This is a genomic window from Actinoplanes utahensis, from assembly GCF_016862455.1.
Taxonomy (GTDB): domain Bacteria; phylum Actinomycetota; class Actinomycetes; order Mycobacteriales; family Micromonosporaceae; genus Actinoplanes; species Actinoplanes utahensis.
On the sequence record NZ_BOMZ01000093.1, the window covers coordinates 56,036 to 110,743 of the forward strand.

A 54,708-nucleotide genomic window follows, 5' to 3' on the forward strand; every position below is an offset into this window, starting at 1 on the left:
CTCGGCACTGAACCCGAAAACCGGCACCGACGTCTGCCCGGCCGCCCGATTCCACTCGGCGAACTCCGTACCGGCCAGGCCCGCCCGATCGAACAAAGAAAGATCCACCACACCGGCCTGCACCACACCGAACGCGGCCGCCAGCAGGATCATCACCGGCCAGCCGCCACCCCGGCGCCGCGCCACCTCACGGATCAGCACCGCGACACTGCCGTACAACGGCCCGAGGAACAGCATCACCATCGGATAGCCGTCGACCGTGAAACCACCCCACACGCACTCGGCGCACCACGTCGCCAACAGCCACAACCCCAGCACTCGCATGCCGGTAAGCCTGGCCGTGCGGGGCAGCCGGTCACCAGCTACCGAAGTCGATGATCCAGGGCCGGAGGTATCGAACTAAAGACGCCCGCGGCGTACCCGATCAATCCTCGTCGTCCCCGCCGTCGTCATCGTCCTCGTCATCGCCGCCGTCCCCGCCCGGGCACCCGCTCAGCGTCAGCAGCGTCGCCGCGCCACTCGCGACCAGCAGAACCCGCCCGAACAGCGACCGCCGGCTGAAGGTCTCCTCGTTCATACCGGCGATTCTGGCAGAGACCCGTCACCCCAGCTCACCCAAAACCCGATTTGTCCGATTAGCCTGCACCGCAGCGCGCTGCTGCTCCGCCGTCACCTCGATATACGACTGCGACGTCGCCAACGACGCATGCCCCAGCAACCGCATGATCTCCGACGCGTTCGCCCCATCCTCCGCCAACCGCGTCGCGAACGTATGCCGCAACGCATGCAACTGCGCACCCCGCGGCACCCGATCACCGATCCCCGCACGCCGATAACACGACCGCACCAGGTACTGCAGACCACCCCGCCGCAACGGCTCACCCCGCCGATCCACCAGCAGGGGAGCGGTCGACCCGACCCGCCCGAACCGCACCCGCCGGCTCTCCAGATAACGCCCCACCGCAGCATCCAGGCCACCCTCGATCGGCACCATCCGCGGCCGCCCACCCTTCCCGGCCACCTCCACCCGCCGCTCACCCGGCCGCCCAGCGATCGAACCCACCCGCAGCGCCAACATCTCCGACAACCGCAACCCGGCACACAACGCCAACGCCAGCACCACCACATCCCGCTCCGGCCACGGATCACGCTGCGTCTCATCCGCCGTGCTCACCGCCCGCAACAACACCTCCGGCGTGTCCTCACCCCGCAACGGCTTCGGAATCAGCACCGTCTGCCGCGGCTTGTCCACCGCCGACATCGGATTCCCCGGAATCACCTGCTCAGTGACCAGAAACGTGAAGAAGGCATTCCACGACGACCAGGCCCGGGAGACCGACGCGGGGGAGCGGTTCGCGGCGAACCGCGCGAACGCGGCACGCAACACGCGAGGGGAGAGGTCACTCACGGTAAGCGGAGCGGGGTCCACCAGCTGCGCCACGAGATGAAGATCGCGGCGGTACGCGGCAAGCGTGTGCACCGAAGGCTTCCGTGTGGCCCGCGCGGCCAGGAACTCGTCGATCAACTCAGAGACTGACGCATGCTGCATAAGGCATATTATGCAGCAATTATCAGCGTTCGTGCTGATCGACCCCATGATCCATCAGTCTCAGTGATGCCATATCGGTGCTTTGCCGCCGATCCAGCAGCACACCAGAGCTCGCCCCACCGGACCGCTGCACCGCCCCGGCCAGCGCGAACATGCCACCACCTGCCGAATAGGGGGTAGGGCCCCGGCTCGATCGGGAGGGCCGGCCACCCTCGGTGGATCCAGCACCGCGTTCCGTCGGCAGCGACCCCGCGACCCGGCCGTCTGCGCCACGCCCGCTGTCCGCCGTTGACGCCTGCCGTTCGCGCCGCGACCCTCCGCGTCGCCTTCCGTCCATTCCTGAGGCGGCGGGGGCGGGTCGGTCAAGGAGAGCGCCACCGGGGTCGGTGAAGGGCATATGCGCGGTGTACGGGGAGGCGCCGCTGGACCCCTTCCGAACGCTAGTTGACATAATATAGATTATCGACCCGGGAAATATGGCTGCTGGGAGGCGTTATCAAGGCGCTTCAGCAAGCCGCGTTCCGAGGGCCAGATGCTTCTAGAACTGCGGTTGCGTCTCTCCACTCGTCGCGTGCCGGCCTACGGCTCCTGTGCGGCGCAGGCGCGGGTCGGGCGGCGGTCGGTGGTGATGTCGGTGAAGTACTCAGCGAGCCCGACAGCTCTGCCCCACCGCCGAATGCGCCCCCGCCAACCAGCCGGTCAGCTCACACGCCTCGTCGTACTATCGGGCGCGAATACGCCACCGGGCGCGATGTCGCGGGGCTACCGCTGACGGCAGAATGCTGGACCCGGCCGCCCGCGGGACCCGCGCCGACGGCGCAGAATGTGCGCTTTTCGCGGTGACCGGGATGAGCGCCCGCCCCCATCCCCCTCCCCGGCGTACGCCTGTATCGTGCATTAACGCCTGAAACCGCTTGAAATCCGGAATTTCGGGCGTGGCAGGACGGTGCCGTCGGGCGCGCTAGGGCACGAGACCGTCCGCTGTGCCTTGATCACAAACCAACCCTGCGCCAGAGGGTGCTGTTCAGCGCGTTGGTGGCGCTTCTCCCCCGTGGTGTCGGCCGGCACAGCGGACGGTCCCGGCGAGGCCGAGCGTTGCCCTCACCGGATGGGGTTGGCGCATTCTCGTACAAATGTGCTATTGATGGTTTGTGGCTCTCCCCTGGGTGCACGTCGGTGCATGGCGTCGCTCTGCGGGCGGATTCAGAATCCGAGCCCGTTGAGGATTCGTTGCACTGTCTCCGCTACCCCGCCGTTGGTCTTCTGGGATCCCGCGCTGGACAGGACGCGCTCGCCGGCGATCAGTCTCATCAACGCGTCGACTCTCTCCACGACGTCCTGCCGGTCGGCGTCCGCTGCCGCGGTGCGCAGTTCCAGGGAGAGTCTCAGCAGCGTGGCGGTCTGCTCGCCGACCTCGTCCGGTTGCCGGTGCTCCATGTCTGCACGATAGGGAACGGCCGCTGTGCAGAACAGTGTTCCCCGGCTGATCATGTTCGCGAGAACGGGGGCCGGATGTTCGCCATTTCGCCGGTCGGCCCGGCGCGGATGTTCGCGGGAACGTGCGCCACTTGTCGGCCATGACTGAAGCTGTGATCGATAGGCGTCTGGCCGGATCAGTGACTTCCCCCTGACGCGTGGATCCGCGGTCGCGCCGATGTGCGGGTGTGCTGTGGTTCAGTCCGCTGCGGTGACTCGGTGGTGGCGTTCAGCGAGGTGTTTGAAGTTCAGCAGCTGTCGTCGCGCCATGATCAGGTCGCCGATCGACAGGCCGACCGCGGCCCATCGGTTCGTCTGCATGACGGCCTTGAGCAGCAATCGGATCGTGTCACGCTCGCCGGGGACCAGGAGGTAGGACATGAAGGCGCCCATGATGGTGGCTGTCAGTTGTCTGCCCGGGTCGACGGAGACGATCCTGCCTCTCCTGCGTCCGCCGGCTGTGGTGAACGCTTCTCCTACCTGAGGCTCGGGAAGGCCGACGAGGTGCCGGGGCGAGCGGCGGCCGAGGTTGTCGATCCAGTCGTAGGAGTAGGGCGCCAGCCTCACTTGCGCGACCCATGGCCACACCGCTGCGGCGGGCGCTTCGACGAGCACTCCCCGCCATGCTGCCAGGCCTGGTGAAGCGACGAAGTCGTCGCAGGGGAAGAAGCGTGTCACGTCGCTGTCCGTTACGCCCCACCGGTCACCGATCATGGGTTCATCGTGCCCACCGTCGTCAAGCGTCCGGCCATGCCGGGTGGGGTTGTGCGCGTGCTGCGTGAAGATGCTCGCCATGCGATCGGTCCCGGGGAGGGTATGTCGTGGGCCGGCGACGGCGTGACGGAGACCCGGATGGTGGTGCGCGGCAGGCACGCCGCGACGGGCTTCATCATCATCGATGTCCTCAGGTTCCGGGTGAGCCGGCTGGGCTGAGCGGGTACGGCTGCGGGAGCAGCAGCGCGTCATGGTCGTCGAGATGGTGGGCCGCTGTCGGCCGGAGGCCGGGGGTGGTGTGGAGGTGCCGCTCCCCCGCTTGATTCTGACGGTCGTCCGTGGCTTCACTCGGACGGCTTAGGTTCTAACGGCCGTCGCAACACCTGACCCCGTTCAGGAGTTGCCGTGCCCCAGCCCCGTCGTCGGCGAAATTCACCGCGTGGACGGCGAGTCCGGATCTACCCGCCGATCGCTGCGCCCATGCGGGCTCTCTCGGCCCGCTACCAGTCCGAGGACGAACGCATCACCATCGCCGACGCGGCGGGCCGGCAGATCGATCCAGGTTGTCGCCGAGTTTCTGGACCGGGTGCCGTCAACGGTGAACCGGGAGATCAACGCAACAGCGACCCGGCCACCGGCGAGTATCACCCCCCCCCTACGCGGCCCCCCAGCGTGCGGCGGCCCGCCGCCCACGACCCAAACCGGCGCTGCTGCACACCAACGCCGAACTGCGTGACCTGGCCCAAGGGTTGCTGGATCAGCGATGGAGCTCGGAGCAGATCTGCCGCCCCCTGCCCTTGCAGCATCCGGATCGGCCAGAGCTGCGGCTGTCGTACGAAACGATCTACGCTCGATTGATCTGCCGAATTGCGGACGTTGCTTTGGGTGGCATGGGCGGGTTTCGGTTCCCGTCGTCGATCGCGTATCGCTGCCGCGTGGCCTGGTGTGGTCACCCGGCAGCGGCGGTTACGCCGTCGGCCGCGCCTGGTGCAGGATCGCGGCCAGCTCGACCGGTCGGCTGAGCATCGGCCAATGCCAGGTCGGCAGCTCCTCGTAGCGCCACCCGTCGCCGGCCATGTGGCGGTACAGCGGCAGTGCCGCGGCCATCCCCTGCACCTGCGCGGCGGTGAAACTCGACAGCACGCCGAGTCTGGGCAGCTTCTCCCACGCCCCGGTCAGCCGGACCGGGGCGGTTGCGGTCGCCCACGGCTGGTCGACCGACCGCTCGCGCAGCAGCGTGGCGATCGAGTCGTCCACCTCGGGCACGCCGGCGGCCAGGTCGGCCCAGTGCGGCGGCGGCAGCCGCCACCCGTCACCGTGGTCGGCCACCAATGCCGCGTTGCGCTCGCGCTCGGCCGGTGGGGTGAACTCGACCTGGGCGACTCCGTCGGGCAGCGGCCCGGTGTCGACATAGACGAGCTGGGCGACGCGGTCGGTGACGTGGTCGGCGGCCGCGGTGACGACGCTACCGGCGTAGCTGTGCCCGACGAGGACCACGTCGCGAAGGTCCTCGTAGCGCAGGAGGTTGACCACGTCGGTGACGTGGACATCGAGGTCGGTGTCGGGCCGGGCCAGGTGAGCGCGCTCCCCGAGGCCGGTCAGGCTGATCGGGTACACGTCGTGGCCGTGCCGGCGTAGTTCAGCGGCTGTCGAATGCCAGGCCCAGGCGCCGAGCCAGAACCCGGGGACCAGTACGAATGTCGTCATGCACGGCACGCTACGGTCAGTACCGGACAGTTTCCGCCCGGATTTGGAGGGACGTTTTTGTCCAGGCCGACAGCGCGGGTCCTGGCCCTGTTGGAGATCCTCCAGTCGGGCGGCGCATTCAACGTCGGCGACCTGGCCCGCCGGCTCGACGTCGACGAGCGCACCGTCCGTCGCTACGCGACCCACCTCCTCGACCTGGGCATCCCGGTCGAAGCGCGTCGTGGCCGCTACGGCGGGTACCGGCTCGCGCCCGGATACAAGCTGCCGCCTCTCATGCTCACCGACGACGAGGCGGTCGCCATCACCCTCGGCCTTGCCGCGGGACGCCGCGCGGGCATGGTCACAGCCGATCACGTGGCCACCGAGAGCGCCACCGCCAAGCTGCGCCGGGTACTGCCGGCCGCTCTTGCCCGGCGCATCGACGCTCTACTGATCACCATGGACGTCACCGGACCGGTCCGGCAACCCGTCCCGCCCGGCACCGAGGTGCTGCTGGTGCTCGCCGAGGCGGCCCGCCACCGACACCCGGTACAGCTGACCTACACCACCTGGCATGGTCACGCCAGCGAGCGCGGCCTCGACCCGTACGGGGTGGTCTTCCACAACGGCCGGTGGTACGTCACCGGCCGCGACCACGCCAGCGGATCCGTGCGGACATTCCGACTCGACCGCATCGGCGCCATCCGGGCCACCGACGGGACGTTCGAGGTACCGGCCGGGTTCGACCCCACCGGCCATGTCCTCGCCGGACTGGCCTCGGTGCCCTACGCCCACGATGTCTCGGTCCTGCTGCACACCAGCCTCGCCCAGGCACGGCGGCGGATCCCTCCCTCGGTCGGCACACTCACCGAGGTCGCCGACGGAGTGCGGCTGACCACCCGAGTCGAACGCCTCGACGGCGCCGCCCAGATGCTGGCCGGGCTCGGCTGGCCCTTCACGATCGAACGGCCCGCCGAACTCAGAGCCGAGGTGCGCGCGCTGGCCGCTCGCCTGCTCACCCACGCAGACGCAGGCACCTGAGTGCTTCAGGAGGAAAGCGACTCGCCTGGTGGCGTTGCCCGGTAGTAGAGCCGTCCGGATCTGCCGCGATCCGCTCGTCGCCACCACCGTCACGGCTGCCAGGCGGCCGGACGGTGCCCGCTCGTGCCGAAGAGCGCGCGTGTGCCGGTGTTGAGGTGTGATGTTGACTTTGCCGTTGCGTCAAGGTCCAGCCTGGGAGCAGGCCGGAGCGGTTCCGGCTGGTGAATGCGTGAAGGGGCGGCAGCAATGGCCTGGTCGATCACTGAGGTGGCGCGGATGGCGGGAGTCACTTCCCGCACGCTGCGGCACTACGACGCGATCGGCCTGCTGGCCCCGGCCTACGTCGGGATCAACGGCTATCGCTATTACGAGCAGCCACAGTTGCTGCGCCTGCAGCAGGTTCTGCTGCTACGCGAACTCGGGCTGAGCCTGGAGACGATCGCCGAAGTCCTCACCGGTCAGCGTGACCGGGTCGACGCCCTTCGGGGACACCAGGAATGGCTGCGTGCCGAGCAGCAGCGCCTGGCACGCCTGGCCGCAACTGTCGCGCGCACCATCGAACACTTGCAGGAAGGCACAGTCATGACCGCATCGGAGATGTTCGACGGCTTCAGCCGGCGTCGGGCCGAGACCGAGGAGGCCCTGGCCGCTCGCTACGGGGACGGCGTGCGGGAGCACTTCGCCGCCGCCGGCGAGCGCACCAAGGGCTGGACCCGGCAGGACTACCTCGACGCTCAGAAAGAGGGAGAGCGCCTGGACGCCCGGGTTCTTCAGCTCTTGCGCTGCGGAGTGGCACCGGAGACACCGGAGGCGCTCGACGTCATCGCGGACCATCACCGCGCTGTCGCCCGGCACTGGAGCCCGGACAAGGTGAGTTACGCGGGCCTCGGGCAGCTGTACCTGGACGACCCGCAGTACCGCGCCCGTTACGACGCTCAGGACCCGGCTCTGGCGCGGTACTACCGCGACGCCATCACCGCCTACGCCGAACAGCGCCTGAACTGATCGACTCATCCATCAGGTGAGTGGCGGCGCCGGCGTGCGGGGCTGCAGACCCGCACGTCGACGACCGTACGACTCAGCCGCAGTCGGCTGCGGTCCGCCGCTGAAGGCGCTGTGGTGGGGCATGGTGGTCACGAGCAGTATGCGGCGTCCACGGGGAGCTGGTGGTGGGCCAGGCGGACGTGTCCCTGGTCGGCCCGATGGTCGAGTCCGGCCGCGATGAGGGTGGTGTCCGCACCGTTGTGGACGTGCAGGTCGGTGCCGGCGAACTCGATCCAGAGGCCGTGCGTGAGCCAGCCCTTCACTTCGTGCATCGGGAGGTCGCCGGTGAGGTCGGCGCCGCTGTCGAAGTAGGGGCTCTCGGTGACCGCCCATCCGGTCAGGACGCGGCCCTGGACGGCGGCGAGGGGTGGGGGTTGCGAGGAGCGCCAGGCGTGCGGCCGGCCGGCCGGGGTGGGTGGGGTGGTGAGGTCGATGGTGTTCCAGGTGATGGACAGGTCGTCCCAGCCTTGCCAGGCCAGTTCCAGTTGGATGTCGCCGTCGAAGACGAGGACCAGCGGAAGGATCGGTTGCCAGCGGTCTCGTTCCGGGTCCCAGCCGACCCAGCCGGCCTGTAGCCGCCGCCCTACCAGCGCGAGCAGGCGTGATCGCTGGGCGCGTAGTTGTGCGGGCGCGCCGGTGAAGTCGGAGTGCCATCCGGATATCGCCTGGTCCCAGCGTTGCGTCTCATCGGCGGCGTTCATCGCGCGAATTCTAGATGTCGAGGGGCCCGCGGGCGGGGTGGGTGAAGCTGGGCGCACATGTGGTGGCGGCGTTCTACGGGGTCTGGGTTACCGGGGGGGGTGGGCCGGGAGCGTCAGCCGGGTTGGTCGTGGACGTTGGCGTACTTCGTCAAGTCGCTGGGGTGGCGGTGACCGGACCCGTACCCGAGCCGTGGTGTTGCTCGTCGGGGTGGACGCTGGCCGAAGGTCACTAGTTTCGGGTGATGGCGACTGTGGTGATCATCGGGGATGTCGGCGGGTGTGCCGGCGAGTTGGCGCGGGTGGTGGGGCCGCTGTCCGGCGATCCGGGCGTGGTGGTGGTGCAGGTGGGTGATCTGGTGGATCGGGGGCCGGACAGTCCGGGGGTGTTGCGGCTGGTCGGTGAGCGGTTGGCGGGTTCGGCGCCGCGGTGGGTGCAGTTGCTCGGCAATCATGAGGCGCCGTATGTGGGTGGGGAGCCGTTCTGGCCGGAGCCGCTGGCGGATGCGGATGCGGCGGTGTTGCGGCGGTGGTGGCTGACGGAGCGGTTGCGGGTGGCGGCGGCGGTGCGTGCGGCCGATGGCGAGGAGTTCCTGGTGACGCATGCCGGGTTGACGGTGGCGGCGTGGCGGGAGCTGGGTGAGCCGGTGAGCGCGGCGACGGCGGCGGCGTTGCTGAACACCCGGCCGGAGCCGTTGTTGTGGGATTTCGGGGGGCCGTTGTGGGCGGAGGCGTCGCCGTTGTACGGGTCGTGGCTGCGGGAGTGGATGCCGTTCTCGCAGATTCACGGGCATTCGGCGATCGTGCGTTATCCGGATCGGCGGTGGGCGTGTGAGGAGCGGATCCGGATACGGTCGTCGGTGGACTGGGAGGCGCGGCGGACGGTGACGCGGCTGGGTGGTGGCTGTTTCGTGGCGGTGGATCCGAAGCATGGCCGGTCGGGGGCGCCACGGTGGGCTCCGCTGGTGCTGGAGGGCGCGGAGCTGCTGTTGTGACCGTACCCTTGCCGGGTGCTGCTGCAGCGGGCGATGAGTGGGCCCGCGGACGAGCGGCTCGCTTTTCAGAATGCGTTTCCCGTTCGGCGGGTCGGTCCAGCAGGATGGCCGGATGCGAATCGCGGTGATCTCTGATGTGCACGGGAATCTGCCGGCGTTGGAGGCGGTGCTGGCCGCCGTGGAGGCGCAGCGCGTCGATCTGACGGTCAACTGTGGTGATCTGCTGTCGGGCTATGTGCAGCCGGCGGCGACGGCGGACCGGCTGATGGGGCTGGGGCTGGCCACGGTGGCGGGCAATCATGAGCGGCAGTTGCTGACGTTCGGGCCGGAGCGGATCGGGATGGCCGACCGGGTCACTCGGGAGACTCTGTCGGGAGAGCATCTGGCCTGGTTGCGGTCGCTGCCGGCGACGCTGTCGCCGGTGGCGGGGGTGTTGGCTTTTCACGGTACGCCCACCGATGACCTGCAGTATCTGCTGCACACGGTGACCGCGGCCGGGGCGCGCCAGGCGACCGTGGACGAGGTCGTCGAGCGGCTGGGTGACGTGTCGGGGTACCCGCTGCTGCTGTGCGGGCACACTCATCTGCCGGGGTCGGTGCGGCTGCCGGGTGGGGCGCTGGTGGTGAATCCGGGCAGTGTCGGCTGGCCGGCCTACCGTGATGACGTGCCGTTCCCGCATCGGATGGAGGCGGGGTCGCCGCACGCCCGGTTCGCGGTGGTCGATGACGTGTCGGGACGCTGGGAGGTGACCTTCCATGCGGTGGCGTACGCGTGGGAGCAGGCGGCCGTGGCGGCGGAGGGGTTCGGGCGGGTGGATGTGGCGGCGGCGCTGCGGACGGGGCGGGTGGCGTGATGGCGGTGCGGTGGATCACGGGGTTCCTGGACTCCCCCGGTCCGGAGGTGGAGGCGTTCTGGGTGGCGGTCACCGGGTGGGAGTTGTCGGCGCGGCGTGACGGTGGCACGTTCGCGACGCTGGTGCCGGGTGACGGGGACGCGTGTCTGCGGGTGCAGGTGGTCGGGGACGGACCGGCCCGGTCGCATCTGGATCTGCACGTCGACGAGGTGGCGTCCGCTGTGGCGCGGGCGGTGGAGCTGGGTGCGACGGTGACGGTGGACCGGGGCGATCCGGTGGTGCTGGCCTCGCCGGCCGGGATCGTGTTCTGTGTGGTCGGCTGGGCCGGTGAGCGGCGGCGGCCGGCGCCGGGGCGGTGGGCGGGCGGCTGGCACAGTGTCGTCGACCAGTGGTGTCTGGACGTTCCGGAGGCCGTGCATGCGCGAGAGGTGGATTTCTGGGCGGCGTTGACCGGGTGGGCGGTGCGGCCCTCGGATCTGCCGGAGTTCTGCCATCTGGAACGGCCGGAGGGCATGGCGGTGCGGTTGCTGGTGCAGCGTACCGGCGCGGCGGTGGCGGGGGTGCATGTGGATTTCGCGTGTGACGACGTGGATGCCGAGGTGGCGCGGCATGTCGGCTGCGGTGCGGTGGTGGTGCGGCGGGTGCCGGGTGATTGGACGACGTTGCGGGATCCGGCGGGCCGGGAGTATTGCGTGACGGGGCGTTCGCCACACCCTTCATGATCGTTTCGGTGTGGTGCGCGGTTCTTGTCGGTGGGTGCTGGTAGAAAGAAGCCGCTCTCATACAGGCGTACGAAGGCAGGGTGGGATGACGGCGGCAGGCGTGGCAGCCGGTGGGTTGACCGCGGAGGAGTTGCAGCAGATCCGGGACGCTCTGGCGGCCGGCCGCAAACCTCGCGTGCAGTTCACCGAGTCGGCAGGGCAGATCTCCGGGCAGATCGGGCAGGTGGTGTCGCTGGAGGATCCGGCGGTGTCCGACGAGTGGGTGGTGGTGAAGTTCGGGCGCGACGAGTTGCCCTTCTCCCCCGGCGATCTGCGGATCGCCCCGAAAGGGTTGCCGCCGAAGAAGGTGGCGCCGCCGCCCGAGCCGGCCGCTCCGGTGCTGTCCGGCCCGGAGTTCCTGATCGACAAGCCGGCGCCGCCGAAACCGCCGGCCCCCCGCAAGAGTAGTGAGGAAGCACCCGCTGTGAAGGAAAGCAACGAGCCGGCCGCTCCGGTGCGCAAGGCGGCCCGCCCGGTGAAGGCGAAACCGTCGCCGAGCCTGACGGTGACGTTGGCCTACGGTGACGGCGAGTGGACGGTGGCCGCCAATCAGGGGGCGAAAGCCCTCGCCAGGCCCTATGTGATCCGTCCGGCCGAGGCGTTGAAGATGGTGTCGCTGGTCGACGTGCCCGGGGTGCAGGAGGCGGTCGAGCAGATCGTGGCGGCTGAGCGGGCCGAGGCCGAGCAGCAGGCCCAGCGGTTACGGGCCGAGCTGGCCGAGGTGGAGGCCCGCCTGGCCGAGCTCGGCGAGGCGGGCTGAGCCGGCGAGGTCAGTCCCGCAGGAAGTCGCGCCAGAACGCGACGGTGGCGCGGGGCTGCTGCCGGTCCGGGCCGGGATGGCCGGCGGAGAACTCCCGGTCGATGTAATCGGCCAGGTCCGTGCCGTGGTAGACGATGTCGGTCTGGTAGATCGACATCACCGGGTGCCCGCTGGTGCCGCGGCCGGCCGGGAGGTACCGGTGGGAGTACACCGGGACCAGCGCCGGGACGCCGGTCAGAAGGGTGCGGGCGGCGGTGACCGCGTCGGCCGGGCGGTCCCCCCAGCTGTCGTGCCAGAAGCCGTTGTGTTCGACGTCGAAGAGCACCCCGTCGATCGGCCAGGCCAGCTGTCGGCGCAGGTCGGCGGGGTCACCGTCGCGCCAGTCGGGGAAGTTTCCGCCGGTGGGCAGGCCGGCGGCGAGGAAGGCGCGGTGGTCGTCGGCGAACGTGAAGCCGTACTGCTGCTCGATCCGGTCGAACTCGGCCGCGGTCAGGCCCGGCTGGATGTCGCGGCGCCGGCGGGCGAGGCGGCGGGCGGCCTCCACACCCGTTGCCGCGCCCGGCGGCGGGAGGGTGACGGTCTCCCCCGGCGGGATGCGGGTGTAGACGGTGCCGCCCTTCGCGGCCAGCCACCAGTCGGCGGTCTCGATGCCGATGTCGCTGAGGTGCGCGTCGTGGATGGGGTACGCCTGGGCGGGTGCGACCGCCCGGACGAATGCGATCGCGGCGGGCAGGGCGGCCCACGGCCCGGAGACCGGCACGAGCAGGGTGTGCACGGCGGTGTCGGGCACGGTGTACGAGTCGCCGGGGTGGTAGACGCCCTCGACGAGGAACCCCAGGTGGGGGCAGCCGGGAAGCCCGTCGGTGATCTCGGCGTGGTCGGCGCCGACGGCCCGGACGGTGAACCCGGCGGCGGTGAACACGTCACCGGCGTGGGCCGGGGTCGCGCCGATCTCCGCGGCCAGGCCGGGCGGAGCGTGCACGGTGAGGGTGGGGTCGGCGGCGCGGGCGGCGGCGAGCAGGCCGGTGTCGAGGTGGTCGTCGTGCTCGTGGGTGATCAGGACGGCGGTGGCGCCGGCCAGGGCGTCGCGGGCGGACAGGGTTCCCGGGTCGATCACGAGGACCCGGTCGCCGTCCTCGATCCGTACGCAGGCGTGGCCGCATGTCGTCAAGCGCATTCGGCAAACGTAGGCAACCGCCCACCCCTCGGCGAACCATTTACGCCCGGCCCGCCGATCAGCGGGCCGGGCGGCGATCGCGGGGCCGGGCGGCGATCCCGGTGGCGGTGACGCGACGGCCGCGCTCCGGGACGCCCTGACCCGGCTCCGTGAGATGAGCCGGGCGGTCACCGGGTCAGTGGAAGTACTTGAGGCCGACGACGCCGCACACCACCATCAGCAGGCAGAGGATGCGGGGCAGGCCGGCCGGTTCGTTCAGGGCGATCATGCCGACCAGGGCGGTGCCGACCGCGCCGATGCCGACCCACACCGCGTAGCCGGTGCCGACCGGGATGGTGCGCAGCGCGTACCCCAGGCCGGCCATGCTCAGCAGCAGGGCGACCCCGAAGACGGCGGTCGGGGCGGGGCGGGTGAAACCGGCGCTGCGGTCCAGGGCGATCGCCCAGACGGTTTCCAGCACGCCGGAGACGATGAGAACGAGCCAGGCCATGACGGATCACCTCAAGGGGCGGTCGTCTTGTCAGGCCGGGTACGACACGCAACTCGTCCGGGACGCCCGCGGACCACGAACGCCGTCTCCGAGGGTAGCCACCCGGCGCGGCGAGTGAGACGGCTACGCCACGCCGGTGGCCGAACTCACCACAGCACGAGCCACGGACACGAGCCACGGACACGAGCCGCGAGCGGGCGGCGGGTCAGGGGCAGGTGACGCGCGGGTTGACGGTGGCGAGGACACCGTCGGGGTTCGACCGGTACAGCCAGACGTGCAGGTCGTAGTGGACCGGCATGGGCGGGGCGCCGTGCGGGACCGGGTGGCCGGTCATCGGGCCGTCGAACCGGTTGCCGAACAGGGTGGGCCGGTCGCTGTCGGTGGTGAGGCTGCCGTCGGTGTCGGCTTTGAAGAATTCGATGCCGAGCAGTTCGCGTCTCCGGTCGTACAGCAGCACCTCCGGCCGGGTGGGGTCGACGGCCGGGTCGGCGGCCAGGCCCGGGTGCACGTAGTGCCGGCCCATGCCGGGCACGCAGTCCTCGGTCGGCAGGTACCCGGCGGCCTCGGCCAGTGTCACGTCCTGGAACCGTTTCGTCGCCTCGATCAGCACGGTGCGCTGGGCGGCGGTCAGCGTGGCGGGGGCGCCGGTGGCGTGGGCGGGAGCCGGGGGCGCGGCGACGGCGGCGACGGCGGCGACGGCGGTGGGCAGGGCCCAGCGCCGCCGGGAAGACGACATGATCATGGGTTCAGGGTCGGGTACACCGGGCCGCGGTGTCCGGGGATCCGCGGACACCGCACGCGTACGGCGTACCCCCGAAGGAACGTGACCGGCCGCGAACGGTGAGGTGGGCGGGGGTGTGGCGGCGAAGCCGGATGCGGGCTGGTCGCGGGGCCGTGTCATTATTCGAGGCCTCATGCAGACCTCACCTGTCTGGCGGGTGCCGCGGCTGTGGCGGCTGCTGCTCGCCCTCTCCCGGATCGTGGTGTTCCCGCTCGCCCGGTTGCGGGTGTCCGGCGGCATGCCCGAGCCGTTGCGGGGTGGGCCGGTGATCCTGGCGACCAACCATGTCAGCCCGTTCGACCCGGTGATCGTCATGGCGGCGTGTCATCGGGTCGGCATCGTGCCGCGGATCATGGCGACCGGCGGGGTGTTCCGGACCCCGGTGGTCGGGGCGATCATGCGGCATTGCGGGCACATCCGGGTGGATCGCGACACCGCGCACGTCGCCGACGCGCTGCCGGCCGCGGCGAAGGCCCTGGCGGAGAACTCGGCGGTGCTGGTGTACCCGGAGGGCCGCATCGGCCTGGACCCGTGGATGTGGCCGGAACGCGGCAAGACCGGCGCGGCCCGGATGGCGCAGATGTCCGGGTCGCCGGTGCTGGCGGTGGCGCAGTGGGGCACGCACGCGGTGATCCCGTGGGCGGCGCCGCGGCATCTGGGCCGGGCGCTGCTGAAGGCGGTGCTCACCCGGCCGGTGGTGCGGGTGCGGTTCGCCGATCACCCGGTGGATCTGTCGTCGGCGCAGACCGGTTCCCCGGGCGCGCAGGCCATGCACGCCACCCGGCTGATCATGGACGCTATCGACGAGACCCTGACGCCGCTGCGCCGTGATGAGATGCGGATGCCGAGAGTGATCGATGTGACCCGGCCGCACGACCCGTCCCGGATCCGGCCGCGTAGGGATTGAGCAGCACCTTCTCGAAGGCCAGCTGGTTGTACGGGATGTCGCTGTAACCGCCGATGTCGTCGTAGCCGCTGCTGCGGTACAGCGCCAGGGCCTCGGTGAGCAGGGGGTGGGTGCCCAGCCGCACGGTGGTGATGCCGTGCGCGGCCGCGTCGACTTCCAGGCGGCTCAGCAGCTTGCGGCCCAGCCCCAGACCGCGGGCCTCGGCGGCGACCCACAGGTGCCGGATCTCGGCGACGCCGGGCCCGAGCCGGATCCACAGGCCGCAGCCGACCGGGTGGCCGTCCTCGACGGCGACGAGCTGGGTGCCGGTGACGTCCTCCGGGCGGGTCAGGGTGGCCTCCTCGAAGCCTTCCGGGAACGTCTGGTCGAGTTCGGCCGCGTACCGGGCCAGGCATTCCCGGGCGATCACCGACGCCGGCGGCACGGCCTCCACCACGACCGCCGCGGCCCGCAGCACCCGGCGGATCTCGTCCTGCGCGCGGATCAGCCGGTCGCGCTGGCCGGCGGTGAGTTCGCCGAGCAGCGCGGCGATGCCGGCCCGGGATCGCTCGGCCGACGGGCTGCCCTGCCCGAGGTAACGGTCGGTGAGCACGTCGAGGCGCTGGTGGTAGTAGCTGTTGAAATCGTGCACCCGCTCGATCTGCTCGACCTCCATGCCGCCGATGCTAGATCCCGATGTCCGGCAAGTCCGACATATGCGCTTGGTAGGAACCTCGAAGCCATCGATGGGGTACGCCGTACGCCGCCCCCGCCCAGCGTGCCCCGTCCCGGCTTCTCCGCGCCCGGCAGGCGGTGCACCGGACCGATGCGCGCCGCACGGGCGAAGCGGCCCCCACCGGCGGTGTGGGCCGGTTCTGGCAGCATGGCCGGTCATGACCGCGTTCGACGAGGTCGCCGCCTCCTTCTGGGATCCCGGCACCGACGCCATGACCCTGCCGCCGCTGATCCCGGAGCTGGTCGCCGCCGCCGAACAGCAGCTGGGCGTGACCCTGCCGGCCGAGCTGATCCGGCTGCTGGAGATCCGTAACGGCGGGGTCGTCGCCGAGGCGTGGGACGCCTGCCCGGCCGCACCGAACTCCTGGGCCGGCGACCACGTGCCGTTCGAGCATCTGCACGGCATCGCCGCGGCCCCCGACGCCGTGGAGATGTCGCTGCTGGACACCGGCTACCTGATCCGGGAGTGGGAGCTGCCGTCGCCGATCGTGCTGCTGAGCGGCGACGGGCACACCTGGCTGGCCCTGGACTACCGGGTGTGCGGACCGCACGGCAGCCCGCCGGTGGTCTGGTTCGACACCGACAGCGGCGCGGAGCTGACGGTCGCCGCCGACTTCCGTACCTTCGTCGAGGCCCTGACCGCGGCCGAGTCGTTCCCGGACTGACCCGGCCACCGTGACCGGGCCGGTGTGGGTGGTGTCGACCGTCAGGTCGTAGCGCATCCCCCGGTGGGCGTGCCGCGCCAGGTGGCGGCCCGGGTGAACCGGGCCGGCCCGGTCGTCCGCGGTGCCGCACAATGGTGCGATGACGATCGACAGGCCCGGCGCGGCGGCCGCCTCCGGCGCGTTCACCGCCGGTGGGCGGGTGCACCGTCCGACGCTCGGCTGCTCGCCGTCGCGCCGCCTGCGGGCCCGCATCTGACATGCGCCTGCTGCATCTGGTGGTGTGCGCCGCGACCCCGCTGCGGCACATCGGCGACCTGCTCGCCCTGCTGACCGCCGACTGGCAGGTGCAGGTGATCGCCACCCCCTCCGCCGCGACCTGGCCGTTCCTGACCGGTGTGGAGTCGCTGACCGGCCGGCCGCTGCTGCACCGGATGCCACGCCCCGACGAGCCGTGGCCGGTGCCGCCGCCGGACGCGATCCTGGCCGCCCCGATCACCTTCAACACGGTCGGCAAACTCGCCACCGGCGTCAACGACAACCTGGCCGTCGGCGTCCTCAACGAGCACCTGGGCGGCACCGTCCCGATGGTGCTGGCCACCCACGCGAAACCGGAACTGCGCGCCCATCCGGCGTTCACCGCCCACCTGCGCCTGCTGGCCGCCGCCGGTGTCACGCTGACCACCCTGTCGTACCCGCTGGACTGGCCCGCCGTGACGCGCACCCTCGCCGCCGCCCCGCCGCGCGGCGCCGGGCATGATCGCGCCTGCTGAGCCGGCGATGACCGGATTCCGGTCCGGCAGCCGGGGTTGACCTCAACCGCGGTTCACGTGCTGACATGGCGGCCATGGAATTCGAGGATCTGCGCGTCGCCGTCACGGGCGCCGCACGTGGTACGGGCCGGCTTCTGGCCGAGGCGTTCGCCGCACGCGGCGCCCGGGTCTTCCTCTCCGCGCGCGACGTGGAGGCCGCCCGGCAGGTGGCGGACACGATCACCCGGCGCGGGCCGGGCAGGGCTGAGGCGTTTCCCTGCGACCTCGCCATCCCGGATGCGGTACGGGGGTTCGCCGCGGCTCTGGCCGCCCGGACGAACCACCTCGACGTGCTGATCAACAACGGTGCCGCCTACGTCGACGGTGACGATCTGGCAGACGTCCCGGACGACACGATCGAGAACGTGATGGCGGGCGGGACCGGCACCCTGCTGCTGACCAAGCATCTGCTACCGCTGCTGCGGGCCTCGTCGCGGCCCGACATCGTCAACATGATCTCCGCATGCGGCGAGGTGGGGCACCGCCGGTCGGGTGCGCATCCCGCCTTCTACGCGGCCAAGCACGCCCATGCCGGGCTCGCCGAGATCCTGTCGCATCGGCTGCGGCCCGCGGGAATCCGGGTCATCTCCCTCTTCCCCCCGGATTTCGTGCAGGACGGGCCGCGGCAGGCCGACAGCGACCTCACCGCGGCGTCGGTCATCGACTGCGTGCTCTTCGCGGTGGGTCAACCACGGGACTGCTTCATCCGCGAGTTCCACTTCGAGCAGGTGCGGACCCCGCCGTCCTGAAGGCCCGCACCAGGCTTCCTGCGCACCGCCGACGACGAGCCCACGGCTGCTCAGCGATCAGCGGCGCTTACCACGCCATGCAGATCGGCCGGTACGGCGGATTCGGCGACGGACGCCTCGTTGAGCATCCCGCGCGAACAGCCGAGCTACCAGTCCTGTCTGGCGTCGGTGTCCGACAGCCCGGCAGCCGTACGCCGCCGCCCGGCGCAGCATCGTCCGGCTCCGTGACCGGGCAGGGCCGGTCCACCTCCAACTCCGCGTCTCCAGGCGACTGCTCAGCCGCACCGCCGTGCTCGCTCCGCATCCGCCTCGGCCCGGATCGCGCTGGCCATCGGCTCCGCGGCCAGGCGAGTCACCGCTCGCCGGCGCAGCAGCCGTCGCCGCAGCCTGGTGCGGCGCTCGTCGTGGTGACGGTGAGCGGATTCGGCGCGCAGCAGCCGTCGCCGCGCCAGGCTTCACGGCCTTCCTTGATCGCGACGGCGGCGATGACCAGCGCGGCGATCGGGTCGGCCCAGCTCCAGCCGAACAGGCTGTTGACCAGCAGGCCGACGAGCAGGACCGCGGACAGGTAGGTGCAGAGCAGGGTCTGTTTCGAGTCGGCGACCGCGGTGCGGGAGCCGAGTTCGCGGCCGGCGCGGCGCTGGGCGTAGGACAGTCCGGGCATGATCGCCAGGGACGCCGCCGCGAGGACGATCCCGGGCGTGGAGTGCGCGGCTTCGGTGCCGCCGAGCAGCGCGCGCACCGATTCGGCGGTGACGTAGGCGGCGAGCGCGAAGAACGAGATCGCGATGATCCGCAGTGCGGTCTTCTCCCGTTTCTCGGGGTCGGCGCCGGCGAACTGCCAGGCGACCGCGGCGGCGGAGGACACCTCGATGACCGAGTCGAGGCCGAATCCGATCAGCGCGGTCGAGCCTGCGGCGGTGCCGGCCGTGATCGCGATGACGGCCTCGATCACGTTGTAGGTGATGGTCGCGGCGACCAGCAGCCGGATCCGGCGGGCGAGCCGGGTCCGGCGGGCGAGCCGGGTCCGGCGCTGCGCGGTCGGGCCGGCCGGGGCGAGAGGGGTCAGTGGCAGGCTCATCAGCAGCAGTCCTTGTCGGTCGCGTCGGGGCAGGCGGCCGGGTCGACGGCCAGGACGAGGCCGAGCAGGTCGTCGAGGGCGTGTCGGATCCGGGTGTCGGCGAGTTCGTAACGGGTCCGCCGGCCCTCCGGGACCGCGACGACCAGGCCGCAGCCGCGCAGGCAGGCCAGGTGGTTGGACAGGTTCTGCCGGGTGACGCCGAGCAGGTCGGCCAGCTCGGCCGGGTAGCCGGGCGCCTCACGCAGGGCGAGGAGCAGCCGGGCCCGGGTGGCATCCGACAGGGCGTGGCCGAAGCGGGCGAGGACCTGGCCGTGGGTCACTGTCTCCATCACCCGACAATACAGCTGATGCTGTATTCAGCAAAAGCTGTATCGTCGAGTCCGCGGTGGGGCCGCTCATGCCGCTGTCACCGGCTCGGCGCCACGGCGGTCGAGTTCCATGTAGCCGGGCTCGTCGATGCGGAGCAGGTCGACGCGCCCGTAACAGGCGATGGGTTCGGTGCGGACATTCTCGTCGGCGGCCTCGACGAGTTCGTCGACCGGTTCCGCCGCCACGACGGAGCGGGCTCGGCGGCCTTCCATCGCGGCCGCGGTGCCCAGGCCGATGAGCAGGTGCGACTCGCCGGTGCTTCAGTCGCCGATCAGGCAGAGCGGCTCACCGGAACGGACCCGGCCGCAGCCGGCGACAGTCGTCGACGGTGGCCGCGTCGATGGTTCTGGACCACTACCTGGAGGTGCTGCGGCGCAAGCCCTGCCCGGCTCGACCGCGTTCACGCGGCCTCGTGAGGCTGGGGTGTTCACCATGGCGCACGAGGCGTGTCCTGGACGGCGGCGGTGAAGGCTCACGGCGTCCCGGCGCTGATCGACATCCGATGCGGGCATGTCCGGCCGAGCGGCAGCAGGCGTCCCCTCGGGCAAGCTCACCGCCCGGCCTGATCCACTGGCGGGTACCGCCGATGCGGGCTGGTCGCGGCGGTGGGCCTACCCCGGCAAGGGTGTGGCAGAAGCCGTGAGTGATCAGCGGGTGGCCGGGCCGGGCCGGGTGCGGGTCAGGTGGTGACGTCGGTCAGGTCGCGCAGGATCTCGGAGGCGGTGACCGGGGCGAGGTCGGCGAGAGGGCGCAGGCCCGGCCCGTTGAGGTCTCACGGGCCGGCGCTGCCGTCGTGCAGGTAGACGGCGACCAGGTGCTGTTTGTCGGAGAAGCCGACCTGGCCGACGATCCCCGGGTCCAGGTGCACCGACAGGACCAGTCCGGTGCCGGTGTCGCGGTCGAAACCGGTGTGGGTGCCGGCGCGGACCGGTTCCTGGCGTTGCCAGCCGCGCCGGTCCAGGGTGAGGACCGTAGTTTCCAGCGAAAAAACAGCGACAGGCCGTTGATCTTGTCTTGGGCTGGCTCGTAGCCTCAACGTCCACATTGGCGTTGATCGAGCAAGGGCAGGTGCCGGGTGGCGACTCGGGATGTGTTCTCGGCGGATGAGCAGGCCCAGCTGCGGGCCTTTCCGGAGATCGACCGGGTGGAGTTGATCCGGCACTTTACGTTGACCGGGGCGGACGAGGCGTTCGTGCGCCGGTTCCGGACGAGCAGGAACGTCCTCGCTGTGGCGGTGCAGTTGTGCACGCTGCCGTGGCTCGGCTTCGTGCCCGACGACGTGCCGTCGGCGCCGGCCGCCGCAGTCGGCCGGTTGTCGCAGCGCCTGGGCGTGCCGATGGGCGCACGATCGATGCCGCCGAGTGGAAGGACCTGGACGAGTTCCTGTTCGCCCGGGCGATGGAGCACGACGGGCCGAAGGTGTTGTTCCGGCTGGCCTGCGAGTACCTGTTGTCCTCGCGGGTGGTGCGCCCGGGCGTGGTGCATCTGCTGGAGCACGTGGCCACGGCCCGGGCCCGGGCGCGGGAGGAGACCTGGACGCGGGTCGCGCATCTGCTGCCCGAGCGGCGCCGGGCCGAGCTGGATCTGCTGCTGGTCCCGGACGCCTACCTGGGCCGGACGCCGCTGGCGTGGCTGGGGATTGAGCCGACCTCGGCGACGCCGGCGGAGCGGCGCCGGTTCCTGGCCGGGGTCGGCCGGCGGTTGACCGGGCAGGCGTTGCAGCGGCGTGAGCCGGAGCGGCGGTACCCGATCCTGCTCACGCTGATCGCGCAGTCGGCCGTCGACGTGCTGGATGAGACGTTGCTGCTGTTCGACCAGGCGATCACCGGGCGGGAGTCCGCGGCGAAGCAGCGGATGAAGCAGGCCCTGGAGGAGCGGGCCAAGGGCGGGGAGAACCGGCAGGCGCTGCTGGACGAGATCCTGACCATCGTGCTGGATACCGGTATCGGTGACGAGCAGGTTGGCGGGGTGCTGCGTTCGGCGATCGGCATGGACCGGATGCGCGCGGCGTGGGAGGTACGCCAGCAGCGACTCCCGCGGGATCACGGGCATCTGGCGGAGATGGACGCGTCGATGTCGTATCTGCGGCAGTTCACCCCGGCCGTGTTGGCCGCGGTGCGGTTCGCCGGCGGTCCGGGCACCGAGCAGTTGCTGCAGGCGGTGAGCATGCTGGCCGAGTTGTATGCCACCGGCACCCGCAAGGTCCCGGCCGGCGCCCCGGTCGGGTTCGTGCCCACCAAGCGGGCCGGCTATCTGACCGACCCGAACGAGGTGACCGCGTACCGGCACTACTGGGAGCTGGCCGTGCTGGTCGGCCTCCGCGACGGGCTACGTTCCGGTGACATCTTCGTGCCGGGCTCGCGCCGGTACGCCGACCCGGCATCTTTCCTGCTCACGCCCGAGGCGTGGGTGCCGCAAAAGCTCGAGTTCTGCCACCTGGTCGGCAAGCCGGTCGAGGCCGCCGACGAGCTGGCGCAGGCCGCCGACGAGCTGCACACCGCGCTGGCGGATCTGGAGACGCAACTGGCCAAGGGCAATCCGGGCGAGGTCCGGCTCACCGACGACGGCGAACTGATCATCCCGCCGCTGACCGCGGAGGACGTACCCGCCGAGGCCGATGCGCTGCGCACCGAGCTGGCCGGGATGCTGCCACGGCCTCCCTTGGCGTCGGCGCTGGTGGAGATCGATGCCCGGACCGGGTTCACCGGCCACCTGATGCACGCTGGTGGGAAGGTGAACCGGCCGGCGGATCTGAAGCGCAACCTGCTGTATGTGATCATCGCGAGGCCACGAACATGGGTCTGTCCGCGATGGCCGAGTCGTGCGGGGTGCCGTATGACGTGCTCGCCTGGACCGCCGAGTGGTACTTCCGGCCGGAGACCCTGGAGGCGGCGAGCGCGGCGATCGTGAACTACCACCACCGGCTGCCGCTGACCCGCGCGTTCGGTTCCGGCACCCTGTCGAGCTCGGACGGGCAGCGGTTCCCGGTCAAGGGCAAGAGCATCACCGCCCGGCACCTGTCGCGGTACTTCGCCCGCGGCCAGGGCGTCTCGACCTACACCCACGTCTCCGACCAGCACTCGACCTTCGACACGAAGGTGATTGTGGCGACCGCGCCGGAGAGCCACTACGTGCTCGACGGGCTGCTGGGCAACGCCACCGATCTCCCGGTGTTCGAGCACGCCACCGACACCCACGGCGCGACGCTGGCCAACTTCGCCCTGTTCGACCTGGTCGGGAAGCAGCTTTCGCCGCGGATCCGGGACCTGGGAAAGATCACCCTGTACCGGACCGGGCCGAAGTCCGACTTTCTGGCCCGGTACCCGCGCGCCGGGGCGCTGCTGACCCGCCGGCTGAACCTGGATCTGATCACGAGCATGTGGGACGACCTGCTGCGCGTCGCCGCTTCCGTGCAGGGCGGGCACGCCACCGCGGCGATGGCCGTCGGCGCGCTGCGCCGGCAGGGCCGCATCATCGACGACGAGGTCCTGGCGCACATCTGGCCCACCCACCACGAGAACGTGCACTTCTACGGCACCCACGCGGTCGACATCGACGGCGAGCTCGCCCAGCTCGACGTCGACGGCTACCGGCCGCTGCGACTAGCCGACGCCGGTCTCACCAGGGTCTGACGCGCTAGCCACCGTGGTCCGCGGGCACGTTCGGTCAGCTCGGTTGCAGAAGGATTGCTCTGACCTCTTCATCGACGCGTTGCTGAACTCAAGCCGGGCCGGTCCCACCCGAAAGAGGAGAGACGAAGCGGCTGGCACGGAGTCGGTGCCGGAAAAGGAGCGATGAATGTTCGGCGCACGTAGCACCCGGACCATCTCGAAGCTGTACGACGAGCTCGGCGAGGCCGGCACCGATGTGCAGACGATCACCGAGATCGTGCGGGCGCTGGACACATCGACCACGCCGGAGGAGGCGATCAGCACCGCGCTGACGCTGGTACGCGAACGCTTCAGCTGGCAGTACAGCTCATACTGGCAGCTCGACAACAACACACGCACGCTGCGCTTCGCCCAGGAGAGCGGCACCGTCAACGACGAATTCCGCAAGGTGACGAGGCAAGCGACCTTCGCCGAAGGAGTCGGGCTGTCCGGGCGCGCCTGGCGCAGTCGTGACCTGGTCTTCGTGTCCAATCTCGCCGATGTCAGCGACTGCATGCGCGCACCGGCCGCGACCCGGGCCGGCGTACGCAGCGGGATCTGCTTCCCGATCATCGAGAACGGCGCGGTCGTGGGCACCATGGACTTCTTCGCCACTACCGAGATGCAGCCCGCGGACAACCGGCTGTCGGTCCTGCGGGCGATCGGCGTGCTGGTCTCCGGGACGCTGGTGCGCCTGCGTGAGGCACTGCGGCAGGAGAAAGCCGCCCAGGACACCGAGGCCGTCTCCACCGTCATCCGCCAGATGACTCAGGCCACCAGCCGCGACCAGGCGCTGCGCTCCGCCCTGGAGACCATCCGCAAGGAGTTCGACTGGCAGTACGGCTCCTTCTGGCATCTCGACGAGCAGGACCAGGTCCTGCGTTTCGCCCTGGAATCAGGCGACGCCGGCGCGCAGTTCCGGCAGGTCACCATGTCCGCGTCGTTCGCCCGCGGGACCGGCCTGTCCGGCCGCACCTGGGACCGCGGTGACCTGGTCTTCGTCGAAAATCTCGGGGAGCTGACCGACTGTGTACGGCGTCCGGCCGCCCAAGCCGCGGGCGTCAAGTCCGGGGTGTGCCTACCCATCAAAGTCGGCGGCCGGATCGTCGGCACCATGGACTTCTTCGCCACTCGCACCCTGATCATGTATCCGGGCCGCGAAAGCGCACTGCGCAACACCGCGTTCCTCGTCGGGCAGGCGCTGGAACGCTTCGTCTCCGCCGAGCAACTGCACAGCGCCGGGCGGCAACTGCTGGACTCGATCGGCGAGGTGGAACGCAACGTCAACTCGGCTTCGGCTGTCGCCGCGCGCGGTGAGCGACTGGCCCTGGAAGCCAACGAGCACGTGGCGGCACTGGGCCGCGCCAGTGCCCAGATCAGCAGCGTGGTTCACGACATCCAGACCATCGCGGCACAGACCAAACTGCTCGCCCTCAACGCGACCATCGAGGCGGCCCGGGCCGGTGAGTCCGGCAAGGGATTCGCCGTCGTGGCCGGCGAGGTCAAAGAGCTGTCCACCGAGACCGAACGCGCTACCGACGAGGTCGGTACCAAGGTGACCGCGATTCAGGCCGCCGTCGAGGCCGTCACCGCGTCACTGGCCCAGATCCACGCCGCCGTCGAGGAGATCAACCAGACCCAGCACCTGATCGGCGGCGTCCTGCAGGAGCAGGTCACCGTCACCGACGCCATCCTCACCTGAGAACAGGGAAGCTATGTCATCAGTGCTGTGACCGGGCAGCAATCTGCCGCCACGTCAGTCCGCGACTCATGGGCACAGACGACGCGCATGACCCGACACCGGAACCAGAGGACTTCTGATTCCGCCATGTCCACCTGCTCGAGTTCGCCGACCTCGCCCAGTGGGCCTGCGCGACGCGGCGGCGGATACCAGCCCGTTGCGGCTGGTCGATGCCTGGCCCTACCCGGGCCTGATGCTCCGGCCCTCGTGGTCCGCGGGCACGTTCGGTCCGCTGGTCAGCGGTTGAGGTAGGCGGCCAGGCCGCCGAGTTCTTCGCTGGCGATGAACACCGACCGGACGTTGAGGATGGCCTCTTCGACGTGGTCGGTGCAGCCCCAGGCGGAGTGGCCCCAACGAGTCGGTGATCTTGATCTCGGCGGGTTCGGCGCAGCCGGTGGCACCACCGAGTTGGCAGTGGTCAGGGTGGGGCCGGTCGGCCTGGGTGGCGGCGGCCGCGCGCATCCGGGCGTTGAGTTCGGCGGCGGCGGCGGCGCGCTGCTCGGCCTCGGCACGCAGTTGGCGTTCCGAGCGGACGGTCTTGGTCAGTTCCTCCAGGGCCGACTGGGCGCTGGCCTCCGCGGCTTGCTGAGCTTGTTCGATGTGGTGGCGTTCGATGGCCAGTGCGGCGGTGTCGGCGAACAGGCGGGCCAGGGCGAGGTCGATGTCCTCGGGGGTGCGTGGGGTGCGGTGGTAGAGGGCGAAGGTGCCCAGCAGGTGGCCGTCGCGGGCCAGGATCGGCATCGACAAGCAGGATCCCAGGCCGGCTGCTTCGGCCAGGTCTCTGAAGGCTTCCCATGCGGGGTCGGTGCTGATGGCGGTGGTGATGACCGGTTCGCGGCGGTGGGCGGCGGTGCCGCAGGAGCCGACGCCGTCGCCGGTGGCGATGCCTTCGATGGCCTGGTTGTAGAAGCCGGGCAGGCCGGGTGCGGCGCCGTGCAGCAGGTGGGTGCCGTCGGGGTCGGCGAGCAGGATGGACACGAGCACGCCGTGTGGGGAGAGGTTCTCGATGCTGCGGGCCATCCCGTCGAGCACCTCGGTCAGCGGTGCCTGCCGGGCGATCTGCTCCAGCAGGGCGCGGTGCTTGGTCAGCAGCCGCTGGGCGTCTTTGATCTGGGTGGTCTCCACGCCGATCACCCGGATCCCGATAACCGTGCCACTCGGGTCGCGGCGCGGCTCGTAGGTGAAGTCGAAGAACATCTCCCGCGCCTGCGTGCCGGTGTCCAGCACGACGCGGGCATCGCGGCCGGTGTACGGCTCACCGCTGCGGTACACCTGGTCCAGCAGGTCGAGGAAGCCCTGACCGGCCAGTTCAGGCAGCAGCTCGGCCACCGGCACCCCGATGCGGGCCCGGTCCTTGCCGATGGTGGCGAAGAACGCCGGGTTCGCCGCCTCCACCACGTGCGCCGGCCCGGACAGCGCGGCGAACACGGCAATCGACTGGCCGAACATCGCGCGCAGGTCCTCGTCGGCTGTCGGCCCAGCGTCGGCGGGAGTCATGGCGGCTGGCGGCGGGGCTGGTGTCGCTGTCATGGTCCGGTAGGCCCTTCGGGCAGTAGATGCGGGTGAGATGCTGGTGCCAGCGCGGCCGGTGGTTACGGGCCGGTGAGGGTGTCGAGCATGCCGACCAGGTCCAGGATGCGGCGCACCATCGGTGGCGGGTTCACCATCCGTAGAGGGATCTGTTTCGCGGCGGCCTCGCCGTAGGCGCGGTCGAGGACGTCCAGGCCGGAGGAGTCGCAGAAGCCGACCTGCGCGAAGTCGACCAGGATCCGGGTGGTACCGGACCGGGTCGTCGCCTGACGCAAGACCTTCTGCAGATCGCCGGCGGTGGCCATATCGAGTTCACCGGTGACGCTGACGTGGATGACACCGTCGGTGGTGGTGGTGACGTCGATGTTCACCGGTGGCCGTCGCGATCCGCCGTGGAGGGCGGGGAGGCCGTGGCAGGGCTGCGGTTGAGGTAGCCGTAGACGGTGGACCGGGGCACGGAGAACAGATCCGCGATCTGTTGCATCGTTTCCCGACAAGGTCCAGGATGTCCCCGGGCGACCGACCTCATAGATCAGCAAGCGAGTGGCGCGGAATCACCGGCCCGTGCGGGGTTCTCCGCGACGGGTGCCGGCGGGCTGGCGGGCTGGGGGGCTGGATCTAGTGGTGGTTGGGGTGCTGCGGGCGTGGCGGGTGATGGCGAGTTTGTGCAGCAGCTCGTTGGTGGTGAAGGGTTTTTCCAGGAAGGTGATGTCCTCGTCGAGGATGTGGGTGGTGCCAAGCAGTCCGTTGCTGTAGCCGGACATGAACATCACGGGCAGGTCAGGGTGGTGTTCGTGCAGGATCTCGGCGAGGCGGGGGCCGGACATCTCCGGCATGATCACGTCGGTGAGCAGGATGTCGCAGCCGTGCTTGCCGTAAAGGTTCAGGGCTTCGGGGCCGTTGCCGGCGACGAGGACGTGGTATCCACCGTTGCTGACGATGCGGGCCACGACGCGGGCCAGCGCCGGCTCGTCCTCCACGATCAGCACGGTGCGTCCGTCGCCGGGCGGCGGCTCCTGCCGGCTGGTGGCCGTGGCGGTCGTGGTGGGGGCGGTGACCTGCGGGAGGTAGATCCGGAAGGTGGTGCCGATGTCGAGTTCGGAGTAGACGTTGATGCTGCCGCCTGCCTCGGTGACGATGCCGTAGACGGTGGCCAGGCCGAGTCCGGTGCCCTTGCCCTGCGGTTTGGTGGTGTAGAACGGTTCGAAGATCCGCGCGGCGGTGTCGGGGGACATGCCGTGGCCGGTGTCGCTGACCAGCAGCCGGGCGTAGGTGCCGGCGGCCAGGGGGGGTTGCATGTTGACTTCCTCGCCGTCGATGACAGCGGTGTTGGCCTCCAGCACGATCGTGCCGCCCTCGGGCATGGCATCACGGGCGTTGATCGCCAGGTTGAGCAGGATCTGCTGGACCTGACCGGGGTCGGCATGCACGATCAGCGGCTGATCGGCGGGCATGGCCATCAGGTTGATGTGTTCGCCGATGGTGCGCTGCAGCATGGCGTGGACCTCGGCGATCGAGGCGTTTAGGTCGATGTCCTGCGGTTGGATGGCGTCGCCGCGGGTGAAGGTGAGCAGTTGCCGGGTCAGGTTGCCGGCCCGGTCGACCGCGATGCGTGCCTGTTTGAGGTCGGCTTGGACCTGAGGCCGGTCGTGAGTGTCCTCGATGGCGAAGTCGGTGTAGTTGCCGATGATCGCCAGGATGTTGTTGAAGTCGTGCGCCACCCCGCCGGCCAGCTTGCCGAGGCTCTCCATCCGCTGCGCCTGGTGGCTGCGCTCCTCCACGGCCCGCTGCTGTTCGGCGGCTTCCTTGGCCGCGGTGATGTCGCGGGCGATCGCCGAGACCCCGATGACCGTGCCGGCCTGGTCCAGGATGGGGGTGATGGTCAGTGCCAGGTCGATCGGGGTGCCGTCCTTGCGCAGCCGCCGGGCCTCGTAGGAGCGGCCGCCCTCGCCGTGGCGGATGCCGGCCAGCACGGTGTGCTGATGTGCGGCACCGTCGGCGTCGGCGAGCATGGTGGCGGGCCGGCCCAGCATCTCCTCGGCGGTGTAGCCGAACAGTTTCTCGGCGCCGCGGTTCCAGGCGGTGATCAAGCCTTCCGGGGTGAGCCCGACGATGGCGTCGTCGCTGTGTTCCACCACGGTGGCCAGGGTCGCGCGTTGCGCTTCAGCGAGATCACGGGCCGCTTGTTCCCGGGCGGCGGCCTCGTCCAGGCGGTGCTGGCCCCACGGGTCGACGTAGATACCGCCGGGGCCGAGCAGGACCCCGTAACCGCGGCGCAAGGTCCAGTAGTAGACGCCGATCACGGCGGTGGTGGCGTCCCACAGCGCCGAGGTCCACGACCAGCCGGCCGTCTCGCCGTTCATGTGATGCCCCGCCGGACCCTGGATGATCATCTGGTAGGCCATGATCGCGTGGAGGGCATGGCCGACCGCGCAGCTGAAGAAGATCATCGACGTGGCCACGGCCAGTTTGTTGGTGCGTAGCTGCCCGGCCTGGCCGACCGGGACGAGGATCGCCACCGTGATCGACGCGTACGCGAACGTGATCACGGTATTGGCCAGCAGGAACATCTGATCCGGCATGGTTGATACTTCGGCTGCGAATCGTGGTTGCTGAGTGGTGCGAAACAGGAGCAGCGTGACCCAGGGACGCTCAGATCTCCCTCGCTGGCCGCCGGGGTGGCCGTTGCAGCGGTGAGGCCGCGTGGTCGAGCAGTCGTTGCAGTTCCTGAGCGGATTGGTAGATGACCTGCAGCTGCTGGACCTGTGCGGCGGGCATGGCGCCGTCGTCGTGCAGGATCTCGGCCATCCGAGGATCTTGGCAACCGGGTGACGCAGGTGATGCGCCAGCTCGCGCCGGTGCTGCCCGCCGCCGGTACCGTCGTCGTGCCAGAGGGTGCTCAGGTGCGACCGGGCCGCGGGGGCCTGCAGGCCCCCAGGGCGGGGGAACCCGTACATCGCCGTCAGGCTCTGCCGGCACCCCGCGCACAGCGACAGGTGAGCCTGGCCGTCGACCGGTTCGGCTGGGCGCAGGCACGCGATATGGGTGCTCGGGTCCACCGTGACGCACAAGTCGATGTGGGCGGCGCTGAAGTCGTCGTAGGCCAGGCCGTGGCAGGTCAGCAGATCAGCAGTCTGCGTGGCGGGGCAGTCGCCGGCCCAGACTCGGTCACGGCACAGCCGGTAGCAGCTGCCTGGGCCGTCGGTGGGCGGGATCGGCGACAGCCGCCGGTGTGGATGAGTTGCACGCGAGGACTCCTTGCTCAGGACGTGCTGATGCCCCGGGCGGGGGCCGTGTGGCATGCCGTATCGGCGTCCGGGTGAGCGGGCCCGGTGCAGGGCAGCGTTGCATTCCGGTGTCCAGGTTTCACGACGGAAGCGTTCAGCAGGGCACGGTTGCCGCCGATACGGTCAGCGTGAACGTGGACGAGTTGGTGACGCAGCAACCGCTGGGGAGACTGGTGGCGATGCTCGCGCGAGAGTTCGCCCCGCGGACAGCCTCGGTGCTGCAGCGGCACGGGTTCACCGAGGCCGGCTGGTGGCTGCTCAGCGAGCTGGCAACCGCCCCGGCGGGCGGATTGCCGTTGGGTGAGGCCGCCCGCCGTGCTGGACTGGGCGCCTCGACCACCACGGTGCTCAGCGACCAGCTCGCCGAGCGGGGCCTGTTGCTACGCCAGCGTTGTCCCGGCAACCGGCGGCTGGTGATCGCCGCACTGACCGATGCCGGCTACCGCTGTGTGGCCGTGGTCCGTGCCGAGCTCAACGACCTCTTCACCGCCACCTACGAGCGGCTCAGCGGCCCCGAACGCGACACCCTCACCCGGCTGCTGACCCGGCTGTTGAGCGCGGCACCCGGCGACACGCACGCCTGAGCACCGGTCACCCCCGACGACATCCCGGCTCATCGGTGAGCCGCATCGTCGTGTCGCCCATGCCCGCCGAACGCCGTCCAGAGAGCAGTCGATGAGCTTCATGCCACCCGAGATCACCGCCGACCGCTGCCACGGACTGAGCCGCCCCACCGTGGCCGAGCTGCGCACCTGTCTCACCAGCGGCCCGCACGCCGGCCCACAGCTGTGGTCACGGACGTGCCGGGCCGCCGGCCTCGACGCCGGCACCGACGACCCGGCCGCGCTGCAGATGACCTGCGGGACTGCGCACCTCGCGGTCCTGTCCCTGGCTATCCGGCTCCGTGCCCACACGGCCCTCACCAGCCGATGACCGCACGGTGCTGGCCCCGGCCCGCATTGTCCGGCGTCCAGGCGCGGTGCAGGCAGCAGAACCAGTTGACGCGTCGGACAACGGAAGGTGCCGTGTGGTGCTCGGCTGGGCAGCTCGCCAAGCGACGTCGGTAGCCACCGATGATCCGGTCCTGATCCGCCGCATCTGGATCTTCACCCAGGCCAGTGCCGCAGCCCTGGCCGTGGCGGCGGTCATGGTCGCGGCACTGGGATTCTGGCCGCTGGCCGGGCTGTACCTGACGCTGACCGTAGTGGATCAACTCTTTCTGCGCTGGCTGCGCCGGGGAGGCGGCCGGGACAGCCACCGGGCAGGATCGGTCTTCGTCTGGTTCTACGCGATCGTCCTGGCAGCCGTCGCGTTGGCTCCCCCACAAGGGCTGCCGGGAGAGGCCAGCATTCGCAGCATGTGTGTGATGCTGCTACCACTGGTCGCGGGACAGTTCACCACCCCGCGCCGGGCACGGTCCTGGACGCTGGTCAGCGCCGGCATGCTCATCGCGGTCGCCGGTATCTTCGGCAGCCTGCGCCTGGACAGCCCCGCCCACCTGCTCACCCTCGCCCTGCAAACCATCGTGCTGGCGGTGGTCTACCTGGTCTCCAGCGGTTCCTGGACAGCCCTGTCCGGCGAACGTGAACAGGCGAGGACAGCACGTGCGGAAGCCGAGCAACAACGCGACACCGCCGAGCACCTCGCGCACACACTGGGCGAACACGCCGCGCGTATCGCCGCGCGCAGCCGCGGCCTCGCCGGGCAGAACAAGGGCCTGGCCGCGTCCGCCGCCGAACAGGCCCAGGCCCTGATGCTGCTGACCGACGCCCTGCAGCAACTCCAAGAGGTCAGCGACAAGTTGGACAACACCGCCACCCACGCCGTGCGCCTGGCCACCGAGGCCAGCACCGCCGCCCACCACAGCCGCGAAGGCCTGACCCAACTCGCCGCCTCCATGCGCTCGATCCAGGACAGCTCCAGCACGACCGTGCAGGTCATCAGCCAGATCACCGCCGTCGCCGCGCAGACCACCCTGCTGTCGTTCAACGCCGCGATCGAGGCCGCCCGCGCCGGGCAAGCCGGTCAAGGATTCGCCGTCGTCGCCGACGAGGTCCGGCAACTATCCACCCGCGCCAGCGACGCGGCCACCAGCAGCTCCATCCAAGTGCAGGACACGATCGGACGCATCCACGACGGCGCCGCCGCCAGCGACCGACTCACCGACAACGTCACCGCCGTCACCACCGAACTCAGCACCATCGCCGACACCCTGCACACCATGGGCACCCAGTTCGACGACCAGCGCCGCAACCTCGGCCACCTGGTCGACCTCAGCGCCGCCATGAGCACCGCCACCGAAGGGTTCGTCGAACACACCCAACGCTCCGACACCGCCGCCCAACAACTACTGGCCGACACCACCGCCCTCATCCACGACCTGCACACCGCCACCGGGATCACCATCGACACCTCCGACGACAAACCGCCATCGGCCCTCACGCAGCAAATCCCTGCTCCCAGCAGCAGTACAGCCCTCGACTGGCAACTGTGAGTACGGAGCTGAAACCTCAACCGCTGCCAGCACGACCAACCACAGGCATCACCAACCGGTCTCCAGCCCCGGCAGAACCGGCTCATTGCCTTCTCACGGAGACCACCGCCCACCCTGACCAGCGCCTTGCCGTTCGGCGACCCCTCGAAGCCCACCATGATCGCTGCACTCGAGCGCCGACCGGACACGCGGACCCGCTCAACCGGAGCAGGAGCCGGCCGAAGAAGAACACCGACGCCCGGCAGCAGCCTGCAGCTCCCCGGTCCGCGTCACCGCAGACGCCACCGCCTCCAGCCAGGCCCTCAGCCCGCCGACTCACCACCGGAGCCCTTATGACCACCATCCCCGGATGGAACTATGACAAACCCACCGAGAAGGCGCTGATCGCCGAGTTCGCCAAAACCATGGGCACCGACCCCGCCCGCAACATGTGGGCCATGCTCTGCCGCCAGCTCGGCCTCGCCCAGCCCGTCAGCAGACTGGACGACCTCATCGCCGTCAGCGACGCCATGATCGAACTCGGCGACACCGTACGCGTCGCCGGCCGCGGAGCTCGCATCCGCCTGATCACCTACCGGGCCCTGCACGCCCCCGTCCTCGCACCACCGGACCCACCCCGCTCTCACCGCGCCCCCGCCGCCGGTCGCGCCGCAGCCCCAGGAGCACACCGATGAACACCGCCACCGACCCCATGAACGTCATCAACGCCGCCGACCGGATCCGCGTGCTAGCCACCATCGACCCCGACGACCCGCTCCTGCGCGCCGAACTGGACGCCCTCGCCGAGGACACCGCCCAGCGCACCGGCATGCCGACCAGCATGGCCTCCCTCGTGCTCGGCATGGCCCAGCACGCCGCCGGATCCTATGGGCTCACCGGCATCCTCGCCCTCGCCGGCGGCACCCCCATCGAATGGGCCCTCTGCGCCCGCACCGTCACCAGCGGCAAGCCCTACATCATCCCCGACGCCACCCGCCACCCGGTGGAATCCCGTAACCCGCTGGTCACCATGGGAGGGCTCCGCGCCTACGCCGGCTACCCCGCCACCGTCGCCGGCCACGTCGTCGGCGCCATCTGCGTCCTCACCGACACCCCGCACCACTTCACCGACGACCAGCTCACCACCCTGCACCAGGCCGCCGACTCCATGACCGACATCCTCCAACGCCACCGCGACGGCAAGTAAGAAGCACAGGCACCCAACCCCATAAGGCCCCCACACCCGATGGCCGAGCAACGTCAGAAGACGAACCCGCCGGACGCTCGCCTGTTGTTGTTTTTTCGCGGGAAACTACGGTCGGGCCGGGAGATCATCAGCATCCGGACGAGGTTGGCGGTCGCGGGGGCGGGTAGCGCCCCGGACCCGTCGCGCAGCCGCAGCCGGGGCAGGGCGCCGGGTGCGGCCCAGACCGGTGGTGTCGGCATCCGGGCCGGGAGGGCGGTCAGCGGGTCGGCGGTGAGCAGCGCCTGCATGCCGGCGGCCGCCGGCGTGCCGTACTGTTCGGCGGCGGTGTGGATCTGCCCGGTGTGGCCGTGGCTGTGCAGCAGGAGCAGGGCGCGCCCGGCTTGGCGGCGGGCGGTGCCGGCTTTGCCGAGCGCGGTGGGGACGAGGGCGCGGGCGGCCACGGCGGGGTGGCGCAGCAGCCATTGCCGGGCCAGCCGGCGCACCGATTTGAGCCGGGCCGACCAGTCGGCCATCAGCGCCGCCACGTCCGGTGAGGTGAACGGCAGCAGCAGCGGCCCGTACTCGGCGGGGGTGGCCCGGGCCAGCGTCAGCAGGGCGGGCAGTGCGTCGGTGCCGAAGCGGGCCGCCATGGCCCGCAGCCAGTGCGGTGACGTCCAGCCGGTGTGCTGCTGGTCGTGCCGGCGCTCGAGCGCCGGCCGGGCGATCCTCCTCGGGGGCCTGGACGATCAGGCGCAGCAGGTCGGTGCGCCGGATGGTGCCGGTCCGCGCCTTCTCGGCCAGGGCGGTCCAGTCGGTGCCGGCGGCGGCGTGGATCCAGGCGGCGCCGGCGGCCCAGTCCTGCCGCTCCCCCGCCTGCCAGTGCACCGCCGCCGGGTCGGTGCAGGTCAGCCCGGTGACGGCCGGTGGTCTGGCGGCGCGGGTGCGGTGCTGCCAGGGCGGGTCGGCGAGCACCGGCGGCACCGCGGACGCCGGTGCGGTGGCCGTCTCGTCGCCGGTGGCCGCGTGGGCCCGCACGCGGGCGGCGGCGGCCGGGCTGAGCCGGGGCAGGACCCGGTCGACCAGGTCGGGGTGGTTGGTGACGTGCAGGCGCAGCAGGTCGTCGTCGGCCTCGGCGAGCAGCCGCAGCGCGCGGGCCGGGAACCGTTCGGCGGCGTCCAGCAGGGCGGCGCGGACCGGCCGGGACCGGGACCGGGACCGGCGCAGCAGGCCGTGCAGCGCCTCGTCGGTGGGCAGCCGGGCCAGCGCGGACAGCAGGAACCGGTCGGGGCCGACGTGGCCGGCCAGTTGGTCGTGCCAGTGCAGCAGGGCGGGCCCGGCGCCGGCGCCGACCGCGTCGAGGAGGGTGGCCACGAGGTCGGCGGGGCAGCTGCGGTGCAGGGTGTCGACCTGGCGGATCAAGGACCACAGCTGGGCGGGTGTGCCGGCCGCGTACAGCAGCAGGGCGCAGCGCACACCGTCGCGGCCGGTCACCGCGTCGGCCACGTCGTCGCGCACCCAGTCCGGCCGGGTGGTCAGCACCGCACCGGCGGCACGCTCGTACACGTCGTCACCGGACCGGTGGCCGGCCAGCGCGGTGACGACCTGGTCGGCGTCGGGTCGCTCGCGGCGGCGAACGCCGCCCGCACCCGCAGCAGTCCGGGCAGCGCCGGCTCGTACTCCGGGCGCGGGTCGCCGGGACGCCGGCGCCGGATGCCGGGGTCGGCGAACGGGGTGCCGCTCAGCCCGCGGGGCGCCTGGTCGTCGATGATCAGCAGGGTGGCCGCGGCGACGGCGGCGAGGGCCGCGAACCGGAGCCCGTGGCCGCTGATCCACATGTCGGCCGCGGTGGGGCCGACCCCACCCTGGCCGGTGATCACCGCGACGGCGGCGGCACCGAGCGGATCGGCTTCGCCGGCCTGCCAGCGGGTCGCCGCGGCGCGGACGTCGTCGGTGGTGGAGGGGGCGGCCAGGACGGCGCTCACCCGGGCCTGCCGCTCGGCGAGCATCCGGCCGGCGCGCTCGGGCGCCTGCGGGTCGGCGGCGAACGGCCGGACCACGGTGCCGCCGCGGCGCGGGTGCACCTGCCGGCGCCAGGCGTCCGGTAGGGCGAGGGTGTCTTCCACGCCGCGCAACCTACCGCCCGGGTACGACAGGAATGCCGCGGTCTATTCGGTGCGCTGGCGCTGGCGCAGGTAGGCGAGGACGGCTTCGCGGGTGGTCCGGACCCCGAACAGGGCCCGGGCTTCGGCGATGCGCCGGTTGGCGGTGCGCAGGGACAGGAATTCCGCGGCCGCGGCGGCGGCGATGGTGTCGCCGGCGGCGAGCCGGTCGAGCAGGGCCCGTTGTTCGGGGATGAGGTTGGCGATCAGGTCGGTGCCGTCGACGCCGCGGTTGACCGGCCCGAGCCGGGACAGGTCGTCGATCAGGGCCCGGCCGGCGGTGGATTCGGCGTCGCAGACGGCGACGACGCCGGCGCCGCGGGCGGCGGCGAGGACCGCCAGTTGCGCGGTCTCGATGTCGTCGTCACCGACCCGGCCGTGCAGGACCAGGTGGGCGGCGCCGACGTCCCAGGAGGGATCGGGCAGGGCGAATCCGGGCCGGGCCGTCCATCCGTCGCGGCCGAGCCGGCGCAGGACGGTGTCGGCTTCGGCGGAGGTGGCCACTACGTGGCGTGGCGCATCGTCGGGCTGTCGTATCACCGGCCATCCTCGGGGGTTTCGAAGGGTTCTGCCCTTGCCGGGGTGGGGGCGAGGGCCAGTGCCGCGGCTTCGGTGCGGGTACGTGCTCCGAGTTTGCGCATGCTGGCGCGGATGTGGGTGTCGACGGTCTCGGCGGAGATGCCGAGTTGCCCGGCGATACGGCGGGTGGGTTCTCCGGCGGCGACCAGGTGCAGCACGTCGAGTTCGCGGCGGGTGAGCCGGCCGTCGGAGCGTGGGCTGCGGGTGTCGCGCTGGATCTGGTGGCGGCGCAGTCCGCGCCGGGCCCGGCCGGCGAGGACGGTGAGGCCGGCGTCGTCGGCGAGTTGTTCGGCGCGTAGCAGCGCGGCGACGGCCGGGTCACGGTCGGCGCCGGTGAGCCCGGCGGCGATCAGGCAGCGGATCTGTTCGCGCCGGGCGACGGGCTGCCACGCGTCGGCGGCGGTGTCGAGGCCGGCGCCGACGGCCCAGGCGGTGAGGGTGCGCCGGGCGGGTGCGGGCAGGTCGACGGGGATGGCGGGGCTGCCGGGTTCGCCGAGGTCGTAGGCGGCCCAGCGGGCGGTGATGGCGTGCAGCCCGGCGAGCAGGCCGCGCCCGGTGTCGCCGGTGGTGTGCACGGCCCGGTCGGGTTGCCCGTCGAGCCAGGCCGCTTCGCGGGCGACCCAGGCGGCGGCGGGGTGGGCGGGGGCGGCGCCGAGCCGGGTCCGGGCGGCGGCGAGCAGCCCGGTGTCGGCTTCGATGAGGGCGGTGGCGGCGGTCGCGTACGCCCGGGCCTGGTCGGGCAGGGCCCGGTCGGTGAGGTTGGCGGCGCGGCGCAGCACCCCGTCGGTGCCGTCCCAGGACAGTGCGGCGGGGAAGTCGGGGCCGTGCAGGGCCAGCGCCCAGTCGGCGGCGGCCAGGAATCGGGTCTGCCAGCCGTAGGCGAGCGCGTCGGCGGCGGTGGCGGCGGCGTGCAGGGCGGCGGTGGCGGCGTCGACGAGCCGGCCTTCGGCGGTGAGGTGTTCGACCAGCTGCCAGGCCGCCCAGCGGGCGATGAGCGGGTCGGTGGCGCCGGCGGCGGCGGTGAGGGCGGTGTCCCAGCCGGGGAGCCGGTGCGCGGCGCGGACGGCGGCGAGCGCGGCGACGATGCCGTCGGACGGCGCCGGATGCCGGGCGGCGATCTTGTCGGCGAGTTCGAGGGCGCTGCCGGGTTCGCCGGCGAGGGTGGACAGCAGCAGGACCCGGTCGCGGGCGGCGACGACGCTGCCGGCGGCGGTGTCCGGGACGGGCCGGACCGCGTCGCGGGCGGCGGCCGGGTCGCCGGCCTGCAGCAGCGCTTCGCCGCGCAGCACCGCCGCTTCCAGCAGGGTGGGCAGGGGGGCCAGCACGTCGGCGGCGTCGGCGGCGCGGCCGGCGGCGAGGGCGGCGTCGGCGGCGGCGAGCCGGACCCGCGGGTCGACGGTGGTGGGCAGCCCGGCGGCGAACAGCAGCAGCGCGGCCCGTTCGGCGCCGGTGGCCCGGTCGGCGGCGGCGAGGGCGGTGCGGTAGGCGCCGCCGGCGTCGCCGGCGGCGGCCAGGTGCCGGGCGGCTTCGGCGGGCGGGGTGAGTTCGGCGAGGCGGGCGTGCAGGTCGGCGCGGGCGCCGGGGTCGAGCAGCCCGGCGGCGGTCTCGGCGACGTAGGCGGAGACGGGCAGCAGGAAGCCGCCGGGTTCGGCGGTGACCAGCCCGGCGGCGAGCAGATCGGCGGCGCCGGTGCCGAGCAGGACCGGTTCGGCGGGACGGCCGAGCAGGCCGAGGGCGGCCAGCGCGGTACGGGCGGGGCGGGGCAGGTCGGCCAGGGCGGTGGCGATCGCGTACGCCACCTGGTCGATGTCCTCGCCGATCGGGGCGCGGCCGGCGGCGGCCTGCCGGGCCAGGGCGATGACGGCGAGGGGGTTGCCGCCGGCGCGGGCGACCACGGCGGCCGCGGCGAGGTCGTCGAGGCCGCCGGCGGTCTGCCGGGCCAGGGCGAGCGCGGCGGCGCCGGTCAGCGGCGGCACCGGGAGCCAGGCGGTGGCCGCGGCCCGCAGTGCGGCGGCGAGGTCGGCGGGCAGCCGGTGCGGGGTGCGCACGGCCACCAGCACCCGGCAGGTGCGGGCCAGGTGCGGCAGGGCCGCGACCGTCGCCGGGTCGGCGTGGTGCAGGTCGTCGATGACCAGCAGGCCGCCGCGGACCCGGGACCGGACGGCTTCGGCCAGCAGCGCGACGTCGTCGGCGGGCAGCCGGGCCCGGACCGCCCGGGACAGCGCGAGGGCGGGCACGTCGGCGAGCATGGCCAGCCCGCCGCCGAGGTGGGCGGGGCCGGGCACGGCGGCGGCGATGCGGCGCAGCAGGGTGCTGCGGCCGCAGCCGGGCGGGCCGGTGAGCACGACGAGGGCAGGCCCTTGACGCAACGCGGTACGGGCGGCCACCTCTGGCTCGTCCGTCACCTGCGCTCCCCCCTCACTGGCACGAACTCGTGATGCCGGCCCGCGGGCCGGTGTCCGTAGGCTTCACTGCGAACATCGCTTCGACGAAAGGGTCCCTTCGTGACGACGACAGCGGCGCCACGCACATTGTCGCCGACGGTGTGCTGCGCTGACGAGTCGAAGTGACCGGCCCCCTGACCACCGGTGTCGTGACCCTGTGTCACGATATCGTCACGCGCCTCTCCTCCGATGCTGGTCAACAGGTGCAACAGATCAGCCGGCGCCTTCACGATCCGTTACGAGTGGCGATTGCAGGCCGCCTGAAAGCCGGAAAGTCGACACTAGTCAACGCTCTGATCGGCCGTCGGGTCGCCCCCACCGCCGCCGGCGAGTGCACCCGGGTGGTCACCCGGTTCCGCTACGGGCCCGCCGACCGCATCGACGTGGTCACCCGCGACGGCGGCCGGCACAGCCTGCCGCTGGACGACGACGGCATGGTCCCGGCCCGCCTCGGCGTCCCCACCGCCCGCATCGCCCACGTCGACGTCACCCTCACCAGCGACCGGCTGCGCGACCTCACCGTCGTCGACACGCCCGGCCTGGCCTCCACCGACACCGCCGGCAGCGCCCGCGCCGAGGCCGCCGTCGGCATCGACGACGACTCCGCCGGCGAGATCGCCGCCGCCGAGGCCGTGGTGTACGTGTTCACCCAGGCCGTCCGCGCCGACGACCTGCGCGCCCTGCAGGCCTTCCATGCCGCGTCGGCGAGACTGGCGACCAGCCCGCTCAACGCGATCGGGGTGCTGTCGCGCATCGACACCCTCACCGGCGGCGGCACCGACCCGTGGCCGGTCGCCGAACCCCTCGCCCGGCAGCAGGCCCGGCTGCTGACCCGCACCGTCGGCGACGTCGTGCCGGTGGCCGGGCTGCTCGCCGAGACCGCCGTCGCCGGCCGGCTCACCGCCGCCGACCGTGACGCCCTCGCCGCCCTGGCCGCGCTGCCCCCCGCCGACCTGCAGGTGCTGCTGCTGTCGGCCGACCTGTTCCGCACCCGGACCGCACCGGTCTCCACCGACCAGCGGGAACGGCTGCTGACCCGCCTCGACCTGTACGGCATCGGCTTCGCCTGCGCCCAGCTGACCGGCGACCCGCGGCTGGGCACCGGCGAACTGGTCCGCCGGCTGACCGCCGCGTCCGGGCTGGCCCGGCTGACCGCCACCGTCGACCAGACGTTCCGCTGGCGCTGCGACGCGATCAAGGCCGGGTGGGCGCTGACCCGCCTGGAACGCCTCGCCTCCTACGACGCCCGGGCCCGCGGCGTCATCCGCGACGCCGTGGAACAGGCCCTGCGCGACCCCGCCTACCACCGGCTGCGCCTGCTCGACGCCGCACAGCGCGCCGCCACCGGCACCGTGCCGCTGCCGGCCGGCTGGGACCAGGAGCTGATCCGCCTGGCCACCTCCGACGACCCGCACGTCATCCTCGGCCTGCCCGACGCCGGCCCCGCCGACCTGGCCGCGGCGGCGATCGCGGCGGCCGGCCGGTGGCGCGCCTACGCCGTCGACGGGGCCGGGCCCGCCCAGGCCCGGCTCGCCCACATCGCCCACCGCGGCTTCCAGCTGCTCGCCCGCGAGATCCGCGAGGTCCGTGCATGACCGACCTGACCGCCCAGCTCGACACCGCCGTCCGCGACACCCTGTCGTACCTGCGCACCGCCGACCCGGACGCCGCCGCCGACCTGGCCGACCTGCGCCGCGCCCACCTGACCCGCCCCGGCGTGGTCGTCGTCGGCGAAACCAAACGCGGCAAGAGCTCCCTGGTCAACGCCTTGCTCGGGGTGCCCGGCCTGTCCCCGGTCGACGCGGCCGTCACCACCGCCGCCTACCTGCACTTCACCCCTGGCGCCGCGTTCAGCGCCCGGGCGTGGCTGCCCGGCGGCGAGGAGGTCGACGTCGACGACCTCACCGACTGGGCCCGCGGACGGCACCGCGCCCGCCGCATCGAGGTCACCCACCCGGCGCCGCTGCTGCAATACCTGACCCTGCTCGACACCCCCGGCGCCGGCGGCCTCGACCCGGTGCACGCCACCATCGCCCTGGACGCGGTACGCCGCGGCACCGCCCTGCTGTTCGTCGCCGACGCCGGCGCCCCACTGTCCCAGCCGGAGCTGGACTTCCTGGCCGCCGCCACCGAACGCGTCGACGCCGTCGTCTTCGCCCTCACCAAGATCGACGCGTTTCCGCAGTGGCGCGCCATCGCCGACGACAACCGCTCCCTGCTGCAGGCCCACGCCCCCCGCTTCGCCGCCGCCCCCTGGTTCCCGGTCTCCGCCCGCCTGGCCGAGATCGCCCTCACCGCCGACCCGGCCACCCGCGACACCCTGGCCGGCGAATCCCGCGTGCCCGCCCTGCAGCACGCCCTCGTCGAACTCGCCGGCCGCGGCCACCAGCTGCGCCTGGCCAACGTGCTGCGCGCCGCCCACCGCGACCTGACCCGGCTGCGTGACACCGCCGAGGAACGCGTCCAGGCCGCCGCGAACCCGGCCGCGCAGGCCGCCACCCGCGCCGAACGCGCCGCCCTCGCCGCCCGCAAACGCACCGAGTCGCGCCAGTGGACGCTGCGGCTCAACGCCGAGATCCAGCACGCCCGGGTCGCCGTCATCGGCCGGCTGCGCACCCGGATCACCGAGATCCAGCACGACTTCGCCCGCCGTATCGACACCGCCCGCGGCGACACCCTCACCGCCCTGCCCGACGACCTCGACACCCGCCTGCACGCCGCCGCCGCGGACCTGTCGGCCACCCTGGAGGACACCTACCGCGACGTCGCCGAGAAGGTCCTCGCCGACTCCTTCGACCCGGCCCGCGTCGGCGCCACCCTGCGCCACACCCTCACCGCCGGCCCACCCCGCGACGGCTCGGGCGACAACATGCTGATCGCCCTGTCCGCCGGCGGCGTCGCCCTGCTCGCCGGACGCGGCGCCATGCTCGGCGCGTCCGCGCTCGGCCTGGCCGGCGGCCTGCTGCTGCCGGTCGCCGGGCTCGGCCTCGGCCTGGCCGCCGGCGGCTACGTCATCTACCGCCGCCGCGTGCACACCGACCGCCGGCACGCCCACACCTGGCTGCGCGACGTGCTGTCGGAAGCCCGGGCGGCACTCACCGACGAGATCAGCGGCCGGTTCACCGACCTGCAGTACGCCCTGTCGGTCGCCCTCGACGACGCCATCGAACGCCGGCTGCGCGAACTCGACGCGCTGATCGCCGAGATCGACGCCGCCGCCGCCGAGGACGCCGCCGGCCGGGCCCGCCGCCGCGCCGCCGCCACCAAGGACCGCGACGCCGCCGCCGCCCGGCTGCGAGAGGCCGACGAGGCGCTGCTGCGGGCCCGCTCCCTGACACCCGCTCCCATCGACGAAGGGCTCTCCCGATGACCGACCACTGGGACCACGACGACGATTTCGACCTCGACGCGCCCGAGGACCTGCCGCCACCGGCCGCCGACGACCCGCACCCGCTGCACGACGACACCGACGTCGGCTTCGACGACGACACGCCCGTGTGGCAGGACGAGCCCACCGACGTCCCGGACCTGCCCGACACCGTCGACGCGGTCGCCGACGACACCGTCTTCCCGCCGGCCCTGGCCGTGGACCTGCCCGAACCCGTCGACGGTTTCCCCTGGATCGACACCGCCACCCTCGGCGCCGGCGAAGCCTTCACCCCGCCCACCGACCCGGTCACCGCCGAGGAACTCGCCGCCTACGCCGGCGTCGACATCCCGGCCGGCGCCGACGCCTGGACCGTCCTCGCCGACTCCGACGACCCCGCCACCGCCGCCCTGGCCCGATGGTGGACGCCAGGTGAACAGTGATCCACATCTCCCGCCGGCGCCCCCGGAATGGCATCATGACCGCGCACCGACCACACCCAGGAGCGCACACTGATGGCCGTCACCGGCACCCACGACATCGTTCCCGCAGGTAAACGGGAACTCCGCGGCTGGTACTTCTACGACTGGGCCAACTCGGCCTTCCAGACCACCGTCATCACGGTGTTCCTGGGCCCGTTCCTCACCAGCGTCACCGAACAGGCCGCCGGCTGCGCCATCGACGCCGACACCTGCGACGGCACCGTCCACCCGCTCGGCATCCCCGTCGCCGCCGGGTCCTACTACCCGTACCTGGTCTCCCTGTCGGTGCTGCTCACCGTCTTCGTCCTGCCCATCGTGGGCGCCGTCGCCGACCGCGCCCCCCGCAAGAAACCACTGCTCGCCGCGGCCGCCTTCACCGGCGCCGCCGCCACCATGGCGATGGGCTTCGTCACCGGCGAACGCTACCTGCTCGGCGGCGTCCTCTTCATCATCGCCAACATCAGCTTCGGCGCCGCCGTCGTCGTCTACCACTCGTTCCTGCCGCAACTGGCCGGCCCCGACGACCGCGACCGCATCTCCAGCCGCGGCTGGGCCTTCGGCTACCTCGGCGGCGGACTCCTGCTCCTGCTCAACCTGATCGTCGTCATGACCCTGACCGAGGACGGCAACGCCGAGAAGACCCTCGACCTGGCCCGCTACTGCATCGTCTCGGCCGGCGTCTGGTGGGCGGCGTTCACCTTCGTGCCGCTGCGGCTGCTGCGCGAACACCCCAGCGCCTCCTCGACCAGCGAGAAGGGCAACATCCTCACCGACGGGTTCAGACAGCTCGGCCACACCGTCAAAGGCATGCGCGCCTACCCGCTCACCCTGTTCTTCCTCGGCGCGTTCCTCGTCTACAACGACGGCATCCAGACCGTCATCACCCTGGCCAGCCAGTTCGGCACCGAGGAACTCGAACTCGAACAGTCGGCGCTGATCGTCACCATCCTGATCGTCCAGTTCCTCGCCTTCGGCGGCGCCCTGCTCCTCGGCGCCCTCGCCGCCCGCATCGGCGCCCGCAAGACGATCCTGATCAGCCTCGGCCTGTGGTTGCTCGTCATCATCGCCGCGTTCTGGCTACCCGAAGGCGAACCCGTACCCTTCATGATCCTCGGCGCCGGCATCGGCCTCGTCCTCGGCGGCAGCCAGGCCCTCTCCCGCAGCCTGTTCGCCCAGCTCATCCCCGCCGGCAAGGAAGGCGAGTACTTCGGCTTCTACGAGATCAGCGACAAGGGCACCAGCTGGCTCGGCCCGCTCTTCTTCGGCCTCATCTTCCAACTCACCGACAGCTACCGCATCGGCATCGTCAGCCTGGTCGTGTTCTTCCTCGCCGGCGGCATCCTGCTCGCCCTCGTCCCCATCCGGCGCGCCATCCTCGCCGCCGGCAACACCCCGCCGAAGGTTCTCTGAATGGACATCACCCTCGACCCCGCATCCCCCGTGCCCCCGTACGAACAGGTCCGCCTCGCCATCGCCGCCCAGGCCGCCGACGGCGCCCTCGCCGCCGGCACCCGCCTGCCCCCGGTCCGCCAGCTCGCCGGCGAACTCGACCTGGCCGTCAACACCGTCGCCCGCGCCTACCGCGAACTCGAACAGGCCGGCCTCGTCGAGACCCGCGGCCGGCACGGCACCGTCATCACCGCCAAAGCCACCGGCACCGCCGGGCAGGCCCAGCGCGCCGCCCACGCCTACGCCGAACGCACCCGCGCCCTCGGCATCCCCGCCGCCACCGCCCTGGCCCTGGTCAAGGCCGCCCTCGAAGACCGATGACCCCGTTCACGGTACGGCCGCCGGCTACCCGTCCGTGAGCGCGGCGGCCAGCCGGCCCGCCACCCAGCCGGCCCGCGACGGCGACAACCGGCCGAACCCGAGGACCAGCGCCGGCGGCCGAGGCCGGATCGTGTAACGCGACAACGGGATCGCCGTGACCCCCAGACCCGCGAGCCGGCCCACCACCGCATGCTCGTCGGACCCCGGCGGCAGCGGCACGGTCACGTGCAGGCCGGCGGCGATGCCCGGCACCGCGTCCGGCCGTACCGCACGACCGTGATCGTGCAGGGCGTGCAGCAGCGCGTCCCGGCGCAGACGGTACGTCCGCCGCATCCGGCGCAGGTGACGGTCGTAACCCCCGGACTCCACGAAATGAGCGAAGGCCAACTGCTCCGGGACACCGGGACCGGCCCCGGACGTCGCCACGGCGGCCAGCAGCGCACCCCGCAACGCCGGCGGCGGCACCAACCAGCCGAGCCGCAGACCCGGATGCAGCGTCTTGCTGACCGACCCCAGATGAACCACATGGTCCCGACCCAGACCGGCCAGCGCGCCGACCGGCCGGCCGTCATAACGGAACTCGGCATCGTAGTCGTCCTCCACGATGACGCCCCCGGTGCGCGACGCCCAGGCCAGCAGGGCACGACGGCGTTCCGGCGACAGCAGAGCACCGGTCGGGAACTGATGGGCGGGGGCGCAGACCACCGCCGCGACACCGGCCCGGCCGACCGCCCGCACGTCGATGCCGTGCTCGTCGACGGCGACCGGCTCCGGACGCAACCCCGCCGCGGCCGCCACCTCCCGCAGACGGAACCAGCCGGGATCCTCGACCGCGACACCGGCCTCGGCCGCGGTCGAGGCCAGGACCCGGGCCACCGCGGCCATCCCGTGGGAGGTGCCACAGGTGATGACCACGTCGTCGCCGTCCACCGGAATGCCCCGGGCCCGGCGCAGGTAGGCCGCAACCGTCTGCCGCAGCCGGGGCGCCCCCGCCGGCGGCGCGAAGACCGGCGGCGACCAGCCCGGATCGGTCAGCACATGATGCAGGCAGCGAAGCCAGGCCGCCGCGGGGAACTGGTGGACGTCCGGTGCGCCGGGCCGCAGATCGGCATGCCACGCGGGCGGTTCCGGATCCACGGCGCCCCCGGCCGGCGGCGCGGCGGCACACACGGCGGGATCCGCGGCGACCCGGGTGCCGGACCCCTGCCGCGTCTCCAGGTGCCCCTCGGCGGTGAGCTGGACATACGCCTCGTTGACCACCCAGCGCGAACAACCGAGCTCGGTGGCCAGGGCACGGCTCGACGGCAGCAGATGACCGGGACCGAGACGACCCTGCGCGATGGCGGCCCGGATCGCGCCGGTGAGCCGCTCATGCATCGGCCGCCCGTCGCCCGGCACCTCCAGGAGCAGAGCAGTGACACGATTGGTCCGGTCAGAACGCACGCGACTGGACTGTACGCCAATACCAGTCCTGCCTAGCGTCGGTGTCCGACAGCCCGGCACTCCCGCCCGGCCACCCAACGGAAAGACCCACACCGATGCCCGAGAACCTGACCGTCATCGCCCACCTCCGCGCCAAACCCGGACAGGAGACGGCGCTGCGCGACGCCCTGACCGCGCTCGTCGAGCCGACCCTGCGGGAACCCGGCTGCATCGCCTACGACCTGCACGTCGCGGTGGACGAAGCCGGGTCGTTCCACTTCCACGAGGTGTGGCGCGGACCCGACGAACACGCCGCCAACCTGCAGCGCCCGCACCTGCGCGCTTTCCTGGCCCAGGCGGACGACCTGCTCGACGGCGACATCCACGTCAACCTGCTGCGCCGTCTCGCCCCGGTGACCTGACCGACCCATCCGCCGGCGGAGGCCCGGGGCGAGGACTCCGGGGCTCCGCCGGCGGTGGTTCGGGCCCGGCGACTGGAGGGCTTCTCGATCGAGAAGCCGCTCGCGAGCAGATCACCAGGCGGCGACTACGTGGGGATGTCACCACCCGAGCGCGTCACCGATGAGAGAGTTCAGGAGCGCCAGGGGCCGGCGAGGAACACCACACGATCCTGCGTGACCTCGTAGGCGAGCATCGGCGGGTAGGCGTCGTAGCAGCCCTCCGCGTACATCTCCACCCGCTTGCCCAACCGCTGTCCCAGCCTGCGCAGGATGCCGCAGAAGTCGTCCAGACGTTCCTGCCCTTGCAGTTCGTGCAGGCTGACGTCACCGACGATCACCTCCGGCGTCCACACCCGGAAGATCAACTCGATGTCCGGCTCGGGCCACACCCACAGCGACCGCAACCAGCCCTCCGGATCAGGCACGAAGAGATCAGCCGCCGACACCGGAACGCCGAAACGCTCATCACCGAACTCGTACTCCGCACGCCAGCCCTCCGCCCGAATCAGCCCGAGCAGCGCCTGCCAGTCGTCCAGCGTCGTGTCCGCGACGGCGATATCCGGTGCGCTGCCGTTCCCCACCGGATCGAACCACTCCCGGACCTCATCCCATCCGATCCCCCGCACCACCGCAGTAGATCACCCGAAACCACGACCGGACGCCCCCATGCCACCGCCGACGGCATGGATTCCGGTCAATCAGCGCGGCGGTAGTGCATGGCGACCGCGCCGTTGCTGAACGGCTTCGCCGAGAGCAGCACGAGCCGGCGCGTGGCGGGCAACCCGCCCTGATACAGCGTCGGGCCGTGGCCGGCGATCCTAGGATGAACGAGCATCCGGTACTCGTCGATCAGGCCCAGCCGGTCCAGCTCGGTCGCGAGCAGGCCACTGCCGAGCAGGACACCGGCCGGGGTCGCGTCCTTGAGCCTCTGCACGCTCTCCCGCAGATCCCCGGTGACGTGGTGGCTGTTGGCCCACGGGAAGTCCTGGCGGGTCGACGACACCACGTACTTCGGTTTGGCCTCCAGCTTGACCGCCCACTCACGCAACGCCGGTGGCGCCTCCACCTCACCGCAGGCGACGGCCGGCCAGTAGCTCTCCATCATCTCGTAGGTGACACGACCCCACAGCATCACCCCGCCCCCGTCCATGAGGCGGGTGAAGTGGGCATGTGTCTCGTCGTCGGCGATCCCCTCCTGGTGGTCGACGCAACCGTCCAGGGTGACGTTGAGGATGAAGATGAGCGATCCCATGGCCGGCGAGTCTAACGCCGCCCACACCGCAAGCGGGGTTCCCGACGAGACCGCCGCCCGCGTCCAGAATCCCCGGAACGGGGCGGGAGCCCGCACGGGTTCGGCGATCATGCGTCGTCGTTCTGCACCGGATGGAGGATCGGGTCGATCTCCTCGAGCATGCCGATCAACCGGCGCCCGCCGCGGCGGACCTGCTCGTCAGCACCTCCGGCCAACGCCTCACACGCTCGCAGGGCGGCATCGCGATCGACGGCGAACACCGTGAAGACATCGAGCACTGCGGTGTGAATCCAGTCGGCGCGGCCGGGGTCGGCCGCGCCGAGCGCCGCGGCGACCACCACCATCCCGGCCGTGTCGTGACGTCGGAGGAGCGCTGTCACTGTCCCGCGAGCGACGAAAGTGTCACCGGCGTCGAGCACGAGCTCCAGCAGCGCTTCGCCGGCCTCGGGCATCTCGGCGAAACTGGCGAGACTGCGCCCTGCGTCGGCCCGGTCGCGGTAGTCGGCACTTCCCGCAAGATCGATCAGCGCGCCCACTACGGCGCGTCGCGCTTCGTCGCTCATGACCGCATTCTTCCGCGACGATCGCAGGGGATCCCATCGAGCCGTGGACGATCACATACCGCATGCAGATTTCTGCCGACGTCAAAAGCCGGTGCGGCGTCGTTCACGTGCCCGGGTCGTCCACCACCCCCCAACACGCTCACGTCCAGGGCCTCTACCGGCCGTGCGGGTCGACCAGGCCGGTCAGCTGTTCCCGCCGCTGCGCCGGGGTCAGCGGAGCCAGCACGTCGTCCTCCACGCCGGCAAGCAGCTCGTCCAGCCGGAACAGCCGCTCGCGGCCGGTCGGCGGTGCGGGTGACGATGTCGCGCCGCCGATCCGCGGGGCCCGGCCGGCGCTCGACAAGCACCCGGCCGGCCAGCTCGTGGACGACCGCGACGACACCACTGCGGGCCGCCGGACACCACGCACCCGAAGACCAACCCCTCGCCACCGGGACCGACAACACACCCCCAGCCACTCACCCCGTACCCCACCGAAGATTCAAAGGTCCTCCCGCATCCGCACGAAAGCAGCCGCCACCAACGCCACCGACCGATCCTCATCACCGGCCAACCGCTCCAGCACCACCCGCGCCCCCGCCCCCGGCAACTCCGCAAACGCCTGCGCCAACCGAATCCGCACCGCCACGTCCGCACCCACCAACTCCCCCGCCAGCGCCCCCACGATCCGATCCGCACGAACAGGATCCGCCGACAGACCACCCAGAACCTCAGCCGCCTCCACATCACTCACCCCGGCGACCACCATGCCCACCAGCACCGGAACCGCAGCCATCGAACCCCGCGCCCCCAACGCCAGCGCCGCCCGCCCCCGCACCGCCGCATCCGCATCACCCAACGCATCCGCCAGCAACCCCGCGACCTCGTCACCCGGCATCTCCGCCAGCGCCCGCACCGCCCGCAACCGCACCACCGCATCATCGGCCTGAACCCCGGCCGCCACCCCCGCCACCGCACCACCACCGGCCCGCGCCAGCGCCCACCGCAACGCACCCGCCACATTCGGATCCGCCTCCGCCAGCACCGCCCCCGCCAGCACCTCCACCGGCACCGGCACCTCCCCACCCGGCGCCAGCACCGCCTGCTGCCGCCGCGCCGCACTCGGCGAATCCAGCCCCTGCAACAACGCGACGATCCGCAGAACCCCCCGCCACCCCGACGCCTGCGCCGACCCGACCGCCCGCAACCGCTCCAGCAACTCCTGCTCCCGCCGCAACCGCTCCTCGGTCCGCGCGATCAGATCCGCCACCAACGCCGCCGGAGCGAACCCCGGATCCTCCAGCGCCCGCCCGATCTCCCGCAACGACAACCCCAGCGACCGCAGACTCTCCACATGAAAGATCCGCCGAATATCCTCCGCCGCATACTCCCGGTAGTTACCCACCGTCCGCCCGGTCGGGCGCACCAGCCCCAGCGAGTCGTAATGCCGCAGCATCCGCGCACTCACCCCGGACCGGCGCGCCACCTCACCGATCAGCATCAGGACCCAACGCCACCACCCGAATCGCCTCGTCCACCGCCACCTCGAACCCCGCCTCCGGATCCACCAGCAACCGCCGCGTCGCCGCCGCATGCGCCCGCACCACCGGATCCGCACTCCCCAGAGCCACCGCCACCACCGGCTCCACCACCTCCGCACCCAACCCGGCCAGCGCCCGGCTCAAACTCAACCGCATCCGCCGATCACCCCGCCCCAACTGCGACCCCAACTCCTCCGCCAGCACCACCCGCTCCCCATCCGGCACCAAAGCCACCGCCGCACGCCACGCCGTCCGCGCCACCTCATCATCGTCGTCGCGCAACAACACCGGCGTGACAGCCGCCCACGCACCCCGATCACCGATCTTCGACAACGTGTGCAGCGCCTGCGCCCGGGCCCGCGCCACCTCCGACCGCGTCTCCACCACCAGCCGCGGCACCGTCACCGCCGCCGGCAACCGGGTCAACGCCCACGTCAACATGTCCCGCACGAAGAAATCCGGCTCCACCGCGCACCGCGTCACCAGCGCATCCACCAGACCCGGATCAGCGTCGGTGCCGACCGCGAGCACCGCCCGCAACCGCACCGACGCATCCGCCGCACCGAGCGCCCTCACCAAACCGTTGATGACAACCACCTCCGGCACCGAGTAGAAGCGTTGTCACCGTGACAAGGTCAAGCCCCGAACCAGCGTGACAACGCCCCATCGAGGCCGTGCTGGTCCGCACCGGCCCACGCGACATACCCGTCCGGGCGCATCAGGACAGCCGGCGCCCCCAGCGCCGACGTGACATCCCCCAGGTAGTCGACCCGATCGGCCCACCCACCCACGCCCAGCCGCCCGGTCCGGTCCAACACCGCGCCCCGGCCCCGATGCAACAGACCGTAGACACCGTCCACGTCACCCAGCCGCCGGCCGACCAGATCAGGACCCGCACCGAAGTCGTACCGGATCCCGAGCCCCGCGACCCTCTCGATCAGATGCCGGTTCACCTCGTTGAAATCCATCAACTCCGACACCAGCCGCCGCAACGCCGCAGCGCCCGCACCCTCCGACCACAACGCCGTCTGCGCCCGCGTGTCGTCCAGCACCCGCGCGGCCACCGGATGACGCTCCACCTGATACGTGTCCAACAACCCGGCCGGCGCCCAGCCACGAACCTGCCCGGCCAGCTTCCAGCCAAGATTGAACGCGTCCTGCACACCCAGATTCAAACCCTGCCCACCGATCGGCGGATGAATGTGCGCCGCATCCCCGGCCAGCAGAACCCGGCCCACCCGATAACGGTCCACCAGCCGGGTCGCGTCACCGAAACGCGACAACCAGCGCGGCGAACGCACCCCGAAATCCGTACCCACCAGCGCCGACAACGCCCGCCGGAAATCGTCGATCGTCGGCGGGCGCCCCCGATCACCGACCCCCTCGACCGGAACCACCACCCGATACCGGCCGCCACCGAAAGGCCGCACATCGAGCCGCCGGTGCGCCGCCACCGCCGCGGCGATCACCTCCGCGGGCGCGTCCACTTCCATCTCACCCATCAACGTGTCGTTGCGCGACGGCTCACCGGGGAAACCGACACCCAGCAATTTCCGGACCGTACTCCGGGCACCGTCACAACCGACCAGATAACCGGCCCGCAGCCGCTCCCCACCGGCCAGTTCCACCGTCACACCGTCGTCGTCCTGCACCAGACCCGTCACCGTGCAACCGCGCCGGACCTGGGCGCCCACCGCTACCGCATGCTGTTCGAGAACGTCGACGAGAACCGGCTGCGAAATTCCGAGCAGATAGGCGTACGCCGAATCCAGTCCCTCCGGAACCGGTTTGCTGATCGCGGCGAAGAAACCCGCCGCCGGACGTTGCCGCCCCCGCTCCCGGACCCGATCCAGCAGCCCTCGCATCGCCAGCGACTCGAGACTGCGCATGTGCAGCCCGACGATACGGACGAACGAGACCGGCTCGGTGTCCTTCTCCAGAACGAGAACACGAACGTCGTGCAGCCGCAGTTCGGCGGCCAGCATCGCTCCGACCGGCCCGCATCCGGCAATGATCACATCGAACAAGGGTGTCGCCTTTCGAGAGTGCCGCGTGTCAGCGGGGCACTCTCGGCCGCGACCCGGTGGAGAGCACCCACAGCGATACAGCGTTCATGGGTCTCACCTCCTCGGGCAGTGTCACGGCACCGGCAGGCTATCGGGCCGGAAACCTCGAAAACAAGATGTGTTCGTCGGCGAAGCCGTCCTTTGGATTGGATTTGTCGTGCGGCTTGCCGCACGACCTCTAAGCCATCCTAGGATTCTAGGTAAGAGCGGTGAGAGCTTCCCACCACGTCGCCCGAATGTGGTGGGCGCCCCAGGCGTTCGGTTCGACCACACCGCAGAACCACAGGTCACGATCGGCGGGGCGGGCATCGGAACGAGCCGGGTCACCCGCCGTCACACCATGGCCGTGGAACGCCGCATGCACATCGGCCACCACCGCGCCGTGCCGGCCGGCAGCGGAGATCAGGACCGCGTTGAGGGTACGGATCCAATGCGGCCCCCGCCCCCACGAGGCCAGCCCCGAACCCGGCACCGCCCCGGTCCCGTCACTCGGGTCGTACACGGTGGTCACCACGATCCGGCAGTCCCGCCCCACGATCCGGCGCAGCCGCACCAGCACGCCTTCCGCCTGCGCCTCCACCCGCCCGACCACGGCCGCGGCGGCGCTGTCGTCCCCGTACACCGACAGCAGATCGTTGCCACCCATCGTGACCGTCACCAGATCCACCGGGCCCTGCACCGACGGCAACTGCCGCTCGATCACGTCGGCGGTGAGCGCCCCGTCCCGGGCCAGGACCCGCACGGCGTACCCCGCCGCGGTCAGGTCCCGGTCCGCCCAGTCGGGGAAGTCGGCGTCCCGGTTGCGGTGCAGCAGGCTCGCCGCACCCCGGCCCGCCCCGCCCGCGTAGTCGTCGATCGACATCGAATCGCCGAGAGCGACATAAAGCTTGTCCATGACCGCCGATGGTGGCCACCGCTCCGCCGCCACGCCACCGGATCTATCGTGGCCGGGTGATCACCTGCGTCGTGCACTACACCATCGACCCGGCCCGGATCGAGGCGTTCGAGCGTTTCGCCCGCGCCTGGATGCGCCTGGTCGCCGCTCACGGCGGCATCCACCACGGCTATTTCCTGCCCGCCGAGGGCGCCAGCGACAAGGCCGAGGCGCTGTTCAGCTTCGAGAGCCTGGCCGCGTACGAGCGGTACCGCTCCCGGTTCGGCGTCGACCCGGAGTTCATCGCCGCCGACCGGATCCGTGACGAGTCCGGCTGCGTCCTGCGCTACGACCGCACGTTCATGCGCCCGTTACTGCCCTGACCGGGTCAGCAGCAGCGACCAGCGCTGCCCGCCGTCGGGCGTGACACTGATCCGCACCACCGGGCCGGTACGCTCGTCACCCGCACTGGTCGGCTCACCGTCGCAGAGGGCCCCGAACCGGCCCCCACCGGCGGCGGTGTCGTAGTCCACCGCCACCTCGCCACCGCCGACACAGACCAGGTGAACGTTCAGCGGTCCGGTGTCCCCCGCCTGACCGGTGGCGCCCCGCCACGGCCCGGTCTGACTGATGAGCTGGGTGAGGACCCGGTCGCCGTCCGGCACGGACAGCGCCGGCGCCCGGCACGCCGCCGCCCATTCCGCCGCGTCCGGCAGATAGCCGAGGTCGCCACCCGGGTCGACGGTGATCGTCAGCTGCGGCGGCACGGTCCCCTCGCAGCGCACCGGGGTGGTGAAGCCGGCGAGCGCCCCGACCGCGATGTCCGGCGCCTCGACGGTGACGGAGGCGCCGTCGACGAGTACGGACCGGACCCGAGCCGGCTCCGCCCCGAAGTTCGCCAGCCCCCACCGCACCACCACCGTGCCGTCGACCGTGGCCGTCCTGCCGTGGGTGAGGACCACGTCACCGGCGGGCGCCTGACCGGCCCGCCCGTAGCTGAAACCGAGACCGGCGCCGAGCACCGCCCCCGCCACCAGCGCCGCCGGCACGGCGTGCCGCAATCGGCGCGGGTTCGCCGGCGGTTCCGGCGGCCGGCCCGCCACGTCACTGGTGATGTCGATCTCCACGACTGATCATCCAACCAGGCCGGCGACGGTCACTTCAGGGTTACCGTCCCCGTCGGTACGGACGTGGCCCGGAACGTGGTGCTCCGGCCGTCCAGGGTGATCGGCCCGGCCGGGCTGAACCGGACGCCGACCTTCCGCACGCCGTCCTTCGGAACCTGCACCTTGGCGTACAGATCGTTCTGGTAGATGTTGGGGGTTCCGCGGGTCAGGCGGGTGAACGCGGTGGATTCGGCGGCCACGTCGACGGCGCGCCCGCCGACCTCGACCCGGATCGACCTCGCCGCGTCCAGCTTCCCGCCGAGGTCCCGCCAGCTCCAGTAGGACAGTTTCAGCCCGATGCGCAGCCACATCCGGCCCGGCGGCGCCCACGTGCCGTCGAACGAGTCCAGGGTGACCGTCGCCTTCACGTTCACCTGGCTGCCGATCGCGTCACCCGGGTACTGGCCGTAGACGTCCCATTCCGCCTCGCCCTTCCTGCTGCCGGCGCCGGCGGCCGCGCCGGCCGCATCCGGCTCGCCGGTGCGCAGGTCCATGCTGCTGGACCGGCCGGCCTCGGTGACCTGGAGCCGTACCGGAGCGCCGGTCGGCACGACCATCAGCAGCAGGGCTTCGGCGCCGATGACCTGGGGCATGTCCCGGGTCTGGTCGCCCACCTGGATCCGCACCCGCTTGTCCTCGATGAGCGGCGACGGGAACATCACGTGATGGGTCTCCCCCGCCACCCCGCTGAGCCGGACGAACAGGAACTCGTTGCCCGGGAAGGTGGTGGCCGGGCCGACCGGTTCCGGGTTGGCGTCCGTCTTGAACCAGGGCAGGAAGTCGTCGCCGAGCAGGTTCGCGGTGGCCGTCTCCACGACGTGGACCCGGTGGGTGGGCCCGTTCAGGCCGGTCGTGAACCGTGCCGGCCTCGGATCGGGGATGTCCAGGTACGACGGCAGATCCTTGATCATCTGCGGATCGGCGACGGTCGCCGGCGGCGGACGGGACGGCGTGACAGCCGGCACACCGTCGTCGCACCCGGCCACCGCCGTCACCAGCAGTGACACCAGCACAGCGGCCAGCGATCCCCGTACGCTCATCGATGCCTCCCGGCCCGCCCGTCGGAACCTGGCGATCCTACGACCGGGCGCGGCCCCGGCGGAAAAGCGATTGCCACCGGATCCAGGCTCGTCGATCCTGACCTGATGGACCTCAAGGACGCCGCGCGGACCTGGCAGACCGACGGTTTCGTGATCCTCCCGGCCTTCCTGCCCGAAGCCGAGCTGGCCCCCGCCGTACAGGAGCTGGACCTGCTGTTCCCGTCCCCCGACGGTTTCCACGACGGCACCGACCCGCGCCGCGACCGGTTCCTCGGCGACGAGTTCGCCGGCATCGACACGTTCCCGTTCAGCAGCACCGAGATCAGCCTGACCGCGGTGCACCACCGCCTCCTGACG

Annotated in this window: 59 protein-coding genes, 4 pseudogenes and 1 riboswitch (2 of these 64 only partly in view); of the genes and pseudogenes, 27 read left to right on the forward strand and 36 right to left on the reverse strand. The window is 71.6% G+C overall.

Going from position 1 to position 54,708, the window contains the following annotated elements:
• The 6 genes from Aut01nite_RS33875 to Aut01nite_RS33895 all read right to left on the reverse strand — a co-directional run.
• On the reverse strand, positions 1–324 hold the beginning of the coding sequence (locus Aut01nite_RS33875; RefSeq protein ID WP_152629054.1) for a hypothetical protein. 642 nt of this gene lie to the left of the window's left edge; the window shows 324 of its 966 coding nt (coding positions 1–324); the start codon lies at positions 322–324; its stop codon lies off the left edge, out of view.
• A 100-nt stretch (positions 325–424) separates the two neighbouring features.
• Complete coding sequence (locus tag Aut01nite_RS33880; RefSeq protein WP_161790743.1) at positions 425–577, reverse strand: hypothetical protein; 153 nt, start codon at positions 575–577, stop codon at positions 425–427.
• Positions 578–601: 24 nt separating this feature from the next.
• On the reverse strand, positions 602–1,549 hold the full coding sequence (locus Aut01nite_RS33885; RefSeq protein ID WP_083999878.1) for a tyrosine-type recombinase/integrase: 948 nt from the start codon (positions 1,547–1,549) through the stop codon (positions 602–604).
• 22 nt (positions 1,550–1,571) lie between these two features.
• Positions 1,572–1,703, reverse strand: coding sequence for a hypothetical protein (locus Aut01nite_RS44470; RefSeq protein ID WP_268871739.1), 132 nt, complete (start codon positions 1,701–1,703; stop codon positions 1,572–1,574).
• A 1,049-nt stretch (positions 1,704–2,752) separates the two neighbouring features.
• Positions 2,753–2,986, reverse strand: coding sequence for a hypothetical protein (locus tag Aut01nite_RS33890; protein ID WP_043531639.1), 234 nt, complete (start codon positions 2,984–2,986; stop codon positions 2,753–2,755).
• A 237-nt stretch (positions 2,987–3,223) separates the two neighbouring features.
• Entirely contained in the window at positions 3,224–3,739 is a 516-nt protein-coding gene (locus Aut01nite_RS33895) for a hypothetical protein (protein WP_043531795.1), read from the reverse strand.
• A 9-nt stretch (positions 3,740–3,748) separates the two neighbouring features.
• Here Aut01nite_RS33895 and Aut01nite_RS33900 point away from each other — a divergent pair, with 9 nt between their 5' ends.
• Positions 3,749–3,958 (forward strand): hypothetical protein, encoded by a 210-nt coding sequence (locus tag Aut01nite_RS33900; RefSeq protein ID WP_152629055.1) that lies wholly within the window; start codon positions 3,749–3,751, stop codon positions 3,956–3,958.
• 747 nt (positions 3,959–4,705) lie between these two features.
• Here Aut01nite_RS33900 and Aut01nite_RS33905 read toward each other — a convergent pair.
• Positions 4,706–5,446 carry an alpha/beta fold hydrolase gene (locus tag Aut01nite_RS33905; RefSeq protein WP_043531641.1) on the reverse strand — a complete coding sequence of 247 codons (741 nt, stop codon included), beginning with the start codon at positions 5,444–5,446 and terminating at the stop codon, positions 4,706–4,708.
• Positions 5,447–5,503: 57 nt separating this feature from the next.
• Between Aut01nite_RS33905 and Aut01nite_RS33910 the strand changes: the two genes are divergently transcribed.
• Together Aut01nite_RS33910 and Aut01nite_RS33915 are read left to right on the forward strand one after the other, a co-directional pair.
• Positions 5,504–6,466: a helix-turn-helix transcriptional regulator gene (locus Aut01nite_RS33910; RefSeq protein WP_043531643.1), complete on the forward strand. Its 963-nt coding sequence runs from the start codon at positions 5,504–5,506 to the stop codon at positions 6,464–6,466.
• Between the two features lie 246 nt (positions 6,467–6,712).
• Positions 6,713–7,471, forward strand: coding sequence for a MerR family transcriptional regulator (locus tag Aut01nite_RS33915; protein WP_043531645.1), 759 nt, complete (start codon positions 6,713–6,715; stop codon positions 7,469–7,471).
• Positions 7,472–7,599: 128 nt separating this feature from the next.
• On the opposite strand, the gene Aut01nite_RS33920 is transcribed toward Aut01nite_RS33915, so the two are convergent.
• Positions 7,600–8,211 (reverse strand): hypothetical protein, encoded by a 612-nt coding sequence (locus Aut01nite_RS33920; protein ID WP_052164440.1) that lies wholly within the window; start codon positions 8,209–8,211, stop codon positions 7,600–7,602.
• 242 nt (positions 8,212–8,453) lie between these two features.
• Between Aut01nite_RS33920 and Aut01nite_RS33925 the strand changes: the two genes are divergently transcribed.
• The 4 genes from Aut01nite_RS33925 to Aut01nite_RS33940 all read left to right on the forward strand — a co-directional run bounded on the left by Aut01nite_RS33925 (position 8,454) and on the right by Aut01nite_RS33940 (position 11,577).
• Complete coding sequence (locus Aut01nite_RS33925) at positions 8,454–9,203, forward strand: metallophosphoesterase (RefSeq protein ID WP_043531799.1); 750 nt, start codon at positions 8,454–8,456, stop codon at positions 9,201–9,203.
• Between the two features lie 112 nt (positions 9,204–9,315).
• Positions 9,316–10,056 carry a metallophosphoesterase family protein gene (locus Aut01nite_RS33930; protein ID WP_043531801.1) on the forward strand — a complete coding sequence of 247 codons (741 nt, stop codon included), beginning with the start codon at positions 9,316–9,318 and terminating at the stop codon, positions 10,054–10,056.
• Positions 10,056–10,778: a VOC family protein gene (locus Aut01nite_RS33935; protein ID WP_043531803.1), complete on the forward strand. Its 723-nt coding sequence runs from the start codon at positions 10,056–10,058 to the stop codon at positions 10,776–10,778. Before Aut01nite_RS33930 ends, Aut01nite_RS33935 begins: the two co-directional genes overlap by 1 nt.
• An 85-nt stretch (positions 10,779–10,863) precedes the next feature.
• The gene (locus Aut01nite_RS33940; protein ID WP_236643100.1) at positions 10,864–11,577 is read left to right on the forward strand and encodes a hypothetical protein; all 714 of its coding nucleotides are present in this window, start codon (positions 10,864–10,866) and stop codon (positions 11,575–11,577) included.
• A 10-nt stretch (positions 11,578–11,587) separates the two neighbouring features.
• On the opposite strand, the gene Aut01nite_RS33945 is transcribed toward Aut01nite_RS33940, so the two are convergent.
• From Aut01nite_RS33945 to Aut01nite_RS33960, 4 genes and pseudogenes are all read right to left on the reverse strand, one after another.
• Positions 11,588–12,121 carry a hypothetical protein gene (locus Aut01nite_RS33945; RefSeq protein ID WP_043531805.1) on the reverse strand — a complete coding sequence of 178 codons (534 nt, stop codon included), beginning with the start codon at positions 12,119–12,121 and terminating at the stop codon, positions 11,588–11,590.
• Between the two features lie 141 nt (positions 12,122–12,262).
• Positions 12,263–12,754 (reverse strand): annotated as a pseudogene (locus Aut01nite_RS33950) (MBL fold metallo-hydrolase); the annotation flags it as partial.
• Positions 12,755–12,929: 175 nt separating this feature from the next.
• Positions 12,930–13,244: a DMT family transporter gene (locus Aut01nite_RS33955; protein ID WP_043531649.1), complete on the reverse strand. Its 315-nt coding sequence runs from the start codon at positions 13,242–13,244 to the stop codon at positions 12,930–12,932.
• Positions 13,245–13,259: 15 nt separating this feature from the next.
• A riboswitch (guanidine-III (ykkC-III) riboswitch) is annotated at positions 13,260–13,323 on the reverse strand.
• A gap of 126 nt (positions 13,324–13,449) precedes the next feature.
• Positions 13,450–13,986: a hypothetical protein gene (locus Aut01nite_RS33960; protein ID WP_052164441.1), complete on the reverse strand. Its 537-nt coding sequence runs from the start codon at positions 13,984–13,986 to the stop codon at positions 13,450–13,452.
• A 172-nt stretch (positions 13,987–14,158) separates the two neighbouring features.
• Between Aut01nite_RS33960 and Aut01nite_RS33965 the strand changes: the two genes are divergently transcribed.
• Positions 14,159–14,932, forward strand: a complete 774-nt coding sequence (locus Aut01nite_RS33965) for a lysophospholipid acyltransferase family protein (RefSeq protein WP_043531651.1) — start codon at positions 14,159–14,161, stop codon at positions 14,930–14,932.
• On the opposite strand, the gene Aut01nite_RS33970 is transcribed toward Aut01nite_RS33965, so the two are convergent.
• Positions 14,823–15,587, reverse strand: a complete 765-nt coding sequence (locus tag Aut01nite_RS33970; RefSeq protein ID WP_052164442.1) for a GNAT family N-acetyltransferase — start codon at positions 15,585–15,587, stop codon at positions 14,823–14,825. The genes Aut01nite_RS33965 and Aut01nite_RS33970 overlap by 110 nt on opposite strands.
• A 217-nt stretch (positions 15,588–15,804) precedes the next feature.
• Between Aut01nite_RS33970 and Aut01nite_RS33975 the strand changes: the two genes are divergently transcribed.
• The 3 genes from Aut01nite_RS33975 to Aut01nite_RS33985 all read left to right on the forward strand — a co-directional run bounded on the left by Aut01nite_RS33975 (position 15,805) and on the right by Aut01nite_RS33985 (position 17,869).
• Positions 15,805–16,311, forward strand: a complete 507-nt coding sequence (locus tag Aut01nite_RS33975; protein ID WP_052164443.1) for an SMI1/KNR4 family protein — start codon at positions 15,805–15,807, stop codon at positions 16,309–16,311.
• Positions 16,312–16,568: 257 nt separating this feature from the next.
• Entirely contained in the window at positions 16,569–17,081 is a 513-nt protein-coding gene (locus Aut01nite_RS33980) for a flavoprotein (RefSeq protein ID WP_052164444.1), read from the forward strand.
• A gap of 74 nt (positions 17,082–17,155) precedes the next feature.
• Positions 17,156–17,869: an SDR family NAD(P)-dependent oxidoreductase gene (locus Aut01nite_RS33985; protein WP_043531814.1), complete on the forward strand. Its 714-nt coding sequence runs from the start codon at positions 17,156–17,158 to the stop codon at positions 17,867–17,869.
• 352 nt (positions 17,870–18,221) lie between these two features.
• Here the strand turns inward: Aut01nite_RS33985 and Aut01nite_RS33990 are convergent, their stop codons facing one another.
• The 4 genes and pseudogenes from Aut01nite_RS33990 to Aut01nite_RS34005 all read right to left on the reverse strand — a co-directional run bounded on the left by Aut01nite_RS33990 (position 18,222) and on the right by Aut01nite_RS34005 (position 20,364).
• A complete protein-coding gene (locus Aut01nite_RS33990; RefSeq protein ID WP_043531653.1) occupies positions 18,222–18,950 on the reverse strand; it encodes a cation efflux transmembrane domain-containing protein in 729 nt (242 codons plus the stop codon).
• On the reverse strand, positions 18,950–19,279 hold the full coding sequence (locus Aut01nite_RS33995) for an ArsR/SmtB family transcription factor (protein ID WP_043531655.1): 330 nt from the start codon (positions 19,277–19,279) through the stop codon (positions 18,950–18,952). The genes Aut01nite_RS33990 and Aut01nite_RS33995 overlap by 1 nt, the downstream gene beginning before the upstream one ends.
• A gap of 66 nt (positions 19,280–19,345) precedes the next feature.
• A pseudogene (locus Aut01nite_RS43900) lies at positions 19,346–19,564 on the reverse strand (IS21-like element helper ATPase IstB); the annotation flags it as partial.
• Positions 19,565–20,091: 527 nt separating this feature from the next.
• The gene (locus tag Aut01nite_RS34005; RefSeq protein WP_204037773.1) at positions 20,092–20,364 is read right to left on the reverse strand and encodes a hypothetical protein; all 273 of its coding nucleotides are present in this window, start codon (positions 20,362–20,364) and stop codon (positions 20,092–20,094) included.
• A 30-nt stretch (positions 20,365–20,394) separates the two neighbouring features.
• Between Aut01nite_RS34005 and Aut01nite_RS44645 the strand changes: the two are divergent.
• From Aut01nite_RS44645 to Aut01nite_RS45085, 3 genes and pseudogenes are all read left to right on the forward strand, one after another.
• Positions 20,395–22,774: pseudogene (locus Aut01nite_RS44645) on the forward strand (Tn3 family transposase); the annotation flags it as partial.
• 343 nt (positions 22,775–23,117) lie between these two features.
• Positions 23,118–24,164: pseudogene (locus Aut01nite_RS44480) on the forward strand (GAF domain-containing protein); the annotation flags it as partial.
• 75 nt (positions 24,165–24,239) lie between these two features.
• Entirely contained in the window at positions 24,240–24,671 is a 432-nt protein-coding gene (locus tag Aut01nite_RS45085; protein WP_268871742.1) for a methyl-accepting chemotaxis protein, read from the forward strand.
• A gap of 219 nt (positions 24,672–24,890) precedes the next feature.
• On the opposite strand, the gene Aut01nite_RS34020 is transcribed toward Aut01nite_RS45085, so the two are convergent.
• The 4 genes from Aut01nite_RS34020 to Aut01nite_RS34035 form a co-directional block, all read right to left on the reverse strand.
• The gene (locus Aut01nite_RS34020) at positions 24,891–26,240 is read right to left on the reverse strand and encodes a GAF domain-containing protein (protein ID WP_236643102.1); all 1,350 of its coding nucleotides are present in this window, start codon (positions 26,238–26,240) and stop codon (positions 24,891–24,893) included.
• A 62-nt stretch (positions 26,241–26,302) separates the two neighbouring features.
• The gene (locus Aut01nite_RS34025) at positions 26,303–26,611 is read right to left on the reverse strand and encodes an STAS domain-containing protein (RefSeq protein WP_052164445.1); all 309 of its coding nucleotides are present in this window, start codon (positions 26,609–26,611) and stop codon (positions 26,303–26,305) included.
• A gap of 183 nt (positions 26,612–26,794) precedes the next feature.
• Positions 26,795–28,822 carry a PAS domain S-box protein gene (locus Aut01nite_RS34030; protein WP_052164446.1) on the reverse strand — a complete coding sequence of 676 codons (2,028 nt, stop codon included), beginning with the start codon at positions 28,820–28,822 and terminating at the stop codon, positions 26,795–26,797.
• A 70-nt stretch (positions 28,823–28,892) separates the two neighbouring features.
• The gene (locus Aut01nite_RS34035) at positions 28,893–29,048 is read right to left on the reverse strand and encodes a hypothetical protein (RefSeq protein ID WP_161790744.1); all 156 of its coding nucleotides are present in this window, start codon (positions 29,046–29,048) and stop codon (positions 28,893–28,895) included.
• Between the two features lie 613 nt (positions 29,049–29,661).
• Between Aut01nite_RS34035 and Aut01nite_RS34040 the strand changes: the two genes are divergently transcribed.
• From Aut01nite_RS34040 to Aut01nite_RS34060, 5 genes are all read left to right on the forward strand, one after another.
• Entirely contained in the window at positions 29,662–30,111 is a 450-nt protein-coding gene (locus Aut01nite_RS34040) for a MarR family winged helix-turn-helix transcriptional regulator (RefSeq protein ID WP_152629059.1), read from the forward strand.
• Positions 30,112–30,202: 91 nt separating this feature from the next.
• Positions 30,203–30,460 (forward strand): hypothetical protein, encoded by a 258-nt coding sequence (locus tag Aut01nite_RS34045; protein ID WP_043531661.1) that lies wholly within the window; start codon positions 30,203–30,205, stop codon positions 30,458–30,460.
• A gap of 7 nt (positions 30,461–30,467) precedes the next feature.
• Positions 30,468–32,021 (forward strand): methyl-accepting chemotaxis protein, encoded by a 1,554-nt coding sequence (locus tag Aut01nite_RS34050; RefSeq protein ID WP_152629060.1) that lies wholly within the window; start codon positions 30,468–30,470, stop codon positions 32,019–32,021.
• A 332-nt stretch (positions 32,022–32,353) separates the two neighbouring features.
• Positions 32,354–32,695: a hypothetical protein gene (locus Aut01nite_RS34055; protein ID WP_043531665.1), complete on the forward strand. Its 342-nt coding sequence runs from the start codon at positions 32,354–32,356 to the stop codon at positions 32,693–32,695.
• Complete coding sequence (locus Aut01nite_RS34060; protein ID WP_236643103.1) at positions 32,692–33,207, forward strand: GAF domain-containing protein; 516 nt, start codon at positions 32,692–32,694, stop codon at positions 33,205–33,207. The genes Aut01nite_RS34055 and Aut01nite_RS34060 overlap by 4 nt, the downstream gene beginning before the upstream one ends.
• Positions 33,208–33,260: 53 nt before the next feature.
• Here Aut01nite_RS34060 and Aut01nite_RS34065 read toward each other — a convergent pair whose 3' ends face one another.
• The 4 genes from Aut01nite_RS34065 to Aut01nite_RS34080 form a co-directional block, all read right to left on the reverse strand.
• Positions 33,261–33,836, reverse strand: a complete 576-nt coding sequence (locus tag Aut01nite_RS34065; RefSeq protein ID WP_052164448.1) for a hypothetical protein — start codon at positions 33,834–33,836, stop codon at positions 33,261–33,263.
• 882 nt (positions 33,837–34,718) lie between these two features.
• On the reverse strand, positions 34,719–35,309 hold the full coding sequence (locus Aut01nite_RS34070; protein WP_043531668.1) for a hypothetical protein: 591 nt from the start codon (positions 35,307–35,309) through the stop codon (positions 34,719–34,721).
• A gap of 42 nt (positions 35,310–35,351) precedes the next feature.
• Positions 35,352–35,885 (reverse strand): hypothetical protein, encoded by a 534-nt coding sequence (locus Aut01nite_RS34075; protein WP_043531670.1) that lies wholly within the window; start codon positions 35,883–35,885, stop codon positions 35,352–35,354.
• A complete protein-coding gene (locus Aut01nite_RS34080; RefSeq protein WP_043531672.1) occupies positions 35,882–38,329 on the reverse strand; it encodes a LuxR C-terminal-related transcriptional regulator in 2,448 nt (815 codons plus the stop codon). The genes Aut01nite_RS34075 and Aut01nite_RS34080 overlap by 4 nt, the downstream gene beginning before the upstream one ends.
• Before the next feature lie 281 nt (positions 38,330–38,610).
• On the opposite strand from Aut01nite_RS34080, the gene Aut01nite_RS34085 reads away from it, so the two are divergent.
• The 5 genes from Aut01nite_RS34085 to Aut01nite_RS34105 all read left to right on the forward strand — a co-directional run bounded on the left by Aut01nite_RS34085 (position 38,611) and on the right by Aut01nite_RS34105 (position 43,987).
• Positions 38,611–39,963: a dynamin family protein gene (locus Aut01nite_RS34085; protein WP_236643104.1), complete on the forward strand. Its 1,353-nt coding sequence runs from the start codon at positions 38,611–38,613 to the stop codon at positions 39,961–39,963.
• Positions 39,960–41,738: a dynamin family protein gene (locus tag Aut01nite_RS34090; RefSeq protein ID WP_043531676.1), complete on the forward strand. Its 1,779-nt coding sequence runs from the start codon at positions 39,960–39,962 to the stop codon at positions 41,736–41,738. Before Aut01nite_RS34085 ends, Aut01nite_RS34090 begins: the two co-directional genes overlap by 4 nt.
• Positions 41,735–42,178 (forward strand): hypothetical protein, encoded by a 444-nt coding sequence (locus Aut01nite_RS34095; protein ID WP_043531678.1) that lies wholly within the window; start codon positions 41,735–41,737, stop codon positions 42,176–42,178. The genes Aut01nite_RS34090 and Aut01nite_RS34095 overlap by 4 nt, the downstream gene beginning before the upstream one ends.
• Positions 42,179–42,250: 72 nt before the next feature.
• Entirely contained in the window at positions 42,251–43,627 is a 1,377-nt protein-coding gene (locus tag Aut01nite_RS34100) for an MFS transporter (protein WP_043531680.1), read from the forward strand.
• Positions 43,628–43,987: a GntR family transcriptional regulator gene (locus Aut01nite_RS34105; protein WP_043531682.1), complete on the forward strand. Its 360-nt coding sequence runs from the start codon at positions 43,628–43,630 to the stop codon at positions 43,985–43,987. It begins immediately after the preceding gene.
• A 24-nt stretch (positions 43,988–44,011) separates the two neighbouring features.
• On the opposite strand, the gene pdxR is transcribed toward Aut01nite_RS34105, so the two are convergent.
• Positions 44,012–45,430, reverse strand: coding sequence for a MocR-like pyridoxine biosynthesis transcription factor PdxR (gene pdxR, locus Aut01nite_RS34110; protein WP_063958869.1), 1,419 nt, complete (start codon positions 45,428–45,430; stop codon positions 44,012–44,014).
• Positions 45,431–45,525: 95 nt separating this feature from the next.
• Between pdxR and Aut01nite_RS34115 the strand changes: the two genes are divergently transcribed.
• Positions 45,526–45,831, forward strand: a complete 306-nt coding sequence (locus Aut01nite_RS34115) for a putative quinol monooxygenase (RefSeq protein ID WP_043531684.1) — start codon at positions 45,526–45,528, stop codon at positions 45,829–45,831.
• A 170-nt stretch (positions 45,832–46,001) separates the two neighbouring features.
• On the opposite strand, the gene Aut01nite_RS34120 is transcribed toward Aut01nite_RS34115, so the two are convergent.
• The 8 genes from Aut01nite_RS34120 to Aut01nite_RS34155 form a co-directional block, all read right to left on the reverse strand.
• The gene (locus Aut01nite_RS34120) at positions 46,002–46,496 is read right to left on the reverse strand and encodes a hypothetical protein (protein WP_043531822.1); all 495 of its coding nucleotides are present in this window, start codon (positions 46,494–46,496) and stop codon (positions 46,002–46,004) included.
• Positions 46,497–46,564: 68 nt separating this feature from the next.
• Positions 46,565–47,122, reverse strand: a complete 558-nt coding sequence (locus Aut01nite_RS34125) for a dihydrofolate reductase family protein (protein WP_043531824.1) — start codon at positions 47,120–47,122, stop codon at positions 46,565–46,567.
• A 107-nt stretch (positions 47,123–47,229) separates the two neighbouring features.
• Entirely contained in the window at positions 47,230–47,685 is a 456-nt protein-coding gene (locus Aut01nite_RS34130) for a hypothetical protein (protein WP_152629061.1), read from the reverse strand.
• A gap of 154 nt (positions 47,686–47,839) precedes the next feature.
• A complete protein-coding gene (locus tag Aut01nite_RS34135) occupies positions 47,840–48,028 on the reverse strand; it encodes a hypothetical protein (protein ID WP_043531686.1) in 189 nt (62 codons plus the stop codon).
• Between the two features lie 138 nt (positions 48,029–48,166).
• A complete protein-coding gene (locus Aut01nite_RS34140; protein ID WP_043531688.1) occupies positions 48,167–49,165 on the reverse strand; it encodes a MerR family transcriptional regulator in 999 nt (332 codons plus the stop codon).
• Entirely contained in the window at positions 49,152–49,811 is a 660-nt protein-coding gene (locus tag Aut01nite_RS34145) for a HEAT repeat domain-containing protein (protein WP_043531690.1), read from the reverse strand. Before Aut01nite_RS34145 ends, Aut01nite_RS34140 begins: the two co-directional genes overlap by 14 nt.
• 29 nt (positions 49,812–49,840) lie before the next feature.
• Positions 49,841–51,232, reverse strand: a complete 1,392-nt coding sequence (locus tag Aut01nite_RS34150; protein WP_043531692.1) for an FAD-dependent monooxygenase — start codon at positions 51,230–51,232, stop codon at positions 49,841–49,843.
• 235 nt (positions 51,233–51,467) lie between these two features.
• Positions 51,468–52,166 carry an SGNH/GDSL hydrolase family protein gene (locus tag Aut01nite_RS34155; RefSeq protein ID WP_204037774.1) on the reverse strand — a complete coding sequence of 233 codons (699 nt, stop codon included), beginning with the start codon at positions 52,164–52,166 and terminating at the stop codon, positions 51,468–51,470.
• Between the two features lie 56 nt (positions 52,167–52,222).
• On the opposite strand from Aut01nite_RS34155, the gene Aut01nite_RS34160 reads away from it, so the two are divergent.
• Positions 52,223–52,528 carry an NIPSNAP family protein gene (locus tag Aut01nite_RS34160; RefSeq protein ID WP_043531828.1) on the forward strand — a complete coding sequence of 102 codons (306 nt, stop codon included), beginning with the start codon at positions 52,223–52,225 and terminating at the stop codon, positions 52,526–52,528.
• Here Aut01nite_RS34160 and Aut01nite_RS34165 read toward each other — a convergent pair.
• Together Aut01nite_RS34165 and Aut01nite_RS34170 are read right to left on the reverse strand one after the other, a co-directional pair.
• Positions 52,517–53,272: a hypothetical protein gene (locus Aut01nite_RS34165; protein WP_043531696.1), complete on the reverse strand. Its 756-nt coding sequence runs from the start codon at positions 53,270–53,272 to the stop codon at positions 52,517–52,519. The two genes, Aut01nite_RS34160 and Aut01nite_RS34165, sit on opposite strands and share 12 nt — an antisense overlap.
• Before the next feature lie 29 nt (positions 53,273–53,301).
• Complete coding sequence (locus Aut01nite_RS34170; RefSeq protein ID WP_152629063.1) at positions 53,302–54,351, reverse strand: hypothetical protein; 1,050 nt, start codon at positions 54,349–54,351, stop codon at positions 53,302–53,304.
• Between the two features lie 105 nt (positions 54,352–54,456).
• On the opposite strand from Aut01nite_RS34170, the gene Aut01nite_RS34175 reads away from it, so the two are divergent.
• Positions 54,457–54,708, forward strand: partial view of a phytanoyl-CoA dioxygenase family protein gene (locus tag Aut01nite_RS34175; protein ID WP_043531700.1) — the start only. The gene runs 654 nt beyond the window's last position; only the first 252 of its 906 coding nucleotides appear in the window; it begins with the start codon at positions 54,457–54,459; the stop codon falls past the right edge of the window.

Coding starts and splice junctions, on each gene's coding strand:
- Aut01nite_RS33995 (WP_043531655.1), bottom strand. CDS start 19,279: ATGGAGACAGTGACCCACGGCCAGGTCCTCGCCCGCTTCGGCCACGCC.
- Aut01nite_RS33965 (WP_043531651.1), top strand. CDS start 14,159: ATGCAGACCTCACCTGTCTGGCGGGTGCCGCGGCTGTGGCGGCTGCTG.
- Aut01nite_RS34100 (WP_043531680.1), top strand. CDS start 42,251: ATGGCCGTCACCGGCACCCACGACATCGTTCCCGCAGGTAAACGGGAA.
- Aut01nite_RS34130 (WP_152629061.1), bottom strand. CDS start 47,685: ATGAGCGACGAAGCGCGACGCGCCGTAGTGGGCGCGCTGATCGATCTT.
- Aut01nite_RS33885 (WP_083999878.1), bottom strand. CDS start 1,549: ATGCAGCATGCGTCAGTCTCTGAGTTGATCGACGAGTTCCTGGCCGCG.
- Aut01nite_RS34095 (WP_043531678.1), top strand. CDS start 41,735: ATGACCGACCACTGGGACCACGACGACGATTTCGACCTCGACGCGCCC.
- Aut01nite_RS34005 (WP_204037773.1), bottom strand. CDS start 20,364: ATGTGGACGTTGAGGCTACGAGCCAGCCCAAGACAAGATCAACGGCCT.
- Aut01nite_RS33975 (WP_052164443.1), top strand. CDS start 15,805: ATGACCGCGTTCGACGAGGTCGCCGCCTCCTTCTGGGATCCCGGCACC.
- Aut01nite_RS34035 (WP_161790744.1), bottom strand. CDS start 29,048: ATGGCCGAGATCCTGCACGACGACGGCGCCATGCCCGCCGCACAGGTC.
- Aut01nite_RS33890 (WP_043531639.1), bottom strand. CDS start 2,986: ATGGAGCACCGGCAACCGGACGAGGTCGGCGAGCAGACCGCCACGCTG.
- Aut01nite_RS33985 (WP_043531814.1), top strand. CDS start 17,156: ATGGAATTCGAGGATCTGCGCGTCGCCGTCACGGGCGCCGCACGTGGT.
- Aut01nite_RS34155 (WP_204037774.1), bottom strand. CDS start 52,166: ATGGACAAGCTTTATGTCGCTCTCGGCGATTCGATGTCGATCGACGAC.
- Aut01nite_RS34055 (WP_043531665.1), top strand. CDS start 32,354: ATGACCACCATCCCCGGATGGAACTATGACAAACCCACCGAGAAGGCG.
- Aut01nite_RS44470 (WP_268871739.1), bottom strand. CDS start 1,703: ATGTTCGCGCTGGCCGGGGCGGTGCAGCGGTCCGGTGGGGCGAGCTCT.
- Aut01nite_RS34105 (WP_043531682.1), top strand. CDS start 43,628: ATGGACATCACCCTCGACCCCGCATCCCCCGTGCCCCCGTACGAACAG.
- Aut01nite_RS34125 (WP_043531824.1), bottom strand. CDS start 47,122: ATGGGATCGCTCATCTTCATCCTCAACGTCACCCTGGACGGTTGCGTC.
- Aut01nite_RS34115 (WP_043531684.1), top strand. CDS start 45,526: ATGCCCGAGAACCTGACCGTCATCGCCCACCTCCGCGCCAAACCCGGA.
- Aut01nite_RS33895 (WP_043531795.1), bottom strand. CDS start 3,739: ATGATCGGTGACCGGTGGGGCGTAACGGACAGCGACGTGACACGCTTC.
- Aut01nite_RS33955 (WP_043531649.1), bottom strand. CDS start 13,244: ATGGCCTGGCTCGTTCTCATCGTCTCCGGCGTGCTGGAAACCGTCTGG.
- Aut01nite_RS34020 (WP_236643102.1), bottom strand. CDS start 26,240: ATGACAGCGACACCAGCCCCGCCGCCAGCCGCCATGACTCCCGCCGAC.
- Aut01nite_RS34140 (WP_043531688.1), bottom strand. CDS start 49,165: ATGCTGATCGGTGAGGTGGCGCGCCGGTCCGGGGTGAGTGCGCGGATG.
- Aut01nite_RS33930 (WP_043531801.1), top strand. CDS start 9,316: ATGCGAATCGCGGTGATCTCTGATGTGCACGGGAATCTGCCGGCGTTG.
- Aut01nite_RS33960 (WP_052164441.1), bottom strand. CDS start 13,986: ATGATCATGTCGTCTTCCCGGCGGCGCTGGGCCCTGCCCACCGCCGTC.
- Aut01nite_RS33915 (WP_043531645.1), top strand. CDS start 6,713: ATGGCCTGGTCGATCACTGAGGTGGCGCGGATGGCGGGAGTCACTTCC.
- Aut01nite_RS33925 (WP_043531799.1), top strand. CDS start 8,454: ATGGCGACTGTGGTGATCATCGGGGATGTCGGCGGGTGTGCCGGCGAG.
- Aut01nite_RS33920 (WP_052164440.1), bottom strand. CDS start 8,211: ATGAACGCCGCCGATGAGACGCAACGCTGGGACCAGGCGATATCCGGA.
- Aut01nite_RS34065 (WP_052164448.1), bottom strand. CDS start 33,836: ATGGCGGCCCGCTTCGGCACCGACGCACTGCCCGCCCTGCTGACGCTG.
- Aut01nite_RS33970 (WP_052164442.1), bottom strand. CDS start 15,587: ATGGAGGTCGAGCAGATCGAGCGGGTGCACGATTTCAACAGCTACTAC.
- Aut01nite_RS33905 (WP_043531641.1), bottom strand. CDS start 5,446: ATGACGACATTCGTACTGGTCCCCGGGTTCTGGCTCGGCGCCTGGGCC.
- Aut01nite_RS33990 (WP_043531653.1), bottom strand. CDS start 18,950: ATGAGCCTGCCACTGACCCCTCTCGCCCCGGCCGGCCCGACCGCGCAG.
- Aut01nite_RS34045 (WP_043531661.1), top strand. CDS start 30,203: ATGAGCTTCATGCCACCCGAGATCACCGCCGACCGCTGCCACGGACTG.
- Aut01nite_RS33880 (WP_161790743.1), bottom strand. CDS start 577: ATGAACGAGGAGACCTTCAGCCGGCGGTCGCTGTTCGGGCGGGTTCTG.
- Aut01nite_RS33980 (WP_052164444.1), top strand. CDS start 16,569: ATGCGCCTGCTGCATCTGGTGGTGTGCGCCGCGACCCCGCTGCGGCAC.
- Aut01nite_RS34060 (WP_236643103.1), top strand. CDS start 32,692: ATGAACACCGCCACCGACCCCATGAACGTCATCAACGCCGCCGACCGG.
- Aut01nite_RS33935 (WP_043531803.1), top strand. CDS start 10,056: ATGGCGGTGCGGTGGATCACGGGGTTCCTGGACTCCCCCGGTCCGGAG.
- Aut01nite_RS33940 (WP_236643100.1), top strand. CDS start 10,864: ATGACGGCGGCAGGCGTGGCAGCCGGTGGGTTGACCGCGGAGGAGTTG.
- Aut01nite_RS34090 (WP_043531676.1), top strand. CDS start 39,960: ATGACCGACCTGACCGCCCAGCTCGACACCGCCGTCCGCGACACCCTG.
- Aut01nite_RS34170 (WP_152629063.1), bottom strand. CDS start 54,351: ATGAGCGTACGGGGATCGCTGGCCGCTGTGCTGGTGTCACTGCTGGTG.
- Aut01nite_RS34030 (WP_052164446.1), bottom strand. CDS start 28,822: ATGCCGGATCAGATGTTCCTGCTGGCCAATACCGTGATCACGTTCGCG.